General features: G+C 40.1%; 27 protein-coding genes (1 of these 27 only partly in view). 10 read left to right on the forward strand and 17 right to left on the reverse strand.

Translation table 11 applies throughout. The features are described 5' to 3' along the window. The 6 genes from ACESQI_RS16960 to ACESQI_RS16985 form a co-directional block, all read right to left on the reverse strand. A protein-coding gene (locus tag ACESQI_RS16960; RefSeq protein WP_373126588.1) for a response regulator crosses the window boundary here: on the reverse strand, positions 1-1610 show its 5' end (the start). 2452 nt of this gene lie to the left of the window's left edge; the window shows 1610 of its 4062 coding nt (coding positions 1-1610); it begins with the start codon at positions 1608-1610; its stop codon lies off the left edge, out of view. 811 nt (positions 1611-2421) lie between these two features. Further along, positions 2422-4719 carry a glycoside hydrolase family 76 protein gene (locus tag ACESQI_RS16965; protein WP_122201514.1) on the reverse strand — a complete coding sequence of 766 codons (2298 nt, stop codon included), beginning with the start codon at positions 4717-4719 and terminating at the stop codon, positions 2422-2424. 208 nt (positions 4720-4927) lie between these two features. Next, entirely contained in the window at positions 4928-6670 is a 1743-nt protein-coding gene (locus ACESQI_RS16970; protein WP_320908863.1) for a hypothetical protein, read from the reverse strand. A 72-nt stretch (positions 6671-6742) separates the two neighbouring features. Beyond that, positions 6743-7894: a SusE domain-containing protein gene (locus tag ACESQI_RS16975; protein ID WP_007482934.1), complete on the reverse strand. Its 1152-nt coding sequence runs from the start codon at positions 7892-7894 to the stop codon at positions 6743-6745. A gap of 21 nt (positions 7895-7915) precedes the next feature. Continuing rightward, positions 7916-9727 (reverse strand): RagB/SusD family nutrient uptake outer membrane protein, encoded by a 1812-nt coding sequence (locus tag ACESQI_RS16980; protein WP_229105787.1) that lies wholly within the window; start codon positions 9725-9727, stop codon positions 7916-7918. Positions 9728-9747: 20 nt separating this feature from the next. Next, positions 9748-12816, reverse strand: coding sequence for a TonB-dependent receptor (locus ACESQI_RS16985; RefSeq protein ID WP_229127710.1), 3069 nt, complete (start codon positions 12814-12816; stop codon positions 9748-9750). A 448-nt stretch (positions 12817-13264) separates the two neighbouring features. Here ACESQI_RS16985 and ACESQI_RS16990 point away from each other — a divergent pair, with 448 nt between their 5' ends. The 4 genes from ACESQI_RS16990 to ACESQI_RS17005 all read left to right on the forward strand — a co-directional run bounded on the left by ACESQI_RS16990 (position 13265) and on the right by ACESQI_RS17005 (position 18451). Further along, a complete protein-coding gene (locus ACESQI_RS16990) occupies positions 13265-14401 on the forward strand; it encodes a hypothetical protein (RefSeq protein WP_002558375.1) in 1137 nt (378 codons plus the stop codon). Positions 14402-14465: 64 nt separating this feature from the next. After that, positions 14466-16337 carry a DNA topoisomerase IV subunit B gene (locus ACESQI_RS16995; protein WP_002558376.1) on the forward strand — a complete coding sequence of 624 codons (1872 nt, stop codon included), beginning with the start codon at positions 14466-14468 and terminating at the stop codon, positions 16335-16337. Positions 16338-16345: 8 nt separating this feature from the next. Continuing rightward, on the forward strand, positions 16346-16801 hold the full coding sequence (gene coaD / locus ACESQI_RS17000) for a pantetheine-phosphate adenylyltransferase (protein WP_002558377.1): 456 nt from the start codon (positions 16346-16348) through the stop codon (positions 16799-16801). A gap of 24 nt (positions 16802-16825) precedes the next feature. Beyond that, a complete protein-coding gene (locus ACESQI_RS17005; RefSeq protein WP_182416623.1) occupies positions 16826-18451 on the forward strand; it encodes a S41 family peptidase in 1626 nt (541 codons plus the stop codon). A gap of 149 nt (positions 18452-18600) precedes the next feature. On the opposite strand, the gene ACESQI_RS17010 is transcribed toward ACESQI_RS17005, so the two are convergent. Further along, positions 18601-19227 (reverse strand): phosphatase PAP2 family protein, encoded by a 627-nt coding sequence (locus ACESQI_RS17010; RefSeq protein ID WP_007482941.1) that lies wholly within the window; start codon positions 19225-19227, stop codon positions 18601-18603. Between the two features lie 108 nt (positions 19228-19335). Between ACESQI_RS17010 and ACESQI_RS17015 the strand changes: the two genes are divergently transcribed. The 5 genes from ACESQI_RS17015 to ACESQI_RS17035 all read left to right on the forward strand — a co-directional run bounded on the left by ACESQI_RS17015 (position 19336) and on the right by ACESQI_RS17035 (position 24275). Continuing rightward, positions 19336-20205 carry a helix-turn-helix transcriptional regulator gene (locus ACESQI_RS17015; protein ID WP_007482943.1) on the forward strand — a complete coding sequence of 290 codons (870 nt, stop codon included), beginning with the start codon at positions 19336-19338 and terminating at the stop codon, positions 20203-20205. 190 nt (positions 20206-20395) lie between these two features. Beyond that, a complete protein-coding gene (locus ACESQI_RS17020; RefSeq protein WP_002558382.1) occupies positions 20396-21088 on the forward strand; it encodes a succinate dehydrogenase/fumarate reductase cytochrome b subunit in 693 nt (230 codons plus the stop codon). Between the two features lie 38 nt (positions 21089-21126). Then, the gene (locus ACESQI_RS17025; RefSeq protein WP_373126589.1) at positions 21127-23070 is read left to right on the forward strand and encodes a fumarate reductase/succinate dehydrogenase flavoprotein subunit; all 1944 of its coding nucleotides are present in this window, start codon (positions 21127-21129) and stop codon (positions 23068-23070) included. Between the two features lie 42 nt (positions 23071-23112). Beyond that, positions 23113-23508: a four helix bundle protein gene (locus ACESQI_RS17030; RefSeq protein ID WP_002558384.1), complete on the forward strand. Its 396-nt coding sequence runs from the start codon at positions 23113-23115 to the stop codon at positions 23506-23508. A gap of 11 nt (positions 23509-23519) precedes the next feature. Beyond that, positions 23520-24275 carry a succinate dehydrogenase/fumarate reductase iron-sulfur subunit gene (locus ACESQI_RS17035; protein ID WP_007482948.1) on the forward strand — a complete coding sequence of 252 codons (756 nt, stop codon included), beginning with the start codon at positions 23520-23522 and terminating at the stop codon, positions 24273-24275. 965 nt (positions 24276-25240) lie between these two features. Here the strand turns inward: ACESQI_RS17035 and ACESQI_RS17040 are convergent. From ACESQI_RS17040 to ACESQI_RS17065, 6 genes are all read right to left on the reverse strand, one after another. Beyond that, on the reverse strand, positions 25241-26083 hold the full coding sequence (locus ACESQI_RS17040) for a helix-turn-helix transcriptional regulator (RefSeq protein WP_007482950.1): 843 nt from the start codon (positions 26081-26083) through the stop codon (positions 25241-25243). A gap of 209 nt (positions 26084-26292) precedes the next feature. Then, a complete protein-coding gene (locus ACESQI_RS17045; RefSeq protein WP_007482952.1) occupies positions 26293-27582 on the reverse strand; it encodes a DUF4302 domain-containing protein in 1290 nt (429 codons plus the stop codon). A gap of 14 nt (positions 27583-27596) precedes the next feature. After that, on the reverse strand, positions 27597-28520 hold the full coding sequence (locus ACESQI_RS17050; RefSeq protein WP_007482954.1) for a putative zinc-binding metallopeptidase: 924 nt from the start codon (positions 28518-28520) through the stop codon (positions 27597-27599). Positions 28521-28556: 36 nt separating this feature from the next. Next, positions 28557-30077 (reverse strand): RagB/SusD family nutrient uptake outer membrane protein, encoded by a 1521-nt coding sequence (locus ACESQI_RS17055; RefSeq protein ID WP_122201433.1) that lies wholly within the window; start codon positions 30075-30077, stop codon positions 28557-28559. Between the two features lie 21 nt (positions 30078-30098). After that, positions 30099-33446 (reverse strand): SusC/RagA family TonB-linked outer membrane protein, encoded by a 3348-nt coding sequence (locus ACESQI_RS17060; RefSeq protein ID WP_373126590.1) that lies wholly within the window; start codon positions 33444-33446, stop codon positions 30099-30101. 84 nt (positions 33447-33530) lie between these two features. Continuing rightward, entirely contained in the window at positions 33531-37325 is a 3795-nt protein-coding gene (locus ACESQI_RS17065) for a choice-of-anchor J domain-containing protein (RefSeq protein WP_373126591.1), read from the reverse strand. 325 nt (positions 37326-37650) lie between these two features. Between ACESQI_RS17065 and ACESQI_RS17070 the strand changes: the two genes are divergently transcribed. Beyond that, positions 37651-39441, forward strand: coding sequence for a tetratricopeptide repeat protein (locus ACESQI_RS17070; protein WP_007482962.1), 1791 nt, complete (start codon positions 37651-37653; stop codon positions 39439-39441). A gap of 23 nt (positions 39442-39464) precedes the next feature. On the opposite strand, the gene ACESQI_RS17075 is transcribed toward ACESQI_RS17070, so the two are convergent. The 4 genes from ACESQI_RS17075 to ACESQI_RS17090 all read right to left on the reverse strand — a co-directional run bounded on the left by ACESQI_RS17075 (position 39465) and on the right by ACESQI_RS17090 (position 43680). Beyond that, a complete protein-coding gene (locus tag ACESQI_RS17075) occupies positions 39465-40481 on the reverse strand; it encodes a fimbrillin family protein (protein WP_223381606.1) in 1017 nt (338 codons plus the stop codon). Then, on the reverse strand, positions 40414-41337 hold the full coding sequence (locus tag ACESQI_RS17080; RefSeq protein WP_195449082.1) for a fimbrillin family protein: 924 nt from the start codon (positions 41335-41337) through the stop codon (positions 40414-40416). Before ACESQI_RS17080 ends, ACESQI_RS17075 begins: the two co-directional genes overlap by 68 nt. A gap of 43 nt (positions 41338-41380) precedes the next feature. Continuing rightward, entirely contained in the window at positions 41381-42289 is a 909-nt protein-coding gene (locus ACESQI_RS17085) for a DUF5119 domain-containing protein (protein ID WP_278511674.1), read from the reverse strand. Between the two features lie 143 nt (positions 42290-42432). After that, positions 42433-43680 carry a DUF3575 domain-containing protein gene (locus ACESQI_RS17090; protein WP_195349112.1) on the reverse strand — a complete coding sequence of 416 codons (1248 nt, stop codon included), beginning with the start codon at positions 43678-43680 and terminating at the stop codon, positions 42433-42435. Between the last annotated feature and the right edge of the window lie 428 nt (positions 43681-44108).

The raw sequence follows: 44108 nt of genomic DNA on the forward strand, positions 1-44108 counted from the left end.
CTATCCTTCAGAATACAAAGAATATCATCAATAGGCGGAATACCCACTTTGTTAAACCGGATATTCTGATAACTACCTGTATACATATTGAAACGAAACGCTCCGGAACCACGTGTACCGAGCCAAAGAATAGAATCATTCTCGGCATACATCGAATAAATCTGTATATCAAAACGCTTACCTCTTACCTCTGAGAGAAAAGCCTTGCTATCCTTGACAATAGGTTTATTGCCCTTCCACTCCACCGACAGTTTTAACAATCCTTTGTCTGCTCCTACCCATAAAACAGAATCACTGGCTTCATAAATGGTATGTACATACCGGGCATCGGAAATACGATGTATCTTCTGATCATCATAAGAATAATAACTGATTCCAGGTCCATCGGAACAAATCCAAAGAATATTTTTCCGGCTCAGTGAAAAAGCGAAAACAGAATTATTAGCCAGTCCATCCTGCATCGTATACTGAATGACATTGGAAGAAGAATATTCTTTTGCCATGCGATAGTTCTTGATACAGATTACTCCATTATCTTTTGTTCCAAGCCAGAGGTTTTCGTCTTTATCTGTCTGAATAGCACGAACCGGGCGTTTTTTCTTGATAGGAAACTGATTCAAAGTTATGTTACAGAAAGTATAAGCATCTTTTGTATAAGCAAACACACCTTGCCCATCAGTACCAATCCAGATTATATTCTGTAATTCGTCTTTCCACAACGAAAAAACGCCACAATTTATATCAATCTTTTCACTTCTATAACCTTCCTTTGCAATAAGCCGGAACAAACCGTTGGTCTTAAAACCAATCAGAATATCATCATCATCAAAAATGATGGTAGAGATTATGCCGTTCTGGTTGACAAGTTCAGAGATATTCGCGATATACTCTGCCTTCCCCCTATTCACTGTATATAAATCACGCTTGAGATCAACAAAAGCGAAACGCCCCCCATTATAACAGAAGTTTATTATCTCTGCCGAATGAGTGAGACCGGGATGTCTCACAATCCGCGGCGTCTTTTCATTTTTGAAGTCGACAGTAAACTTCCTGACTTTGCCTTGTAGTGTAATCCAGATAGTATCATTGTCATCAATGGTAAAATTATGTGCATATAAGTTCGTTATATCCTCACCAACAGAGATATCTATAAACCTTTTATTCACCTCATCGTAAAACGAGATGAATCCCTGTTTTCCCAATACAAAAAGATGATCTTTGCTGTCCTTTGCTATAAAATAACTATCACGAAACTCATCATAAGATTCTTCTATGCTGTTTTTCTTACGGGAGAGTTTATTCAGTCCCCACTTTGTATTTACCCATAAACACTGGTCTTTTGTTTCAATTATTTCTCTTATTACATTGCTCGAAAGACTCTTTTGGCTATTGACATGTGGTTTATAGACATAAATATCCCGGCCATCATACATATTCAACCCATCATAAGTACCCACCCACAGAAAACGCTCGCTATCTTGAAACAGACAGATAACAGAACTATTGGAAAGACCATCCCGATTGGTTATCTGTTTAAGATTATGAGAATAGGAAAAGAGTGCAACTAAAGAGAATATTCCTATCAAAAAACTCCTGATTCTTGTTTCCATATTATCCTACATAAGGTTAAATTCAATTCATAGTAAAACACAATTTTCTTCAAGCAGTAATCATCTAATATACATTAATACTTTATCACCTATACAAAAGGCTCTTTTACATTACAAAGAAAACAAAAAAGCAGGGATTGACAAAAAGAAAAGAGTATGAAATGATATCTTTAGAGAGCTATTACTCATAAGAATCAGTAGCTGATCAGATAAATAGTACTCTGTGAAACTTTGTGTTACTCTGTGGTGAGTTCATATCTGTACGGTTTTGAGCTTAATGGCGTTTGTCATTGCCATCAGTCTCTTTCTCCGGTATTGATAAAGCTCTATCCCGTAGAGTAACATAGGAAGCCTCGGTGGGTAACATTGTTTTAGATGTACATGTAAAGCAGTACGACATGTGCATGTGGGACAGCACGACATGTGCATCTCATGCTGCTTTACATGTACATCTAAAACAAGACTACTCACCGGGGAAAGGGACGTTCCTTTCTAAGAAAAACAAAGTACAACACCGAACAAGGGGATCGATACCGTCTATGGATACTTCCGCTACCGAAAAGATTGGGCCATAAGCTTCGTCACTGATCGGTTTTGAATGTATTTCACCACAGAGTAACACGGAGTTCCACAGAGTTTAAATCTTTATTGAAACGCAGATGATCGCAGATTTTCGCAAAGGGAAACAAATGTATGATATAGAACTACAGTCTTTTAATCTGCATTCATTTGTGTTAATTCGCGTTTTATCAGATAAATAGTACTCTGTGGAACTCTGTGCTACTCTGTGGTGAGTTTTGCTCATTTCCGATCAAAAAAGTAATTTCGCTGAATAAAAATCATTATCTGTCTGTATGTGTATCACATGCAATCCCGACAAAGAAAGTTGCTTCTCATAAACTCCACTAAAATATTGATCTTTCCATACTGATCTTCCTACGGAATCATAGATACAAATACTCCCGCCACTCCCATTTTTCACTACAACTTTTAATCTTTTATCTTCTATGGTTACAGAATATGGCTTCAGATCGGAAAGCACATTTTCCAAGCCAACCGAAGTATCCGAAAGTAACTGGAATTTAGATAGCTCCAGATTATAATTATCCCGGCGTCCCAATTCTTCCAGGCGGAAGTATTTGTAGGATTTCATCCGGTTTGCGGCATACTTATCAAAAAGCTTTGCCAGCTTCCCGCTACGTTCCAGATTGCTTATCATTTCATAAAGCATAATACCACTAAGATGGATGGATGAGTCGGTGATAGTATTCTCCGGAAGTTCGGCCCAATTATGTCCGAAAGTTAAATTATCTCCTTTCAACATGGCAGCGTGATAACAAGACAGACCATTTTCAAGAAAGAAGCTGGTAAACTCTTCTTCTGTCTCTTCATCCAGTACATTGTCTGTAATCATCTGAGCCAGATAACGCATAAAGATACCTTTGAATAACCCACCGTCACCAGAGTTTTCTCCTTTCAAAACACCAAAAGCAGAGAAGCGTTTCCGATCATTTACTACATATTTAGCGGTAGTCAGTGCAGAATAATAGTACTTTTTATCCTGAGTAATGTTATACAATTCCAAACAGCCTCCTAACCAAGTACCTTGATTATAAGTCAGGAGCATTCCCTCGTTATAGTTACCATAACCATCCCAAACACCCCCATATTCGTTGACCAGCGATACTGACATCCAATCATAAATTTTTGTAGCGAAGTCCAGATATTCCTGTTTACCGGTTTCTCTGTAAAGACGAGCAGCCAGAATCATAGCAGGGCCATTGGAGCAGGCATTCTTAGAATTCGGGCTATTTTTCTCCCACATCACACCTCCACCATGCACATCGGTCCATCCCCCTTTTATGTAGTCATAAAGTTCGGTCGTTACATCCATCCACTTCTGTTCCTTCGTAGTCTGATAAGCTCTTAATGCAGCAATGGCCATCCATTCCATATCATCGTAGAAACTATTCCACCAGGCATCTTTTTTTGAAGTATTATTTCGAGGAACACCAATATAGAGTTGATTCATCTTCAACTGATAAGCTTGTAATTCACCACGTGAACCGCCAACTTCCACCCTCCGTTGATAACCATCTACCAAGGCATCCAGAGCATGGGCCATCCACCAGTAATTAAACCCGGTATGAGGCGGAATACTATTCTTTTGCAAATAATATTGTTTGGTGTTATCCCAGTAACGGGTATTCAAAGCCTCATGAGACAATTTAGCAAGGTCATACCAGTCAAGTACTTTTCGATTAAGATCGGTCAATGAAAACTCCATTGAGGAATGTGGAACATTAAAGAAGTTCCGGTTAGTCTGCCTGTCTAAAACATCCCACTGCTCACCATCGTTAGAAGCTTTCAAGACCCAGCTACGCGGAGCATTCCCATTGGTTCCCGTACAGATACGATAACTCTTTAACTGGATAGCAGACGGTAATTCATACTGAATATACCCACCATTGACAGAACGAAAAACAACTCCCTGATTCATATCATCCGAAACCAGATTTTCCAGTTTTCCTTCTGACGGCGAATATGAAGAACTAATAGTAGCTTCGCTGAGATCTACCAGCTGATCATTACTAACCTGAAAACCCAAAAGCTGTAGTTCCGATAGTGCTAAAGACTCTCCGCCATTCACTTCAGTTATACTGATACGCCACCACTGGCGGGCAAGTTCTCTTCCAACAGAAAAGTATTTAGCGGTATAAGCATCTGCAAAAGTCTCAGCATTCACTCCTTGTACCGCCCTCCCCCAATTTTGTCCGTCCTCCGAACATTTTAAGTTCCAGGACTTCGGGTCATTTTCTCTCCCTGTATTAGCATTCACAAGATTAACTCCCGTAACAACCAAAGGAACCGGAGAATAAAAATCAATAGACCAGGCTCCGTCAAACTTATCAAGTGTATAAACCGTAGTCAGTGAATTATCAATCAGATGGCTTATCAGGTTCTGATCTCCATAATTGACCGTTATATTCAGATTCAAATCTGTCAGGTCATTATAGGCAACCACTTCCTGTGCCTGTAAGTTCAAGCAAGGAAACACACAGCAGGCAAGACCGCATACCGTTCGTGTAATAATCGATTTTATATACATATAGATGTTGTTATAAATAGATTTAAAAATAAAAATATCGTTCCACAACCAAAGAATGGTTTCTGCGGTTATAATCACAGAAAAGTCCTCACTTAATGGCTGTGGAACGGTACTTTACTTTTTAGAGTCTGAGAAAATAAGAGCTTGTTTAAATTTTCCTCTCAAAAGAATGCTGAGGAAAATTTAAACAGGCTCTAAGCTTTCCGCATTATTTTCTGATCAAGACTTTGTTTGTCTGACTCCCACTGTCATTAGTAGTTACAACAACATATAAACCAGCTTGTACAGGAACATTGCCAGAAGTGGCAACAGTGCCCTGAGCTACCATTGTACCGGTAGTTGTATAGACTTTATATACCGTAGTTTCCTGAGCAGAGATAGCAATAGCTCCATCCTGAGCAGACACTACTGTATTATTCTCGTTGGCAACAGGAGTTGTGATTCCAACACCAGGACCGGAATTCGGGAATCTTTCAGGTGTCTGCTCTGAGTTCAAGAACTGTAACTGCACAAACTGAATATCACCTCCACCGTTAATGGCAGTAATATCTAACTTGAAATCCCAATATTGTTTACCTTCAGCAATATCAACATAAAAACGATAACAAGTATAGCGGGCACTTGGAAGCGGAGCAAATGAATATTTATTAATTTGTTCCCAAGCCAACGGGTTACCATTGTCATCATATTGACGACCATACAAGGTAAATTCTGTCGGGATACGTTCAAAGTTTCCATAACCGGTAGTCATTGTAAATGACTTAATATCCAAAGGTTCTGAATATGATTCTGCTGTAGTAAATTCCAAAGACATTGTCTTGGTACCTGTCTGACAGAATTTTGTTGCCCAGTTATCATCAAACAGATTCTTAACTTCCTCATTTTTAATACCGTTTACTGAACTTGTCCAAATCAATGCACCCTCTTCCGGAACAGCTTCGGTATAATCCTTCGGATATCCCGAGCTTTTTGCCGTATCAGTATCTTTACCGGTAGGTACACCAAAAAGTTGAAACTCCTTAATGTCAATAACCCCTTCTCCACTGGCTACTAATTTAAAGAGATTAGTTCCGGTAGCAGCTAAGGCATTCAAAGTTGCACGATAAACACTTCCATTCTCTGCAGCGACAAAACCAATGCCTGTAGACTCCCAGGTAGCTCCGTCGTCATAAGAAGCCTGTACACTCCAGCTTGTCACATCACCTGTATTTTCATCACCGGGAGTCACTAAAGCACCCGTAACAGCAATATTGGGAGAAGCGGTATCAACAATCTTTATAATCATCTCCAAATCATCAGCATTTACCTTTAATGAAGTATTTTCATTATTGTCAATTGCTTTATAAACTTCTTCTTTAGAAACACCATCAATTGTTACTGCAGCCTCATCGGTATAGTCCCACTCCAAACAGAACGTTTCATCTTTAGGTTCGGGAATAGATAACTCTGACTCAGTGGCTGTAAAATAATCCAAATTAGCAGCATAACCACCATAAGCTCCGACTTCGATACGGTTGGTACCTGCCTTCAGATAAACCTGGGTAACAATAGTTGCCGGATTACCCTTTGTTCCGTTCCAACTTGTATCTTCAGATTTTTCAGAGAACTGGACAATACTCTTTTTCTGTTTGTTTACTTTAATATAGCATTTTCTATTCGTATCCGTACCAAAATAAACAATTGACAGGTCATAAGTACCATCAGCCGGTACATCAGTCAACTCAAAAGCAATGGCGTTATTACTTGCCATATTAGCCACAATAGAACCACCTGAAGCCGTTGTCTCTTCCGCCGGAGTATCAACTTTAACAGCCGTTCCCGAATGATAAAAATCAAATGCATCTTCTGCTTCTACTTTCACTTCGTAAGCAAATGTACTGAAAGCTGCAAACATCAGCATACCGCCTAATGTTAATCCTTTCTTCCAAAAATCAAGATAGTTTTTCTTCATAATAGCAAATTTTATAAGTCAATATATAAAGAGCCTCCTCCTTACAGGAAAGAGGCTCCGTTACTTCTTTATTTATTCAGTTACACTCAGTTTTACAGAGTGAAAATAAGACTCCGATTCGGGTTGAAGCATTACCCGGATATCAACCAACTGAGCCTCATAAGAGAGATTGAACTTAAAGGTATATTCTCCGATAGTAGCTGTCGGATCTACCATGTCCATCGTCCAGTAATCCAGCGCTGTAGTTTCTGTAGGGTTTTCTGCCGGCGGAGTTTTATTATAACTACCGAATGGCACAACTATTTCGTTTCCATCTTTATCCGTTTCTATCATCTGGAATTTGTACATCTGACTTTTCCCTCTACCGAATTTTACCCATTGCAATTCGTAGTTTGTCAATTCCCAGGTAGAGTTACCAACAAATGTAAGCGGTACCAAAGTATTGTCTACCCACCAAAGATTGAAAGACTTAACCTCATTTATAGTACAGGTTGCTTTGGTAAAGTTCAGTACAACATGGTAAATCTTATTGTTACCTTCAATCGTTCCATTATCATCTTCTACCAGGTCAGTGCCATCAGCTCTGAAGCTACGTATATCTCCCTCTTTGGCATTTACAAAAGAATATGTACCGTTGCCCAGTTTCATAAAACCTTCGTACTCACTATCTGTAGTCTGTTTCAGAGGAATTGCACCGGCAATATCGCTCTGCCCTGTAGCTTCACCATATACAAATATCGCTTTGGGAGTTTCGGCAAATCCTCCCTGACGGGTTACTTTTATTGTACGTACTGTAGAATTGACATGTTCCACCAATCCGGTGATGGCACGTACACGCCAATAGATCTCACCAGTTTGTAAAGGACGTATCCCTGTCCGCTCTGCAACTATATTCATTTGTTGTTGCGACAGCTGAACAACATTGGCATAACCCAGTTTATCCGGCGTTATAGTCATTGAAGGAGTATCAAAATTCTTATCCTTGCCGGCAAATTGTACTTCATAAAAGACCGTTGTACCATCCGAAGCTTTTGCGCGATCCCAAGACAAATCTACATATTCTCCCGGATCAGTATCCGTGTAAGAAATAGTAACTTCCAAATCAGGAGTTAATACCTGAAAATCGCCAATAGTAACAGGTGTTGTTTCATCCTCCGAACAACTCACAGCCAGACAGCTGCACAAGAACAATCCTAAATTTTTAAAACTAAATATATTTTTCATAACTGTACTCTTTGGAATTTATTAGTCAATAGCCTGCCATCCCGGATTTTGTACCAGACGCTTATTCTTATAAATCTCGCTCTGTGGAATAGGCCATAAATAGTATTTGAAATCATGAGGACGATCTTCTGTCTTTATCACCTGATAGAACAAAGGACGGGTGGCGGAAATATTCAGCCCATAAATACATTTGTCCGTTTCTTCCATTATCTTCCAGCGACGTACATCATAGAAGCGATGATTTTCAAAAGCCAATTCGATGCGACGTTCCCGACGAATCAACTCTCTGATGGCTTCTTTCTCTTTTGATTTCAGCATGATAAATTCAGGACCATCACCATACCCCGGAAGGCCCGCACGTTCACGAACTTTATTCACATACTTCAAAACCTCATCCACATCTCTCGCTTCACATTCATTGAGAGCTTCGGCATAATTCAGATAAATCTCTGCCAAACGGAAAAGAGCCTGTTGCCGATTGGACACATTCTGACTATTTTTCCAGTCTACCGAAGGATTACTGTATTTTCGAAGAATATATCCGGTTGTAGAATAGTTACGAGTTTTACCTGTATGTCCTGTATTTCCTCCAAAATAAAGTTCGCAGGTTGCTGCATTCTTTGTAGCTACCCATTTACTGTTGTCAAAACAGATAGATACATAAAAACGCGATTCACGATTCACATACATATTGGAAGTTCCTTTAGGAGCATAACCTATTGTTGTGGCACAAGTTCCTTCAGTAGTGTAGTCAGGATCCTTGTCTGCATAAGGTTCATCTGCGATAGGCAAGCCTTTAGACGTAAAATAGTCATCCACAATATTCTGGGTAGGATCCCAGCCAGACCATCCGTTACAGAACCGGGGAGCATTTGCCTCAAAAGACCAGAAAGAACAGTTGTTACGTGCCCAGATTATCTCATTATTCCATCCTGTCAGGAAAAGCTGTTGATACGAGGCATATGGGTCAATACTACCGTCTTCTTTATTTTCCGTATACAGAGCAAAACGATCTGTATAACGGTCAATAAAGGCTTTCGCCGCTTTAGCTGCATCTTGCCATTTTTTATCACTATACGTCTGATTTACCAACTGGTTGCCATCCTGATCTTTGAAATTAGCATAATCAGTGTTACCATTATACAGAGGGCTGGCAGCATAAAGCAACAGACGAGACTGAATAGCCCGTGCCGCAGTTATAGTAGCACGACCATAGTCTGTAGATTCTTCATACCAATCAGGCAAACCTTCATTACATGCTTTCTCCAGTTCATTATAAATATACTGTACACACTCATCCACACTACTACGCGGAATACTCATTTCATCAATAGAACCATCTACGTCTACCTCTACTTCAGGCATAATTACAAACGGGCCATACCAACGGAAAATGCAAAAGTAATAGTAAGCACGCAAGAAACGGGCTTCTGCCTTATATTGTGCTTTCAGTTTGTCGGTAATGTTAACATCCTGACACATATCTATATGAGAGATAAAAGTGGCAGCCGTACGAATGGCCTTATAATAACCACCCCATTTCTGTCTCCATCCTTTTGAAGGACTCATACCTCCCTCATTGATAGAGTTCTCCTCATATTCAGCCCAGGGAAAATCCATCTCATCACAAATAGCAGCACAACCGTCGGTTGGGTCCCACTCCCGTGGAAGAGTGGCATAGGCTGTATTTAGAAACTCTTCTGCTCCTTTACGTGTTTTGAATATTTCTTCCAGAGATATCACATTATCGGGCACAATATCCAGGTAATCGCCACAAGAAGTCATCAATGCCCCTGAACCTGCTAATAAACAAGCTATAATATATCTTTTCATCTTCATATCTTTTGTTTTATTTAAAATTGGAATGACAAACCTAAACTATAGGTACTGATATTAGGATATTTAGTACCGGTACCATTACCAAGTTCCGGATCCCACATATCAAAGCCAGAGATAGTGAAAACATTGGTAGCGAGTACATAAAAACGTAAATTAGAAATATGCCACTTACTGGTTATTGTTTTAGGAATCGTATAACCGAAGTCTAATGTTTTCAAACGAAGGAATGCACCATTTTTAATCCAGTGATCGCTTGTTGCATAGTTCTGATTTGTTCCGCTTATCGCCAAACGGGGATAAAGGGCATCTTGTCTTGGATTATTTTCCGTCCAACGGTCAGTGATGTTAGAGAAAAGATTACCTCTGGCGGTAGCATTCTCAAAAGGAACAAAGTCTGTACCATTCATAAAAATATCACAGCTACCTACACCCTGGAAGAATGCACCTAAAGAGAATCCTTTCCATTCGGCAGTAGTACCAAAACCATATACGATATTCGGAACGGTACCTTTGCCAATATAAGTTTTGTCATAATCATCAATAACATTATCGCCATTCAAATCACGATATTTCAGATCACCAGCCATTACAGGTTCTACCGTTTTCGCTACATCCGGATTATTGATATCATCATCAGTATAGAAGCCTTCACAGATATATCCTAAACGCTGACCAACAGAAGTTCCACGACTCTCCATCCATGGATAAGGTTTGGAAGGAGTATCGTCTTCAATGATCTTATTCTTGTTATAACTCAGATTTCCTTTCACTCCCCAGATAAAATCACCGAATCTCTTATTAAAATCGGCATTCACCTCAAAACCTTTATTCTCTACAATACCCAGATTACCGGTAACAACTACATTAATTCCGGCTGTTGCAGGTATAGACTGACGCTGTATAAAGATATCTTCACGTCTTTCTTTAAACACATCAAAGTTTAAAGTAAGATCCCCCCGGAACAACTCCAAGTCCAATCCGAGGTTGGCTTTTGTAGAAACTTCCCATCCCACATTTACGGCATACTTGGAAACATCTTTTCCTCCCGTCACACCATACGTATTATTAGGAAGTCCAAACTGATATACATTACTGGAAGAACTCATTTCGGACAAAAAACCAAAACGATAAGTGGTATCACCTATTTTAATCTGGTCACTACCTACCTGACCATAAGAAGCACGTATTTTCAACAAACTGATAACATCTGAAACCGGTTCAAACCAAGGCTCATTGGAAGCAACCCAACCGGCACCAAATGAAGGAAAGAAACCATAACGTTTACCCGGAGTAAAGTTCTCAGAACCATTATAACCAAAGTTCACTTCTGCCATATAGCGATCTTTGAACGAATAAGTAGCACGCCCGGCCAAACCCTGTGAACGATAAGGCAGTGAGTAAGTCAAAGAATTCGAGTTCAAATCCGAACGGTCACTTCTATTAAAAAGAAGCATACCGGTAACAGTGTGGGCATCAGCAAAGGTTCTATTATAATTCAGAGCCGCTTCCATATAATATTTACGCTGGTTTTTATCCGTACCCCGTTCCAGCTTTAAATACTCATCAACAGAGTTACCTTGCTGTACAATAATTAATTCCCCATTCTCATCACGAGAATCAGCCCAGTATGTATTATAACTACGCGTTCTGTTCAGGTATGTTTTGTTCTCAATATCATAAGCAAACATACCCTTGAAAGATAATCCTTTTGTGATGAAATCCAATTTTTGTTCCAGACTCAAATCAGCCATTACCTTACTGTGAGTCGTACTTCTATATCCTTTCTTAGTCAATTCAGCAAGTGGATTCATCAAACCACCACCGGTAGAAAGAAACGGAACTCTATCACCCGGATAAATTACAGGCATCTGAATAGCCGGAATCCGGAATACAGCAGAAAAGATATCGTCAGACTTCACATAAGGTGAGTTCTTATCCGCCATATTTCCTTTAATGTTAAGTTTGAGGTTTGTAGTAGGGGTCACCTTCATATTCAAACTGGAGTTAAAGTTATAACGGGAGTATTTTATCTCCGACTTATAATCCTGCATATTGTCTACCTTAAACAAACCTGCTTCGTCATAATAAGACAGAGATACATAGTACTGAACATTTTCAGAACCGCCATTTACATTGACAGAAACACGTTGGTTATGCCCCCAATCATTAAAAATCTGATCATACCAATCTACATTCGGATATAAATAAGGATCCAGACCAGAAGCAGTCATTCCGATCTTTTCTGCAGAAAACAGAGGATCTTTACCACGGGTTGTAGCAGCTTCATTGGCGCATTGCATATAAGTAATACCATCGGCCAACTCCGGTAACTTAGTAAAACGGGTGAAACCATAAGTATATTCCGCACGAATACGAGGTTTACCGATTTCACCATTTTTCGTTGTAATAATGATAACACCGTTTGCACCACGTACACCATATACAGCCGTAGCAGAAGCATCTTTCAAAATAGAGAAAGATTCGATATCTTCCGGATTCAAGTCATCCATGGAACGCTCTACACCGTCTACCAGAATCAAAGGAGACGTACCTCCTAAAGTAGCAATACCACGTACCCAAATATTCGCAGCATCATTTCCCGGTTCACCGGTCTGTTGTAATCCTACAATACCTGAAACACGGCCAGCCAAAACAGTAGAAAGATTGGCTACGGGCTGTTTCAATTCGGACACAACTTTAATACCCGACTGTGCCCCAATCGTAGAGATCTTTTTCTGCGTACCATAACCTACCACAACAACTTCATTCAACTCCTGGGCATTTTCTTTCAGAGTAATAACCATAGGCTGCTGTGCAGTGACAGTGACCTCTTGCGGAACATATCCCAAATAAGTTACATTTAATACGGAACCGATATTGGCATCCAGTGTGAAATTACCATTAAAGTCAGTAATAGTACCAATGGTAGTCCCTTTAATAAGAACATTTGCACCAATAATCGCCTCTTGATTATTGTCGACAATCTGACCTGTCACCTTGATTTTCTGTTGTGCATTCAATATTCCCATGTTCAATAGAAACAACATAAGAAGCAGATGCTTCAATTTTAATTTGATATCCATAAATTTAAAGTTATATTGTAAGGTGTTAATATTATTCACACGAGTTATTTATATAAAATAAGAACTCAAAAAAATAATAATATGATAGCATCCGGAAGCTAACTGGAATTGTCTTTCATAGCACATTTTTTAGTTTTAACCGTCACAAATATAAAGCAAGTTGCAGACACCCAAGCTCCATCCTATGCCAAAAATGTCCTCTGATAACAGACGCATTATTGGAGACACTTTTTGCACTATTGGAGACAAGTCACAAACCAGGACACCATGTCTACAAATCAACACAATACCGCTAAATACAACATCAGTTCGATAGAACCATCACCTTACGTACCTCCCCGGGTGGAAAGCACTCAAAAAAGTAATACTGACAGAGAAAGAGTTTGCAGCTCACACGTTGTAATTTAAAGATTATCACGTATCTTTGCAACTCAAATAAATACAAATTATGGCTATTACAATTAAAAGAGTATCCGGAAAGAAAGAGCTAAAAAAGTTTATTCGTTTCAATTATGAAATGTACAAGGGCAATCCTTATTCTGTTCCCGATCTTTTCGACGATATGCTCAACACATTCAATAAAAAGAAAAACGCGGCATTTGAATTTTGTGAAGCTGAATATTTTCTAGCCTACAAAGATAATAAACTGGTAGGACGTGTTGCCGCTATCATCAACCACAAAGCCAACGAGAAATGGAATAAGAAAGACGTGCGCTTTGGTTGGATTGACTTTATTGACGATCCTGAGGTTTCTTCTGCTCTACTGAAAACGGTAGAAGAGTGGGGAAAAGCCAAAGGCATGACGCATATCCAGGGACCTTTAGGATTTACTGACTTCGATGCAGAAGGGATGCTCATAGAAGGATATGACCAGCTCAGTACGATGGCAACTATTTACAACTATCCCTACTATCCGCAACACATGGAAAAACTGGGATATGAGAAAGATGCCGATTGGGTGGAATATAAAATCTACATTCCGGATGCCATACCGGACAAACACAAACGTATCTCTGAACTTATCCAAAGAAAATATAATCTCAAAATAAAAAAATACAGTTCATCCAAAAAAATCGCTGCCGAGTACGGACAAGCCATTTTTGAATTAATGAACGAAGCTTATAGTCCGTTGTACGGTTACTCACCTTTGTCACAACGTCAGATAGACCAATATGTGAAGATGTATCTCCCGATTGTTGACTTGCGTATGGTAACGCTTATCACAGATGCCGATGATCAGTTAATTGCGGTAGGTATTTCAATGCCCTCACTTTCAGAGGCTTTGCAAAAATCTCATGGCCGTTTGTTACCCTTTGGCTGGTATTATTTATTAAAGGCCTTGTTTATGAAACGCCGGGCAAAAATGCTTGATTTGTTGCTTGTAGCCGTGAAACCGGAGTATCAAAATAAAGGTGTTAACGCATTGTTATTTTCCGATTTAATTCCGGTTTATCAAAAATTAGGTTTTATCTTTGCAGAAAGCAACCCTGAGTTGGAGATGAACGGGAAAGTACAAGCTCAGTGGGAATACTTCAAAACGGAACAACATAAACGTCGTCGCGCGTTTACAAAAAAGATAGAATAATGTGTCAATGTACTACTATGTCAATGGTACATTGATATAATAGCATATTAAAAAATTATTATTTATGGAAGAGAACGAGCTGATACCTGTAGACAACAATCCAGTAGAATACACAGACGACAACATCCGTCATCTGAGCGACATGGAGCATGTCCGCACACGTCCCGGTATGTACATCGGGAAGTTGGGCGACGGCGCACATGCCGAGGACGGAATCTATGTCCTTTTGAAAGAAGTGTTAGACAACAGTATCGACGAGTTCAAGATGCAAGCCGGCAAAAAGATAGAAATTATTGTCGAAGAGAATCTCCGTGTTAGCGTACGCGACTATGGACGAGGTATTCCACAAGGAAAGCTGATTGAAGCAGTCAGTATGCTGAATACCGGTGGAAAATATGACAGTAAGGCTTTCAAAAAGAGTGTCGGACTGAACGGTGTCGGTGTAAAAGCAGTCAATGCACTAAGCTCACGTTTTGAAGTACGCAGTTATCGAGAAGGAAAAGTGCGTATTGCCACTTTCTCCAAAGGTGATCTGCTGACAGACGAAACACAGGATACGGAAGAGGAAAATGGAACTTATATTTTCTTCGAACCGGATGCTACCCTATTCTTAGGCTATAGTTTCCGCCCCGAATTCATCGAGACGATGTTGCGCAACTACACCTACCTCAACACCGGACTTGCAATTATCTATAACGGGCAGCGCATCGTGTCACGAAATGGTCTTGTAGATCTTCTGAACGATAATATGACTGCCAACGGACTTTACCCGATTATACACCTCAAAGGAGAAGACATTGAAATAGCCTTTACACATACAGGCCAGTACGGTGAAGAGTATTATTCATTCGTCAACGGCCAGCATACCACACAAGGTGGTACGCACCAAAGTGCTTTTAAGGAACATATAGCACGAACCATTAAAGAATTTTACAATAAGAATCAGGACTATACGGATATACGCAATGGGCTGGTAGCTGCTATCGCGGTCAACGTTGAAGAACCGATGTTCGAGAGTCAGACTAAAATCAAACTGGGTTCTACCAATATGTCACCTGGTGGCGTAACAGTAAATAAGTTTGTTGGTGACTTCGTTAAACAAGAAGTAGACAACTTTCTGCATAAACACGGAGATGTGGCAGAGATCATGCTTCAAAAAATACAGGATTCTGAAAAAGAACGTAAAGCCATAGCCGGCGTAACCAAACTGGCTCGCGAACGTGCTAAAAAAGCAAACCTGCACAATCGTAAATTACGTGACTGCCGCATCCACCTAAATGATCCGAAAGGCAAAGGCCTGGAAGAAGACTCTTGTATCTTCATTACCGAGGGAGATTCGGCAAGTGGCTCTATCACTAAAAGCCGTGACGTGAATACACAAGCCGTATTTAGTCTTCGTGGTAAACCTCTTAATTCATTCGGGTTAACCAAGAAAGTGGTATACGAAAACGAAGAGTTCAACCTATTGCAAGCTGCCCTCAACATTGAGGATGGCATAGAGGGATTACGCTACAACAAAGTAATTGTAGCTACAGATGCCGATGTGGACGGTATGCACATCCGCTTGTTGCTTATCACTTTTTTCCTTCAGTTCTTCCCGGATCTGATAAAGAAAGGACATGTTTACATCCTGCAAACACCTCTGTTCCGTGTACGCAACAAGAAAAAAACGTTGTATTGCTACAGTGATGAGGAACGCCAAAGAGCCATCAAAGAGTTGAATCCTAATCCGGAAATCACCCGATTCAAAGGTTTAGGAGAAATCTCTCCGGATGAATTCAAACACTTCATTGGCAAAGACATGCGCCTGGAGCAGGTTTCACTGCGTAAGACCGACTTGGTAAAAGAACTGCTTGAGTTCTACATGGGTAAAAATACAATGGAACGACAAAACTTTATTATAGACAATCTGGTTATAGAAGAAGATATAGCATAAAACAACACATGAGAAGAGCTATTTTTCCGGGCACGTTCGACCCGTTTACTATCGGACATTATTCGATAGTTACACGTGCATTGACTTTTATGGACGAAGTAACTATAGGAATAGGTATCAATGAAAATAAAAACACTTATTTCCCGATTGAGAAACGTGTAGAGATGATTCAGAAGCTTTACAAGAACGAGCCGCGAATTAAAGTGATGTCTTATGATTGCCTGACCATTGACTTTGCGCAGCAAGTAGACGCTCAGTTTATAGTCCGTGGCATACGTACGGTAAAAGACTTTGAATACGAAGAGACCATCGCGGACATCAACCGAAAGTTAGCAGGCATAGAAACTATTTTGCTTTTCACCGAACCGGAACTTACCTGCATCAGTTCTACAATTGTACGAGAACTTCTTAGCTATAATAAAGACATCAGCATGTTCATTCCTGAAGGAATGGAAATTGATTAATGATGAGTGATTAAGTAAATTAAGATGATGAAGAAACTATATATCCTTTTAGCCTGCCTGTGGGCTATTACAGCACAGGCACAAAACTTTGGTACGCCTGCCATGCGCAAGCTTCAAATGGCCGAATTTGCTATCGCCAACCTTTATGTAGACAAAGTAGACGAAGATAAGCTCGTAGAAGAAGCCATCGTTAAGATGCTCGCACAACTCGATCCTCACTCCACCTACTCGGATGCCGAAGAGGTGAAGAAAATGAACGAGCCTCTACAAGGTAATTTTGAAGGTATCGGGGTTCAATTCCAGATGATTGAAGACACATTGCTGGTTGTACAACCCGTCAGCAATGGTCCTTCTGAGAAAGTAGGCATTCTTGCCGGTGACCGTATTGTAGCTGTGAACGACACAGCGATTGCAGGTGTAAAAATGAGTACGGAAGATATCATGGCCCGCCTCCGTGGGCCAAAAGATTCAGAAGTAAACCTGACCATCATCCGCCGGGGTGTGAAAGACCCATTACTTTTCACCGTAAAGCGGGATAAAATCCCTATTCTCAGTCTGGATGCTGCTTATATGATTGAACCCAAAACAGGTTACATCCGTATCAACCGTTTTGGAGCTACCACAGCCGAGGAGTTCCTTACGGCAATGAAGGAACTGCAAAAGAAAGGAATGAAAGACCTTATCCTCGACCTGCAAGGCAACGGAGGCGGTTATCTGAATGCAGCCATTGACTTGGCAAATGAATTCCTGGGAGAGAAGGAACTGATTGTATATACAGAGGGACGTACTGCACAGCGTAGTGAATTCTTTGCTAAGGGTACAGGAAATTTCCGCAAAGGACGCTTGGTGGTATTAGTAGATGAATATTCTGCATCGGCCAGTGAAATCGTGACCGGAGCTATTCAGGACTGGGACAGAGGAGTAGTTGTAGGCCGTCGTTCTTTCGGTAAAGGACTGGTGCAACGCCCCATCGACCTACCGGACGGTTCTATGATCCGTCTGACTATCGCCCGATATTATACACCCGCCGGTCGTTGCATTCAAAAACCCTATGAAAGTACAGTAGATACTAAACTCTCAGGCAGAAATAACAGCGATGAAAGTAACCAAAAACGGTACAATCAGGATTTAATAGACCGCTTCAACCGCGGTGAATTAATGAATGCAGACAGCATCCACTTCCCCGATTCACTAAAATGCCAGACCAAGAAACTGGGACGTACCGTTTACGGTGGTGGTGGTATCATGCCCGATTACTTTGTTCCGATTGATACCACTCTTTATACAGATTACCATCGTAATCTTGTAGCCAAAGGAGTTATCATTAAATTAACCATGAAGTATATCGAGAAGTATCGCAAAGAGCTCACAAACCAATACAAGAAATTTGAAACCTTCAATGAAAAGTTTGAGGTAGATGATGAATTGTTGAAAATGATGCGTGATATGGCAGAACAGGAGAAGATTGAGTTCAATGAAGAACAATATAACAAAGCTCTGCCGTTGATCAAAACACAATTAAAAGCATTGATAGCCCGTGATTTATGGGATATGAATGAATATTTCCAAGTGATGAATAAAACAAACAAAAGTGTAGAACGGGCACTGGAAATATTGAAATCGAAGGAATACGAGCAAATGCTGAAATAAATAAGAATGTGAAGAGACGTTTGCAAGAATGTACACTTTTATAGGACAAGAGTGTACATTCTTGCTATATAAAGGTGTACACTCTTGCATATCAAAAATGCACACTCTTATAAACACTGATTATCAATAAATTAGCAGCCTTTTTTTTTTTAATATACCAATCCGGGAGTTTTCTTTTTCTCACCAAACAACCACGTGTTCAACCAACGATTTACATATACATTGACCACTGCACAACCAGTACCTATCACCGCACCTGCTATTACATCCGATGGATAATGCACCCCCTCATTCATTCGCGAAAATCCTACCGAACACGCCCAAAAGGCCGAAGGAGCAATCACATACCATTTAGGATACTTGATACTCAACGATGTAGCCAATGAAAAAGCTGCCGACGTATGACTGGACGGAAAAGAAGGACTACTCTCCGTACTGTACGGATGTACCCGTCCCGGGTAACGGTCATAAGGCCGTTCACGCCCCACCAAATGTTTTATACCATAGGTTAATACTACTGCTTCAGCAACACTTGTCCCAATATATACAGCATCTTTCAATAGTTCTTTATCCTTTCCTATACCTGCATAAATAGCCATAGCCACAGGTACACCTACCGAAATATAAGGTGCCGAACGAGAAAATACCTTGCTATAATTTCGCACAAACTTCCCATCCATACTGTTTATTTTATGCAACGTGTTTATATCCCAATTTTGTGCCTGAGCGCCTATTATACAGAACATCGAAACACAGATAATCACAAATTTTCTCATCGTATTCTTACTTATTAGATTGGACAAAGATATAGCAAAAACATTGAGTATTCATAAAAAAAATAATATCTTTGTTCCCTTAACCAATAACATGTCCTTATTTAATTCATGATAAAAAACAGTTCTTGTAAAAGATTCACCAACTGTGCACAGTGTCCCAAAGCAGCTGAAAGTACACTTGTCTACCGGAGTTTTCCCAGAGGACAACACTTCCCTGCCGATAAATGTACACAGAACTGTATGATATTCATGATAAAAGGCGAACTACTCGTAAATAGCCAGGAATATCCCGGTACCAGCTTGCACTCCGGACAATTTATTCTTCAGGCCATTGGTTCTAAAATTGAAATATTAGCATTAACAGAGGTGGAATACATTGTTTATTGGTTCAACGAACTTCCACAAATATGCGAAGACCGTTATCGCGAAATTCTGAATGGCGCCGAAGCTCCGTTGACTTATACTCCTTTAATGATGAATTCCCGCCTTAACGACCTTATAACCAGCCTTAGTGAATACCTGACGGAAGGTATCTCCTGTGGTCCTTTTATTGATTTGAAGTGCCAGGAACTCGTATTCCTTCTCACTTGTTATTATCCCCAGCCACAACTCGCCAGTTTCTTCTATCCTATCAGTACCTATACTGAAAGTTTCCAATATTTCGTTATGCAAAACTATGGGAAAGTCAAAAATGTAGAAGAGTTTGCCCATCTGGGTGGATATACTGTCACAACTTTTCGCCGCCTTTTCAGAAACCTGTATGGTGTACCGGTATACGAATGGATACTCGATAAAAAACGTGAAGGGATTCTTGACGATCTGCAACACACCAAAGAACGAATCACCGACATCAGCACTCGTTATGGCTTCGATTCTTTATCACATTTTGCTCACTTCTGTAAAGCCTCTTTTGGTGATTCTCCCCGTGCTCTTCGATCACGTGCCGCCCAAGGCGAGAAGATCAGCAAGAAAGAATAGTTGACATATCGGTTAATTTCACCATAACAACACAAGCTAACCAGTACATTGACACGTGGATACATTAAAGAATTATTTCTTTAATTCTTTGGTTAATCAATGTATTTCCTGTACTTTTGCACGAAGAGACGTAGACACGTAAAATAAAAATCATAGTTCTAACAATTAAATAATTTAAAATCAATCATTTATGTGGTTAAGTAATTCATCTGTAGGAAGGAAAGTGGTGATGAGCGTTACAGGTATCGCCCTTGTCCTGTTTCTAACGTTTCACATGGCGATGAACCTTGTTGCGATCATCTCGGCTGAGGGTTACAACATGGTTTGTGAGTTCCTGGGAGCAAACTGGTACGCGTTAGTGGCGACTTTAGGACTGGCTGCCCTCTTCGTGATTCACATTATCTATGCTTTCTGGCTGACAATGCAGAATCGTGCAGCACGCGGTAATGAACGTTATGCCGTAGTAGACAAACCCAAAACTGTAGAATGGGCTTCACAAAACATGCTTGTGTTGGGCCTTATCGTAATCCTTGGATTGGGTCTTCATCTGTTTAACTTCTGGGCTAAGATGCAGCTCCCCGAATTGATGCACAACATGGGGTCAGTAGTAGACACTACTTATGCTGCTGACGGTGTTTATCACATTATCAACACCTTCTCTAATCCTGTATACGTAGTGCTTTACCTCATTTGGCTTGCTGCTCTCTGGTTCCACCTTACTCACGGATTCTGGAGTTCTATGCAGTCACTGGGCTGGAACAACAAAGTATGGATCAATCGCTGGAAATGTATCTCCAACATTTATTCAACTATCGTTGTCATCTGCTTTGCCCTGGTAGTAGTCGTATTCTTCGTTAAATCGTTGGCATGCGGCGCTTGCTAAATTTTATAATTGTAACTGATTAAATCGTAAATAGCATTATGACTCAAATAGATTCTAAAATTCCTGAAGGCCAGTTAGCCGAAAAATGGAGTAACTATAAAGCTCACCAAAAACTTGTAAATCCTGCCAACAAACGTCGTCTTGACATTATCGTTGTAGGTACCGGACTTGCCGGCGCATCTGCAGCCGCTTCTCTGGGTGAAATGGGATTCAGAGTATTCAACTTCTGTATCCAGGATTCTCCCCGTCGTGCTCACTCTATTGCTGCACAGGGTGGTATCAATGCAGCTAAGAACTATCAAAATGACGGTGACTCCGTATACCGTCTTTTCTACGATACAATCAAAGGTGGTGACTATCGTGCACGCGAAGCCAACGTTTATCGTCTGGCAGAAGTGTCTAATGCCATCATTGACCAGTGTGTAGCCCAAGGCGTTCCTTTCGCCCGCGATTACGGTGGCACACTTGACAACCGTTCATTCGGTGGTGCACAGGTATCGCGTACATTCTATGCCCGCGGTCAGACCGGACAGCAGTTGTTGTTAGGTGCTTATTCAGCATTGAGCCGTCAGGTACAAAAAGGTACTGTCAAGTTGTTTACTCGTTATGAAATGCTTGACCTCGTTATCATCGACGGACGTGCACGTGGTATCATTGCCCGCAACCTCGTAACCGGTGAAATCGAACGCTTCGCAGCTCATGCCGTAGTAATCGGTACTGGTGGTTACGGAAATGCTTTCTTCCTTTCTACCAACGCTATGGGTTCCAACGGCTCTGTAGCTATCCAATGTTACAAGAAAGGCGCTTATTTTGCTAACCCATGTTTCGCACAGATTCACCCGACTTGTATCCCCGTACACGGTGACAAGCAGTCTAAACTGACGCTGATGTCTGAGTCTCTCCGTAACGACGGACGTATCTGGGTTCCGAAGAAAATCGAAGATGCCAAAGCATTGCAAGCCGGAACAAAGAAACCAACTGATATTCCCGACGAAGACCGTGACTTCTACCTGGAACGCCGTTACCCTGCATTTGGTAATCTCGTACCTCGTGACGTAGCATCACGTGCCGCCAAAGAACGTTGTGATGCCGGTTTCGGTGTAAACAATACTGGTCTGGCTGTATATCTTGATTTCAAATATGCTATCGACCGTCTGGGTGAAGATGTGGTTCGCGCCCGTTATGGTAACCTCTTCGACATGTACGAAGAAATCACCGACGAGAATCCATACAAAACTCCGATGATGATATTCCCCGCTATTCACTACACAATGGGTGGTATTTGGGTTGATTATGAATTGATGACCTCTATCCCGGGTCTGTTCGCTATCGGCGAAGCTAACTTCTCTGATCACGGAGCCAACCGTCTGGGAGCATCTGCTTTGATGCAGGGTCTGGCCGACGGATACTTCGTACTGCCCTACACAATCCAGAATTACCTGGCCGATCAGATTCAGGTTCCACGTTTCTCTACAGATCTGCCTGAGTTTGCAGCAGCAGAGAAAGCTATCAAGGAGAAGATCCAAAAGATCAAAGCCGTTAACGGTAAACACTCCGTTGACTCTATCCACAAAAAACTGGGTCACATTATGTGGGATTTTGTAGGTATGGCTCGTACCAAAGAATCACTGCAAAAAGCATTGAATGGTATCCAGGAAGTGAAGAAAGACTTTTGGACAAATGTACGTATCCCGGGTGATGTAAACGAACTGAACGTAGAACTTGAAAAAGCACTTCGTCTGATTGACTTTATCGAAGTAGGTATGTTAATGGCCCGTGACGCTTTGAACCGTGAAGAATCTTGCGGTGGCCACTTCCGTACAGAATACCAGACTCCGGAAGGCGAAGCACTGCGTGACGATAAGAACTTCTCTTACGTATCCTGCTGGAAATACACCGGTGAAGATTCAGAACCGGAATTGATCAAAGAAGATTTGAACTATCAGTTTGTGAAAGTTCAGACTCGTAACTACAAGTCATAAAATTTAGTCTTTAAGTTGATTAGTTTTTAAGTTATTTAGAAGATGGGAAATCATAAAGAGTTGGTAGTCTGGCAAAAAAGCATAACACTGGTTAAGCTTGTATATCAGCAAACCGGTTCTTTTCCCTCCGACGAAAGATTTGGGTTAACTAATCAAATGCGCAGATGTTCAGTATCTATACCATCAAATATTGCAGAAGGATTCGGCAGAGGAAGTGATAAAGAATTAACCCAATTCTTACGAATTTCATTAGGATCCTCATCCGAACTGGATACTCAATTGATCCTATCAAAAGAGCTACATTATATGGATGAAAAAAGATACAACGAGCTATCGGCTTTAAATGAAGAAGTAGCCAAAATGCTTTCATCACTTATTTACCGCAGAGTAAATGGTTTAGATAGCAACTTAAAAACTAATAAACTAACAAACTTATAAACTTAAGTACAATGGATAAAAATATATCATTCACGCTAAAAGTATGGCGTCAGAAAAGCCCTAAAGCTAAAGGTGCTTTTGAAACATACCAAATGAAAGATATCCCGGGTGACACATCGTTCCTCGAAATGTTGGATATTCTGAACGAACAAATTATTAACGACGGTGGCGAACCAATCGTATTCGACCATGACTGCCGCGAAGGTATCTGTGGTATGTGCTCTCTGTACATCAACGGACACCCACACGGACCTGCAACAGGTGCTACTACCTGCCAGATGTACATGCGTCGTTTCAAAGACGGTGACACAATCACTGTTGAACCATGGCGTTCTGCCGGTTTCCCGGTCATTCGCGACTTAATGGTAGACCGTTCCGCTTATGACAAGATCATGCAGGCCGGTGGTTACGTAAGCATAAACACAGGTGCTCCTCAGGATGCCAACGCTATCCTTATCTCTAAGGACATCGCTGACGAAGCTATGGATGCTGCTGCATGTATCGGTTGTGGTGCTTGTGTAGCTGCTTGTAAGAATGGTTCGGCTATGTTGTTCGTTTCAGCAAAGGTTAGCCAGTTGAATCTGCTTCCACAAGGTAAGGTAGAGGCTTCACGCCGTGCTAAGGCTATGTTGTCTAAGATGGATGAACTCGGATTCGGTAACTGTACAAACACTCGTGCTTGTGAGGCTGAATGTCCGAAAAACATCTCTATCAGTAACATTGCTCGTCTGAATCGTGATTTCATCCTTGCAAAACTGAAAGACTAAATACTTAGTATTTGATTAATAGCAGAAGAATCCCTCACCAATAATAGGTGGGGGATTTTTATTTCTTAATCCGAAAAGATTGATGATCTAAAAGAATTTGAACTGAGAATAGAAGTAATATACTTTCGTTATTACATAATAGAAGAATTTCTGCAAAATACAATCACAAAGAAACGCCTCTTTCTACAAAGAAATAGAAAACGAAAAAACATTTCATTTCACCTATTAGAGGCTGTTTCAGACAAAAACTTAACCAATTTTCTTAGGAATTAAGAAAATAAATAGAATATCACAAGCTTAATAATTATTAATACATTATATTTGCAAAAAGAAAAGAAGATGTATCACGTATTCAATGCATAAACAGCTAAATTACAGTGCATCTTTTTAGTTGCGCGAACAAATATTTGTGCCAGACTGAAACCGACCAATTTTCATCTCAAACTTCGGCACAGAGAAAGTCCCGCAACCTTTATTGCATATATATGTTATATTTGTGCTTTTTATGCGCAAATAGATTTTTTCGTATATATACAAATAAAGGGAGCGTGGGCTGACTCATTATTCGAAGGAAGGTTCTTGGTCGGACCGCAGTCTAGAATAATGTTTCGGTCACACGCTCTCGTTTTACAAAACAAGCGCCTTCCGAAATATTTGCATCCATTGTTATTATAGAGAGTATTAAAAAGAATTAATGTACACAAGAAGAGGAACAGTGAACAGTTACAAGAAAACAAAATACAGGCATGAAAGCTATTAATATAAAGCCCATTGCCACAAAAAATAACTCTGATTTAATAGTTAATAGAATTTTATCATCCCTTATGTAAGAGAGGATGCCGGCAGCTGATAAATCTTTATGAAAAGCACACGAGCGTGTGTGCAAACTGTCAGGCATCTATTTAGGCAGGGCGTCGCTGTGAAGCGATGCCCTTTTTGGGTATATTCCCTATAAGGAAATGCTATCATTCTTGTCCGGAACGTATGCTACGGGGAGATGCACCAAAGTTCTTCTTGCAAAAATTGGAAAAATGAGGTAGAGACTCAAAACCATATTGGTAACATATTTCAGATATAGTAGCCTGCGTATAACGAAGATCATAGATGATTCCCTCTTTACGACGCTTCATCATCCACTCATAGACGGGTTCATGAAATACAGAATTAAAAATACGTCGGAAAGTGGTTACAGTATATCCTCCTAACTGAGCGAAGTCTTCCACTGTTTTTACTTTAGCATGGTTTTCGAGAACAAAATATTGAAAACTGGTAGTATACTTAGACAACGGATGTACCAATGTAGATAACTCATAATCGGAATAATAAGAACTAAGAATAAAGGCCAGTTCTTTTCGCTTTAATGACAATAGCTCACGACAAATTTTTTCTTTAGACAAATAAGTAGCAGACCCCTCAAGAAAATGCAGCAACTCGGGTACGATCTTTAATGGGGAGAAAATCAGAGGCGGAGTTACCTTATGCATGACATGGTTATATCGTTCTTCACAAAATAGTTCAGGTTTATTAAAACTATAACACACACATTCGGCATCTGCCATGACAAGTATTTCCAGTTTTGAACCAATGGCCTGAAGAATAAACTCACCAGCATGTATCATCGTACCGGCGTACTCCTGACTATTAACAAGTATTTCACCTTTGAGTAAAAAAATGATGAGATTCTCCTCACACTTCTGAGCAGGCTTATGAAACCCTCTCGGATGAGAAGCATGAATAATAGCATTGTTCACTGCCTTAGGACATTCCAAACAGTTCATCGTTACTCCACAAGTGGGGGTACCGGACATAGTAGTATATATTATTTGTTTATGTTTCCCGCAAATGTACAAGAATATTTTAATAGACAAAGCATCCTACAAGAAAAATCCCCAAGGAAAGCAGTAAAAGTTTCACTTGAGGATTTTATTAATCATTATATGCTATCGGATACAGGTCGGTTTGTCTATTTTGAATCTCTTTCCGATATCCTTTCACATACTTGTGACCGGAATAATAGCTAATGTGCTTCTTGTTTCGTTGAAATAATAAACCAATGATTGGGATTAGACACCTTCGTGAATTTTATTTCCTGAGGATAAATATTATTATCAGCCTCAATAATGAACTCATTTTCACTCTCTTTAGTTAAGAAACTTATTATCGGTTCATATGATTTATAATAATACTGCGCGCTCATGGCATAACCCTTCCAAAGAATACGAATTCGATCATCAGTCCCTTCTACTACTTCATATTGAGTAGTATACACGCTTCCTATGTTCTCCTTACAAACAGCCAGAATAGCCTGAAGACTTGTTTCCGGCTCAAATGGATTGGTATATAAACCAAGATAGAAGTCATTAAAGGTAGTTGCAAAGTCATTATTCATGATATAAACCATACTATTCCACAACTGACGGAAGCGGGTACTACTACGCTTATTTGCAAAATACCATGTATCCGTTGTCTGATTAAAAATACGATTGATAGGCAAAGTGCCTATCTCAATTGTATTTTTATCATCTTTGAAAACAAGTTTTCTCTCTGCATCATCCCATTTGAGACTTTCTATGGTTGTACCTCCAATAGTTACAGGATTGGCACACTTCGCTCCATCCGCTGTGAGAATAAATGACATCAGCTTCGTTTCAACCTTGTCATTTACCGTATAAGACAGATTAAAACAGCGCGCAGATGAACTTTTGGCTAACATGCTTATCGACTCTCCATTGAGTAACATGTCCAGATACTTGGTATCCACCAACGATGCCATTTTATCTATGCCCGACAAATATTCGCTCCAGGAAATGTCCGACGACAGTTTACGCATCTCTATCCTTTGATTTGTTTTCTTACCTTTAAGTATGATCTGGCTGGAGTTATGCTCCATGATATAAAATTCATAATCACCTCCGAATCCGACTCCATCTGATTGCGGATCAGAGAATTTATGGAATATCTTATTATATGTGTCAAATGCCAATAATATCCCGTTTTCGTGTTTTAACGTATACATGCCGGATTCTTTCCGGGTATTATCTCCACTTACTGCTTTCTCTGCTGAAAACGTGGCCATGCCGTCCTCGTCAAACGACACAATCAACTGATATCCTCCATATAAAGAGGTATCCGGAAAATATTCCATTATCCATCCATTTTCTGCTCCCTGGAGATCTTTACGGCATGCTTCTTCCTCCTCCGTAAGGCGTTCATTTGAATTTCCACTATAGATCTCCTTTTCCTCTCCTGTACATGCAACTAAAAAGAGAAAAGGTATACTAATCAAAATAAATAATATCTTTTTCATATTCGGTATGATTTTCAAAGTGAATCAATTTCTGTAGAACGTTTTGCAATCACTGTTCTCAATTTATCTATATCGATATTCCAGGCACTTTTCAACCATTCACGAGCTATTTTCAGTTTAGAGAGAATAATTGTTTTTCCATTGCCGGTACCGGTTGCTTGTTTGTCCGGCAATTCTTCTTTGGCCTCTTCATCTGTGAACGTGGCTTGCCGAAGAATCTCGTTCCAATCTGCATCCGTACGGGTTAAAAAATTGGCAATAACTTCTACAAAGTCCTCCCGAGCCTCACTACTGGCATAATTGCTCACAAAGCCCATACGGTGAGCCTGTTCGTTTGTACGGTTCATCCAGCCCGTAGGAGAATAATTATCGACAGATATTTCATTAAACTCGATCGGATAATTTTTTGTCTGATGCAGAATGTGTGCAAACTCGTGGTGCATAGTTCGGAAGTAGTATAGATTTAATAGCTCGATATTGGTTTTATCAAGAGAATTAATTTTATAGAGGGTAACTTTTATTCCTTTATCGGCAGTACCCAGCACTTCTGTCTTAGAATCCGGATTAACGGCCGACGATCCAATCAAATTGATGATACGCGGACCATATTGTTTCATAAATATTTCTCCGCATACCTCGTCATAAGCCCCCAACCAAAGATGTTTGATGAGTTTAGCCATTTCTTTGGATTTCTCCAGTTCTGCAGGAACCAGATTGTAACTCATATCGCTTTCAATGTCTTCAAACCGGTACTTCAAGTCAATATTGTATGGCTTTATATAGTTATCCAACAACCAGCTATCAAATTCATTCCGTTCGACCTTTATCTTACCGAATGTGCTTTCATCCAAATCATCTTCTCCACAAGAAGTAAAAGTAGATATACTGATGAAAAACAAGAATGAATATAGAATTATATATTTAAAACTTCGCATCATATTTTTATTTCTTTTTATCATGTATTATAGCTGTTTTTATCTGGGATTTGGAGTTAGTCCCGCGCCAATCACATCTGTTGGTATCTGAATCGCTCTTCTCGGATCATCTACAGTTAATATATCATCACTACTACCACTTATATTGTGAGTAACTTCAATACCATAACGTTTGATGTCAAACCAGCGTAGACCTTCATGAATGGTTTCTATCCGACGCAAATGGAGGATACAATTCACAAAATTGAGTTGTTCACCATTTTCAATAGTGAACTTCGGATGTAGTTCCTTCTTTGTTTTTTCTGTAGCTTGGCTACCATAATATTGATTGACAGCCGAACGTGAAACCGTTACTCCGGAGGCATGTGTATCAAACCAAGCCTGTATATCAGCTACAGCCTGAGTATATTCTTTCTGATAGATGTAAGCTTCAGCACGACAGAGCAATAACTCATCCGTCGTAAAAGCCGTAGTTACAATATGCGCTTGTCCGATACCCGCTACCTTATCAGTATATTCAAAGAATTCAATCTGCTTGGGAAATACCAATCCGTATTCTTGCGTACCGAACAGTTTGTCGAAATATTTAAGCGAGCGCTCATTTCCCCAGATACCTGCACTAAGTAAGGTTTCCAGCATTTTTGCAATAGGATGCCCATAACGTCGATACGTCTTATAAACCCCTGTCATACGAGCATAAGCCGATACAGCCGTTTGCAAAAGCAGGTTACTGTTCTCTTCTGCCTTAATATATTGATTCCCTATTTCAAAGTAAGATGAAAGCGAAGGATATGGAGAGTAATCCCGTAGCATATTTGCCGGAGAACTCCCCAATACCTTACTTGCATATTCTATTACTTTATCATACTTTCTGTAATAAAGATAAAAACGGGCGGCAAAAGCATTGGCAGCTTTGGTGTTGAAATGATATTTTGGAATAGAATAAAGTTCATCGTTAATGAGTCCTATACCTTCTTCAATATCTTGCGCAATATCCTCATAAACTAATTTCACCGTCCCGCGGTCATAATTCTTGCTAACAATTGTCTCTCTTTCTTTTACGTAAGGTATTCCTAAATCTTTATCACTTGTTTGTTCATTATAAGCCTGACAGAAAATGTTAACCAGCATGAAATGACTGTATGCCCGACAAAGAAGGGCTTCTCCACGCTGCGCATTCAGTTCATCAGGATTATCCGACAAATCAATTGCCTCCAACGCCTGGTTGGCAACAGCAATCGCTCCGTAATATCCTTCCCATAAATGCGTCGGAGAATCTGCAATTTTCTGTGTAGAAGGTTGCCACCTGTAATACTCTTCCACTACTTGGTTCAAAGTACCATAGTTTATTCCATTGTCTTTAATATTATCCGACGAGGCTTCTCCTAACATACAGATAGCAACAGTAGGATAAGCCGATACCAATAAATCGGTAATATTATCTTCCGAATTCAGATTAGCCCTGTTGTCGGGTAATTTATCAAGATAGCTTTCGCATGAAGTACTTATCCATACAAAGGTTAATCCGATAAATACATTGATGATATGTTTTAATTTCATATTCTATTTTTAATCTTGTTTTTATAATCCTAACCTGATAGTAAATGTGAATTGCCTGGGAACAGGAGTAGATACACCACCGGAACGGAAAAATTCAGGATCTTGCCCATTTAGCTTTGAATCGGCATATAGCAGAAAGAGATTGGTTGCCTGTATTTTGAACTGTAATTTGTTCAACCGGAAAAAGCTCAAAACCTTGGCCGGGAGATCATAGGACAAAGAAATTTCCTTTAACCGGATAAAACCGCCGTCAGCAATGCGTACATCTGAATAGTTGTAAGCATTATAAGCCATATTTAAATAAGCATACTGCTGGTTCATGCGGTAACTTACAATAGTAGGTATATGGGTGGTATTTTCATCACCGGCTTTCATCCAACGATTCTTAAACTCTTTAGGCATGGCATCAAGATCAGAATAGGCACTGCTGAAAACCGGATCCAAACGAATTACATTTCCAAAAGAATAGGTAAGAAATACATTCAGTTTAAAGTTTTTATAAGTAAGGATATTACCAAAACTTCCGGTAATACTAGGATCAGTAGGACCTTCATATTTTAAGAAACCCAACTTCTCATACTCTTGAAAATTCAGAGTGGAAATTGTTCTTTGACCATCCTGATTGATAAAAGTAGGAAGACCGTCTTCTGTCAATCCGGCAAAAGGTATAGAGAAAAGTGCCCTTACAGGATAACCTTCCCGTCCGAATCCATTTCCTGAGATCAGATCAAGTACGTTCGCATGTGATTTCAGATCCGTTATCTCATTCTTTGTCTTGGAGAAAATAAAATCGGTATTCCAACTGAAATCTTTCTTCTTTATATTCTGAGTGGAGAGAGTCAGTTCTATACCGGACGATCTCATGGAAGCTATATTGGCATATTTGGCAATTGTTCCACCGGCTCCCTGGGTATTGATTACTCCAATCAAGTCAAAATTATTACGCCGGTAATAATCTGCCGCAAGATTGATACGATTATGAAGGAAGCCTAAATCGACACCTACGTTGAATTCGTGTTTCTTTTCATAGGTCAGTTCACTGTTCTCAAGTTCCGTAATGCGCATTCCCGACTCTGTGACACTGGCTGAAGGACGCCAAGGCGAATAACTGTTAAGGATCGTTTGCGAATTAGTCACGAAAGCAGGACCACGGTCGGCTGTCAAACTATAAGACGCTTTAAGTGTTGCATGCGACAGAACCGGATGTGAGAAATTAGAATAGAATTTTTCTTCGTGTACGTTCCACGCACCGGCAATATTCCATGTCGGTAACCAACGTGCCGAACGTGATTTACCTAAACGATTGGTACCTTCGTAACGTCCGGTTCCGGTTAATGTGTATTTACCTTTATAAGAGTAGGTACCCATAACGAAGAAAGCTACACTGCGAGTATTGGCAGCCTCATTAGTATAATAATTGGTATTTTCTTCTTTACCCTGTTTGAAAACATTGTAATCATAGAAAGGCGTACCGACTTTATCATACTGATAACCCCAACCCCGGAACCAGCTCCGGGTACGGTCAATAGAACTGTTTTCAAAACCACCGAAAAAGTTCAGAATATGTGTGTTATTAATACTCGTATTGTAAGTAGCCGTTGCACGGATATCGATTCCCCTCATACTATAATCAGTACGAGTGTAGATACCACCTTCCGGGAGAATAGTAATGGGCAAAGAGTTTATCAGATCGGGATCAGTGTACAATAACGGATTACTATCTCGGATAGTGGCATCTCCCATAGCACGATATGATTCCGCCTGATTGGAATGGTCTTTGATATTATGTTCCTGTCCGGTAGTAGAATACTTAATAGCAGCCAATCCGCTTAATTCCAATCCCTTGACAGGTCTCCATTTGAGTTCTCCCTGAAATTTAAGATCTGCTACATTCAAATCGATATAGTTATTATCCAATTCATGCAGTATATTGAAATCGGCATAGTTACGGGTGTAGTACACCTCTTTGCCATTTTCATCTGTACATTGCAAAGTACGTGAGGTGTTCAGCGCATAGCTGTACGGGTTTATATCAAAGTCGCGTTTTACTTGTCCGTTTACCACATCCAGTTGTTGGCTTAATGTACCGGGGGCAACTTGCTTACGATACGAACCACTTCCTAAAATCAGAGCACTCAATTTGTCTGAAAGATTAAAAGAGGCATTCATATTGGCTGTATACCGGTTTACAGAACTGGCTTTCGTCCAACTGGGATCATTGTAAAGGCTTAATGAAGCATACATACGCGCTTTCTCCGACCCCGTTGAGATACTGACGGAATGTGTTTGGACAATATTCTGATTGAAAAGAATATTAAACCAATCTGTATTCCGCATTTCAGCTTTTTCCAGATATGCATAACGCGCTTCGAGTGTATTGTCCAGCAGATAAGAATCCGTATTGGGATCATATGTATTTATCATCTGATACATCTTACCGTAAACGCCGCTATTAGCAGCACGTGCTGTCTCTGAAAACAGTAGCCAGCCTTTATCTTCCATCTCTTTGTATACATCCATTTGTTCCTGAGAATTCATGATATTGAACTCTGAATAGTGTGGAACCATACGATACGTGAGTTCTCCGGTGTAATTAATACTGCTAAGACCTGCCTGTCCGCGTTTGGTTGTGATAACCACTACACCGGCCATTGCTCTGGCACCATATATGGAAGTTGCCGAGCCGTCTTTAAGAATTTGGAAACTCTCTATGTCGTCTGCACTCAGACCCGATATGGCCGAACTGATTAATGTCACTGCATCTCCCGATGAAAGGTCGTCAGTGCTGACATCAACCGCATCCTCCATGATTACTCCGTCTACTACCCACAATGGTTTGGAATTACCATATATGGAAGTTGCACCACGTACCCGAATTTTGGGAGCCGTACCAAAAGTTCCTGAAACATTCTGTACAGATACCCCTGCCGAGCGTCCTTCCAACGAACGGCTTATATCCGGCATACCGTCTATACGGGCTTTGGATGCATCCACCTTATCGGCAGCTCCGGTAAACAAACGTTTATCTACTTTTGACATACCGGTTACTACTACTCCTTCAAGCATTTGAGCGTCCGATTCCATTGCAATTCTCAGATTGGGCTTTGCTTTCACTTCTTGAGGCTTTAACCCGACGTAGGTAATGTGAAGTTTGGCAGACAACGATATTCCTTTCAACAGGAATTTCCCGTCAATATCTGTGATAGTGCCTTGTTGGGTACCCTTTACCTGTACATTAGCTCCTATGACAGGCTCACCATCTTCTGCATAGACGACAATTCCACTCACATCAGTGTTTTGTGCCTGTATCCATTCTGTACATGCCAAAAACATACATAAATAAAACAGCAACAATGATTTTTTACTCATATAATAACTTTTTCTTTAGTGGAAATTTAAAAAAGGGATGTATTTGATGTAAACACATCCCTTTTTGTAGAAACATAACATTAGTTATTTAACCAGAAATTTACTGGTCTTCGTAGCCAACCTGGAAGTTAGAGAGAGAATATATATACCTTTTTCATAGGAATCCAGTTCTATTTTACTTGTATTCCCGGTGTTGAGTATTAATTGCCCGTTTCCGTTATAGATACGAATAATTTGGTAGTCTCCAATCAGACAAAGAGTACGGCCACTTATGTAATATCCGTTGTCCTCTGTCTCTACGTTTTGTACACCTACGTTCGGATCGTTTCCTGTCTTCTCAATCTTTGTAGAGTAGAGGTTGAAAGCTTGTGTACTAACGGGAGATTCAACCATATAACCGAAATAATAAAGCCCATCGGCCGGAACAGTTATACTACCGCTTGCTGTGGCCCTGTCACCGGAATTGTCATCACCGCTTGCTACTAATGTGGTGAAAGCATCCGGCATGTCTTTATCAGCCATATAAAGTCTTACATACTGTTCCGTGCTTTCAGGAGCAGTTGATTTAATGATAATACTATAATCAAAAGTAGCTTTGACAATGTCACCTTTCTTCAGGCTTATTACCGGAGCAACATAAGCACCCGGACATGGTTTATATGTCAAACCAGTATGAGCATCATCTCTGGTGACCTGGGTTTTCATAAATGTTTCATTATTTACCTTTGCAACTGTCCATTGTTCAAAATGGCTCACTGAAGGATAATAATGATACCATTCACTTTCCTTGTTGGCAAAATCTGCAATATACGGCTCTGTTTCTATGCTTAATCCGGTAGTAACAGGATTTTTGATTGTGAAGTAATCCATAAAGAGAGAGCTGCTTAATGTAGCAGTTGATGTACATTTCACCCCGATATAGTAATGCCCATTGGCAGGAATAGTGATTTGCTTCACTACTTTTTGATATTCTCTTCCCTGGACTAATGCCTTTTCGGCTTTGTATATGGACATTGTCATAGCTTCTGTTGTAGGAGCTTCACCTAAAAATACTTCAAAATCTTGTCCGTTCTTTTCAGGAGTAGATGTTCCGCTAATGTTTAAGTAAGTACGATAGAAGAACCCGAAGTCATACATTCCGGCAGGAATTTCGATACAGCCGGAGAATACCCAGTCGCCATCACCGGATGCAGTACCGGCATGGCGGATTCCTCCTGTTCCGGAATAGGCCGAATTGGCTGCTGTAAAGTTGTTGCCTGTTGCCCAACCACCATTGAATATCCATTGAGAACGTTCCAAGTCTGTTTCCAAATCCCCAAGATAAGGAATGGTTGCCGCCTCATAATGGATTACACTGTTTGAGGAGAACATTTTGTTGTTAAAGGCATCACAATCAGATGTTTCCTTTACTTCTCCCAAGAAGAAGTAAGTACCCGGAGTCGAAATATCGGCTTTTTTCTGGAAAGTATATTCTATCGTAGCTCCCGGTTCTATGGTTCCTGTGTAGGTTTCGGAAACTGTCTGAACAGCTTTATCCGCCTCGCTTCCGTCTTTATAGACAAAAAAACTTAAAGGAACATTCGATATTGCTTTGGCACCATGATTCATAAACGACACAATGATGTCAGCATTTGTCAGATAGAACCCGTCTTTCGCAGAAGAACCAACCGCGTTGATGGCCATATCGTTGTCTTGATCCAAGCGTACATCATCCAGGATAATATCACGTCCGCTACCATCGTTATAAAATGCCAGATAATAATTACCAGCTTCCTCTATATCGAGCAACACATATCCTTGCTTATAGTATTTAACATTATCAATAGGAAGTGTAGCCAAAGGTGTTCCTTCCTTGAAGTCGCTATAAGAATCGGTCTTACCTAAGTATACTTTCAGATTGGAAACACCGCTGGCATATAATGTAGCATAATAGAAAGAGAGGCGTACTTTACCTTTAGGCATCGTGACGGCTGGTGAAATCAACCAATCGTTATGAGTGATTCCACTGAAAGAGTTGATATATGCTGCATACTGTCCTTCTTTGGCAAAAGTAGCTCCTCCGCTGGTAACCTGTGTTACCTCCCAATACACATTATCCTTTTCGGGATTGTAACAGATCCAGTTTTTCCAATTTTCTTCCGGTTCAAAACCCATTTTGTACGGGAATCCTGCTGCTTCATACACTTGTACTGTGGCAGCTGTTTCGTCATTACCCTTGTCACCGTCTTCTGCCAGTGCACTCCATACTTTTAGTTCATTAGCTCCCAGTTGACTAAAGTCAGCTTTCGTTTCAAAGGTATAATCTATTTTCTGACCTACGGATAGTGCCGCAATCACGCCGTCTATTACCACCCCATCATTCAACCGGTAATGAACAGGAATATTTTGCAAATCATCTTTACCGATGTTCATAAACGTAGCCGTAACGGTAACCGAATTGTTTTTCATCATGGCATTGGCATAAGGAGAAACGATTTTCTGCGCAACTACATCATTATAGGGATCACAGATTTCTATATTGCGCATCAATAGTTGTGAACCGGCAACGCTTGCTGTGAGTCCAAGAGAATATTTACCCAGTTCATTTACATCAATCGTAAAACCTCCTTTTGCCCATTCATACGGCGAAGCCAGCAGTCGCGCTGATGTACCTGTCGGTTCATACTTACTGTAATCGAAATTACCAAGAGAAGCAGTTACCGTGAAACTTTCCCCACACTGGTATTCAAAATTGATACGTACCTTTCCTTGGGGTAACGTAATACAATTACTTGCCAAAATAGCAGATTGCCCCATGTATGGAGAGTATAACCAGCAGTTTTGTACATTTTCCTCATCAGCCCCAAGCCATTTCCAATAAGCGTTCCGTCTACCTTCGGTTGCTGAACTGCGGAGATTTTCCTGTGCATTTTCTATTGTCATCTTATATGGATACTCCATAGAGGTAGTAATAACAACAGTAGCAGACAATGTATCATTAAATAGATTGGCATCGTTAGAAGCTTCTACCCACGTTTTAATAGTATAAACACTGTCTATATTTTGACGTGGCTCTGTAAATTTTATCTTTTCTGTGAATGAGCATTGCTTTTCTTCACCACTGCTCAATGCTTCATTTATATTTTGTATGACAATCGGATTCTTATCAACTTGATAGCATAGTTTATAAGCAGGTGAAGCTGCTCCCGTATTTTTTACCGTCACCTTCAATGCTTGTTCCAGCCTGCAGCCATTCTCGATTCCATCAATAGAAGAGAGAGCTACATCAGGAGATGGAGTTTGAGTCATCTTAATATTATCCAGATAAAGCTTGTTGGCTAAGAAACTACCTGTCGCATTCAGAGCATGTCCGAAATCCCAAAATGCAATATATACTTTCTGGCCTGCATATTTACTCATATCAATCGTATAATTGCCCCATGGCAAAACTCCTTTAGGAATAATGCTGAAAACGGTCTCTTTGAAACTGACCGAATCATTACCGGCGGTGGAGACCAGTACCTTTAGTTCGTAGGGGTTAACGTCTTTAAGGCCGTTATACGCACCGTTGGCTCCCAACATGAAACTCAAGTATTCATTGTTTCCTACTGTGATTTGCGGTGTAATTAGCCAATTGCTTGTCCATAATGCAGAGAGACCTGCACCTGAACTTGTAGACTGAGCAGCTTTTCCACCTTTATAACCGGTCACAAAGGTATTAATGTCCTTGTTATTCACCTGTTCCCATTTAGGGTAGCTGAGCAGGGAATATTCAATACAACGTGTTTCCCAACCTTTCGGTGGAAATTGATCACCCTCAAAATCCTCGTTCAACGATTGTGCGTACGTCGTGGCGACAACAATCAAAAGGAGATGCACAAATAGTAATACTTTTTTCATTTGAATTGTATTTGGAGATTAATAATTGTTATTTGACACACAGGAGCGCCATCTAACTTTCACGATAACAAAAAAGAAGATTTTTGATTTATTATCATAATATAATTCCCTGCATTGACTACTTTACTATTTCAAATCAAAAATAATGTACTACTGCATACTCTATTATTTAATTGATAAACAGACTCTTGCATTTCCTTTGTAAAACCTTCTTTTTTTGCTTTTTGTGAGAAAAAGCAACTATAACTTTAAAAAGAGCACGTCAAAATTGGTTAATATATAGCATATTATTATCTTTGTAATGGATATAAAATCAATTAGCATAATGCATAAGATTCTTATAATCGCTTTATCCATACTATGTATCGTTGAAAAGGTTTTTTCACAATCACCTATTCCTGCTAAAGGAATTGAGAATATATTAAACCAATCGAGAGAGTATGTTTCACAGCCTTATTTCACCGATACGATACTGGTAAAAAGAATCGATTCTTTAATGCATAGTACATACTCGGGAGAGGAAACTTTTAAAACGGTATTTCAGGTAGGATTGTCATTGTGCAATATAAACCGCAAAGAAGAAGCTGTAAAGTATCTGAGCTATTGTTTATCGGTGATAAAAGACGTATTTCCTGAGATACCCCGTAATTCACTTCCTACTTACATCCATATTATGAATCAGACAGGACTTTCTTATAATTATATGAGATTGACCGATCTGGCAATGAACTACTACACGAAAGCATTGGACATCGCCCAAAAAAATAACCTGAATGAAGAGGAGGCAATACTTTGTAATAATATTGCTTCTATATTTCAGACTCAAAAGAAATATGACGAATCGGATTCTTTATTCAAAAGAGCTATTATTATCAACGAAGAACTAAAAGTTCCTCAAAGACTGTTTGTTAATTACAATAACCTCTCTGTGAACTATGCCCATAAAAAAGATTATAATAAAGCACTTGAATATGCTTTCTTAGCTGTACATCAGCTGGATGCTGCCAGAGATTCCGATATGATCATACTGATGCAACGAAACATTGGCTCTATCTATTTGAAACAGAAAGAGCCCCGGATGGCATTGCAGTTGTTGAAGCAGGTAGAGGATTATCAGTTGAAGCATCATCAGGAATACTATTTGACAGGAACTTATCTGATAATGACCAATGTATATAATTTATTGGAACAAAAAGAGATGGTTGGTAGCTATTTGAAGAAAGCGCTCGCCCTGTCTGATGAATATAATAATGTATATGATAAAAAGGTATTGCTTGCCGAACTTTCTAAGTATTATGCAAATATAGGACAACATCGAACGGCTTTTGAAATGTTAAAACAGTCTATGGCATTAAAAGACTCCCTATATAACTCGGAAGAGGAAGAAAGAACGAGAAACTTATCGGGTGCTTATGATGAGGAACGCATGCTACAGGAAAAGTTGATTCGGATAGAGAACAACCACGCAGTTGTGATGCAGAAGGTATATATAATGGTGTTTTCCGGAGTAATACTTTTGGTTGTTATAGCCGTATGTACGATTTATTGGCTCAAAAAGCAGAAGAAAAAGACGAGAAGAGCATTGTGTGATTACGCCCGGCAGAAACGCGATCAGATGGAACGGCAAGAGGGAAAAATAATCTCTTTGCTGAATAACCTGGAACAGCTGAAGTTAGAATTGGAACAAAATGAACGCAAACAGATGTCCTACTCATTACAAGACACTAAGAACAAAGAGTTCATCGCACAACTAACCGATCGCCTGAAGCAATTGTTATTGGACATGAATCCTAAAGAAACACAAGTAAAAAAACAGATACGTGATATTATTTCGCAACTAAACCAGATTGACAGTAACAATATATTGCAAGATTTCCGGGATTCATTTGAAAGTATTCATCATCATTTCTATGAGAACTTAAACGAAGAATATCCTACTATTACAATGAAAGAAATGCGCTTGTGTGCCTTGCTACGATTAGGCTTGTCTACAAAGGAAATTGCCGATATTACTTTCAAAGAGGTACGAAGTGTAGAGTCTGCACGCAACCGCCTACGTAAAAAACTGCAAATCTCCCAAACGGAAGACTTGCAGAAGTTTTTGATGAATTTTTAAGCTATACACTTATTGGAATCTGACTATTCTACGGTAGCACCACCTTCACCTTTTATCCAGTTGGTGACTGTGGCACTGGAAGAAATTTCTTTCCGCATGAAAGTCAATGTAATATCATAAGATATGCCTGCCCGAAATTCATTACCAGTGGTTGAAGTTACTTTAGATACATTCAACTCTCCATGATTAGTGACAACTGTAAGGCTTAATTCAGCATCACCTGTAATTGGAGCAATCATTACAGACCCTCCTGCCCTTACCGCCTTATCCTTAGGGATGGGTACTCCATTCCCGGCAGTTGCATTTAAAGCATAAAGATTCTGAGTTTCGCTTACTGTTAATGTTCTACTCTTCAAATCGAATCCTACAGGTAGTTGAATACCGTTCAATTGAATCACACGGACATCATCCATATCATCTTCGGGTATGCTTTCGCCTTTTTGTATATAAAAAGTAAGCTGCGTAAGTGCATGGCTGAATGCCAGCGAAGGAGCAGCACTACTTTTGGTACCGAAAATTTCGTTAGAAACCAGTACATCTGTACTTCCGTCTGCCTCAATCTTACCAAAGGTATAAAGCTGTCCGGTTACTTTTCCAATGGGAGAGAATGCCTTCATAAAGGTTTTACCACCATCGGCAAGGTAATACTGTTCGTTTTTGAGAACAACAGCGGAACCTTTTGTCGGAGAAGCAATGATAGATTCCTTGGTATCGGTAGACCAGGAAGGAGAGGCATCGCTATAGGTGGTAGCATCTGAAGTAGTTTCCCAACCTAAAATAGTTGCAGAAAAGGGGGCGTTCTCACCAATTGCTGCACGTGACTGGGTTATCGTTCTTTGCACTTCTGCGCTAAGATGAATTTCTTTAGGGTAGGAATGAGACATAGCACTATCAGTCTCTGTATCTATGATTGTACAGCTTGCTAATAGTGCTATGATGGATATTAAGAAGGGGGTCTTAATCATTCGATAATTATCCAACAGTACCAGAACCAGAACCGGTAGCCCATTCAGTAACAGAAGCACTAGTAGAAATCTCATCTCTAAATGTAAGAGTTACAGTATATGCAACGCCTTTACCATCAGCATGTTCCGCTACTGAAGATAGAGTTACCTCAACACTGGAATATGTTTTCTTATTTGTTACCACCTTAATATTAAATTTTCCACTAATAGGTTTTACCATTACAGCAGTACTAGCTGTTTCTTCAGTAGTAGTAATAGCATCGGTGAAAATAATAGGTACCTCCACCTCTTGTGCTGTCCCAAAAAGAACTTCATTAGTACCAAGATTTATCTTTTCCGGAACACTCATACCCAATAAATGAATAGAGGTCAATTTTACATCATTTGCTAATCCAACTCCGGCCTTTACTTTAAAAATCAATTTCGTTAATGGATGGGCAAAGGTCAAAGCACCAGCAGGTGTCGTTTTATCACCATATACGGCAGCAGTAGTCATCAAAATATCGACTGAACCATCTTTTTTATCTAAAGCATAAGTAGAAGTTTGAGCTTCTTGAGTAGCAGTTGCTCCATCTACATAGAAAGCTTTCATATAAGTTTTATAGCCATCTTCTGTACTATAGTACTTTCCTGGTACAGTTATAGAAGGTGTATTACCAGAAGTGTTTATATCACTGGACGTTGCATTCCATGAGGGTTCTGTTGCGAATTCAGTCATTTCAGTATTACTTTCCCAGCCTAATACAATAGCTTTAAATTTGTTACCATCTTCTATAGCAGCCCGCGTTACCCCAGTTGTTGTTTCCACTCCTGCGCTCAATTGAATCGCTACCGGTTCCCCATTATCAACTACATCAATGCCCTCTACTTCTGTGTTTGAACAACTTGCCATCATTCCCAATGCCAATGCTGAAAAGATAAATGTCTTCATACTTTTTGTCTTTAAAAGTTTATATTATTGTTTTATTTGTTTCTTATATCACACTACCATTTCCTGTTTCTATCACCCAGCTAACTACTGTAGCAGTCATACCTATTTTCAATAAGTTGAATGTCACCTCTGCAGGTGCTTCGGTTTGTACTTCTTTTATAACCTGAGTGATATCTGTCGTTATTGTTTCTTTTTCTTCATTCTCATATGTAAAACTCATTTCCAAGATAGTCTTTCCTTCTACACCAGCTCTTGTAGTACTGATTTCATGCAGGAGAGGCAATAACATTTTTCCTTCAAAACAGACTCTGTCTTCCTTGTATACCGGTATCAAATCATGGTAGTACTCGGAAGTAGAGTAAGCAGCAGTTTCCATAGTGAACAACTTCAACGAATTGATCATCCCGATAAGATGTGCCTCAGCCTGTTTCACTTTCTTACTTGTTGGCATCTCAAAACAGGCTTTCAATACCAAAGGATGAGGTGAGAGCACTACTAACGGCCCGTTCGTCTCGGTGACATTAAATTCTGCCACAGAAGAAAACATCATTTCCGGATGCATTACATCACCATTCACTCCCGGCTCTAATAACTCTATCGCTGCATCTTCCGCCACATCCATATTACTGAACTTCACATTGGGATCTGCTTTGTCCATACTAAGCAATAGCAGTTTATATTTACCAGGCAACAAATCATTGATATAAACATCATCGCCAACTTCTCTTGAAAAAGGTTTCAAAGAACGACTTTCCGGATAAAACACCAACCATTCTCCTTCCGGCTTACTATATTTCCCCCAATTGACTTTGACATGAACCGTACCATCGGGTACTCTCTCAACGTCATCCTCAATAGGACGAAAAGAACAAGATGAAAGCAACAGGATTATTCCTTCACACAGTACAAAACACAGCACTTTCCATGAAGAAGATTTTCTTACTTTTTCCATCTTCTGTTTCTTTTGATGCAACAAATATAGAAGATGAAAATAAACTAAAACAATACTTAGATAACTATTTTAGGGCACTGGAAGGGTTCGTGAAACGATTGGAAGTTTTTTGCAAGTTTGGGGGTTCTCTATTCGCGAGACTTCTATCGTTTTACACTAATAAGCCACACTAAAGAACATTTTACTTTTGTAGGTCCGATGTAAACAATACGGCGCGTGTCTTTCCAAGTTAGTTCTCCCTGGTCCGAAAGGTAGGTGTGAAAGTCAGTAGTCAGACAGCCTACCCCCAAGCTGAACTCCAACGAAAAATGGCGGCCTATGCGCCGGGTATATCCATAACTAAGACCACCGGCAGCATAATACTTTCCCCGATAACCTGTTGTTTCGCCAAACTGAAAGTCATAATTACCGCCTTCGGCGTACAATCCGAAGAAATGGCCGATCAAGGGATCACGCGTGCGACGATTGCCTAACCAACAACGTCCTTCAATGCCACCGGATACTAACTGATAGCAGAAATTACGCTCATTATTCAACCACCAAGGGCATTTGTATTCGGCATTCACTGACCAACGACGTCCCAAGGGTATCTCCAACTCAAGATTCGGGGCTAAAGCAATGTCATAAAGCAGATTGTTTTTGAATGCGAGAATCGTCTTTCGCCGCTTCGGAGTAATTAAAACCGGTCCGGCGTCCTCCGGTTCTATAGATTCTGTCAGAAGAGCCGGAGACTGTTGTCCGACAGTCGATGCAAAGCCGGATACAGGTTCTACCCCGTTCAACGGAGCTACCAAATCGGCATAATTCCAGCTCACCTGTATCTCCGTCCGGTGTAAGCGAGGTAAAAGCGATTCCTGAATATACGTATAGGGTTTCTGGCCGTTAAGATATTGCAAAAGCTTTTCACACTTTGCCGGATCATAATGATGATAATCTATCAGACGCAACACATCTTCCTGATCAGGAACTCCCGGATCGGACGCTATCAAAGTACGCCAATCCATCCAATCTGTCTCTTTACGACAGAGTACAAACTTAGTATGCAGACGGGGATAACGTTCGTTTATATAATCTCTCACTGCCTCGGCACGCCGTGCAGCCAACCAGGCATTGAATTTCAGACTGCCTTCCGGCACTATCAATGAAGTTATTATCAAAGAATCGGGATGTGCCGTTTCCAAAGAATCGGCCAAAAGAGCATCAAGGGTAGCAATCGTTTCACTATTATCCAGATAATCCGGATCTATCTCATCTTGATTGAAAGAGAAATAAATATAACTACTTCTTACCGTATCCTTCTTTACAATAGGACGAGTGCCCTGAGCATAGTTTGCCCCGGGTATCATAAGAAGTAATCCTAAAATAGATATGATGCAGATACGGCTTTTCATAACAACACATTAAACAGGTAGCAAATATAGAAAAGAGATTCCAGAATAAAGCAGAATCAATACTAAATCTGAGAAAGAATGTCTCATACAGTGAAATGATTGACAGATATTTGCAACTCCGGAGTACTTCCCACACGAGGAGATATGACAGGCGATGCTGATTATTGCAATGCAGGTCAGCACTCATTTTCACAGCAGGCAGAGGGATGGCAGCAACAATCGTCGTCCATTCTACGAAAATCCGCATAAGCCCGTGTTTCATCTGATGATAACAGCATTTGTCATTACTGCCTCTGCCTTCCCCGGTATGGATAAAACCTTATCTCGTAGAGTAACGTATGGTTCTCCGGTACAGGGCCGACGCATTAAATAAATTACTATTGCATATGTACTTTTCTTATTGTTATTTAATTGAATATTAATTGTTT

It is taken from the genome of Bacteroides sp. HPS0048, from assembly GCF_964240755.1.
Lineage (GTDB): Bacteria > Bacteroidota > Bacteroidia > Bacteroidales > Bacteroidaceae > Bacteroides > Bacteroides nordii.

Bases quoted from the DNA above. Each gene is read 5' to 3' on its own strand.
- ACESQI_RS17065 (WP_373126591.1), bottom strand. From the start codon at position 37,325: ATGAAAAAAGTATTACTATTTGTGCATCTCCTTTTGATTGTTGTCGCC.
- ACESQI_RS17060 (WP_373126590.1), bottom strand. From the start codon at position 33,446: ATGAGTAAAAAATCATTGTTGCTGTTTTATTTATGTATGTTTTTGGCA.
- ACESQI_RS17030 (WP_002558384.1), top strand. From the start codon at position 23,113: ATGGGAAATCATAAAGAGTTGGTAGTCTGGCAAAAAAGCATAACACTG.
- ACESQI_RS17005 (WP_182416623.1), top strand. From the start codon at position 16,826: ATGATGAAGAAACTATATATCCTTTTAGCCTGCCTGTGGGCTATTACA.
- ACESQI_RS17055 (WP_122201433.1), bottom strand. From the start codon at position 30,077: ATGAAATTAAAACATATCATCAATGTATTTATCGGATTAACCTTTGTA.
- ACESQI_RS17040 (WP_007482950.1), bottom strand. From the start codon at position 26,083: ATGTCCGGTACCCCCACTTGTGGAGTAACGATGAACTGTTTGGAATGT.
- ACESQI_RS16975 (WP_007482934.1), bottom strand. From the start codon at position 7,894: ATGAAAAATATATTTAGTTTTAAAAATTTAGGATTGTTCTTGTGCAGC.
- ACESQI_RS17015 (WP_007482943.1), top strand. From the start codon at position 19,336: ATGATAAAAAACAGTTCTTGTAAAAGATTCACCAACTGTGCACAGTGT.
- ACESQI_RS17070 (WP_007482962.1), top strand. From the start codon at position 37,651: ATGCATAAGATTCTTATAATCGCTTTATCCATACTATGTATCGTTGAA.
- ACESQI_RS17085 (WP_278511674.1), bottom strand. From the start codon at position 42,289: ATGGAAAAAGTAAGAAAATCTTCTTCATGGAAAGTGCTGTGTTTTGTA.
- ACESQI_RS17035 (WP_007482948.1), top strand. From the start codon at position 23,520: ATGGATAAAAATATATCATTCACGCTAAAAGTATGGCGTCAGAAAAGC.
- coaD (WP_002558377.1), top strand. From the start codon at position 16,346: ATGAGAAGAGCTATTTTTCCGGGCACGTTCGACCCGTTTACTATCGGA.
- ACESQI_RS16985 (WP_229127710.1), bottom strand. From the start codon at position 12,816: ATGGATATCAAATTAAAATTGAAGCATCTGCTTCTTATGTTGTTTCTA.
- ACESQI_RS16990 (WP_002558375.1), top strand. From the start codon at position 13,265: ATGGCTATTACAATTAAAAGAGTATCCGGAAAGAAAGAGCTAAAAAAG.
- ACESQI_RS16980 (WP_229105787.1), bottom strand. From the start codon at position 9,727: ATGAAAAGATATATTATAGCTTGTTTATTAGCAGGTTCAGGGGCATTG.
- ACESQI_RS17080 (WP_195449082.1), bottom strand. From the start codon at position 41,337: ATGAAGACATTTATCTTTTCAGCATTGGCATTGGGAATGATGGCAAGT.
- ACESQI_RS16970 (WP_320908863.1), bottom strand. From the start codon at position 6,670: ATGAAGAAAAACTATCTTGATTTTTGGAAGAAAGGATTAACATTAGGC.
- ACESQI_RS17050 (WP_007482954.1), bottom strand. From the start codon at position 28,520: ATGATGCGAAGTTTTAAATATATAATTCTATATTCATTCTTGTTTTTC.
- ACESQI_RS17025 (WP_373126589.1), top strand. From the start codon at position 21,127: ATGACTCAAATAGATTCTAAAATTCCTGAAGGCCAGTTAGCCGAAAAA.
- ACESQI_RS17075 (WP_223381606.1), bottom strand. From the start codon at position 40,481: ATGAGATTTCTACTAGTGCTTCTGTTACTGAATGGGCTACCGGTTCTG.
- ACESQI_RS16995 (WP_002558376.1), top strand. From the start codon at position 14,466: ATGGAAGAGAACGAGCTGATACCTGTAGACAACAATCCAGTAGAATAC.
- ACESQI_RS17090 (WP_195349112.1), bottom strand. From the start codon at position 43,680: ATGAAAAGCCGTATCTGCATCATATCTATTTTAGGATTACTTCTTATG.
- ACESQI_RS17010 (WP_007482941.1), bottom strand. From the start codon at position 19,227: ATGAGAAAATTTGTGATTATCTGTGTTTCGATGTTCTGTATAATAGGC.
- ACESQI_RS16965 (WP_122201514.1), bottom strand. From the start codon at position 4,719: ATGTATATAAAATCGATTATTACACGAACGGTATGCGGTCTTGCCTGC.
- ACESQI_RS17045 (WP_007482952.1), bottom strand. From the start codon at position 27,582: ATGAAAAAGATATTATTTATTTTGATTAGTATACCTTTTCTCTTTTTA.
- ACESQI_RS17020 (WP_002558382.1), top strand. From the start codon at position 20,396: ATGTGGTTAAGTAATTCATCTGTAGGAAGGAAAGTGGTGATGAGCGTT.